Consider the following 57464-nt stretch of genomic DNA (forward strand, 5'->3'; position numbering starts at 1 on the left):
ATGCTCCTCATCCCGAGCGCCACGACGTTCCTGCCGAACTACCTGATCGTCTCGTGGCTGGGATGGACCGAGAGCTTGCAGGGCATCGTCATCCCGACGCTCTTCACGGCGTTCAACGTCTTCCTCTTCCGGCAGTTCTTCATCTCGTTCCCCAAGGAACTGGAAGAGGCGGGAAAGCTCGACGGACTCGGGTACATCGGCACCTTCGTGCGGGTCGTCCTCCCCAACTCGCTCGCCTTCGCCGCAGCGCTGACGGTGCTCGGTTTCCTCGGCGCCTGGAACGCGTTCCTCTGGCCGCTCGTGGTGGCGGGCACCGGCTTCGGCGCGCTCACGGTGCAGGTCTACCTGTCGTCGTTCATCACGGCGCAGACCTTCGACTACACCGGGCTGTTCGCCGCCGGGTTCCTCGCCTCCATTCCCGTCCTGCTCGTCTTCATCCTGCTGCAGCGGTGGCTGCTGCGCGGTGTCGCGGAGACCGGCCTCGGGGGCTCCTGAGCCCCGCTCGGGTCTGTGACCTGTGACGACCATGACCCGAACGCGATCCTCGAGTGAGATCCGTGATGCCTCGCGCCGCGAGGTCGTCCGCGCTCTCGTGGTGGGCGGCACGGCGACCAGGACGGACCTGGCCCGCTCAACCGGGCTGAGTGCCGCGACCGTCTCGAACCTCGTGTCCGAACTGCGCGAGGCCGGCTTGATCGCGGATGCCGGAACCGACAACGCGGGGACCGGCAGGCCCACGACGGTCCTCCGCATCGACGGGGAGGGGGGATCCTTCCTCGGGATCGACGTGGCGGAGACCTACATCCGGGCGGTCGTCTTCAATGCCGCCCTCACCGAGATCGGGGCGGCGGATGTCGACGTCGACGAAGCCTGGTCGTCCGTCGACCGGGTCGCCGATGCACTGCTGAGCGCGGTGGATCAGGCACTCGACCGGGGCGGCAGGGACCGCGACGAGATCCTCGGCGTGGGCCTCGGTCTGCCGGGGATCGTGACGAGGGAACCTTGGGGCGCGGCATCCCCCCACGGGTGGGCGTCTCACATCCGCGAGCTCGAGGAGCGCGTACGGCCGCACCTGCCGACCCCCGTGGTCACGGCCAACCCGTTGCAGGCCGTCGGGCACTCGGAGATCTGGTTCGGCACGGCACGGGGCCGGTCGAGCGCGGTCGTCGTCAACCTCGGGACGGGTGTCGGTGCGGGCATCATCGTCGAGGGACGCGTTCTGCGGGGTGCAACCAGCACCGCCGGGGAATGGGGACACACGGTGCTCGAACTCGACGGGCGGACCTGTCGCTGCGGCCGCAGCGGATGCGTCGAAGCGTACGTCGGGGTCCCCGGCATCCGTCACACGCTCGAGGAGGTGGATGCCGAGCACGACCTGCTCCGTCTTCATCAGCGGGACTTCGTACACGGCCTTCGGGATGCGGTCGACGACCCGGCCGTCGTCGAGACGCTCGCTCGTACGGCGCGATATCTCGGGATCGCGCTGTCCGACATCGTCGCCGTCTTGAACCCGGAGGTGCTCACGCTCACCGGCTGGACCGCGTGGGCCCTGGGACACGCCCTGCTGCCGGACACCCGCGCCGCCCTCGCCGAGCGCGCGCCCGAGTTGACAGCGGCTCGCCTGGATCTCGGCGTCTCGCCGGTGCGGGTCAACAGCGTCGCCACCGGCATGGCCGTCCTCGCATTCGAGAACCACCTCGACTCACGCGCTCTCGCTCGTCGTACGCGGCCTCGGACGGCGCCGATCGTCTCGGTGAATCCCCTCCCGCCTCCTCCTCTTCCGCAGACTCCGCAGCCGATCGCCGGCTGATCACCCACCGACAGGAGCCTCATGGTCCTCGCGCGCCCCGAACGCCCACCCATGGGATGGAACAGCTGGGATTGCTTCGGCACGACGGTGACCGAGGCCGAGGTGCTCGCCAATGCCCACTTCATGGCGGAGCATCTGCGCGACGCCGGGTGGGACACCATCGTCATCGATGCGGATTGGGCCGACCCCGACGCGCGCTCGCACGGCTACAACGCGGATGCGCGCCTGCACCTGGACCTTCACGGTCGGCTCCTGCCCGATCCCGCTCGTTTCCCGTCGGCGGCGGGAGGCGCGGGGTTCGCGCCGCTTGCCGACCGCATCCATGCGCTGGGCCTCCGATTCGGGCTGCACGTCATGCGCGGCATCCCCCGTCGCGCACTCTCCGAGGGGATGAATCTCCTCGGGACCGCCACGCCGTTGTCCGCCATCGCCGACGCCGCGAACGACTGCGAGTGGAATCCCCACTTCGTCGGCATCGACCACGGGCACCCGGATGCGGGGGCGTACTACCGCTCGACCGTCGCCCTGTACGACTCGTGGGGAGTCGACCTGATCAAGGCAGACGACATGCTGTGGCCCTACCAGCAACGCGACATCGCGGCGTACAGCGACGCGGTGGCGGGCGCCGAACGGGACATCGTCCTGAGCCTGTCCCCTGGCCGAGACCTGTCGGCCGCGCACCTCGACCATCTCGCCGCGCACGCGAGCATGTGGCGGATCTGCGACGACGTCTGGGACCGGTGGGAGGACGTCGTCGACAACCTCGGCCGGATGGCGCGATGGGCGCCCGACGCGCGCCGCGGCGCCTGGCCCGATGCGGACATGCTCCCGCTCGGGCGCATCGGGATCCGCGCCGAACGCGGCGAACCGCGCGACGACGCCCTCACCGCCGCCGAGCGGCAGAGCCTGCTGGCGCTCTGGACGATCGCGCGTTCACCACTCATGTTCGGTGGGGACCTTCCGAGCACCGACCCGGAGACGATCGCGCTGCTGCGGAACCCCGCTCTCGTGGACCTGCTGACCCGCGCGGACGCGAGCGGCGAGATCCGTCGCGAGCGCGGACTGGTCCTGTGGCGCGCGACGGGCGCGGGCACGACGTGGGTGGCCGCCGTGAACACGACCGAGGACGATCTCACGACGACGCTGGACGTGCGAGATCTCGGCCTGGGCGCCGAACGTGGTCGCATCGTCGACGTCTGGACGGGCCAGACGATCGCGACGCGACCAGGACGGACCGGTTCCGAGACGGTTCGCGGGGTCGCGCCCGACTCCCGCGCCGTCGATCTCTCCCTCCCGCCGCACGCCAGCGTCTTCTGGCGCCACGACGGCTGAGCGCGCGGCCCTACGAGAGAGGCGCGCGCATCAGCCGCGCCTCCGTGAGTCGCGGACTACCCTCGTCTCCCCCGGCGACGGCCACGATCCATCGCGCGCGACCGTCGGCGAAGGCCGCCAGATCGATCTCGACGACGCCCGCTTCCGCCGACGGCGGGATGAGCTGATCGGTCACGACGACGCCGTCGACGCTGACGAGGAGATGCCGCGCCTCCGGGTCGGCGAGCCATGCGATCCGCAGGCTGGCGGCGGCCGCGCCCCAGTCCTGGAGGACGAAGCTCGCCGCTGCGTGGAATCGACGCCAATGCGATCCGCCGTCGTAGCCGGACTGCGTGCCGGTCAGAGTCAGTCCGTGATCGGACTCGGGCTGCTGCTGGCCGAAGGCGACGACGTCGGCGGTCCGCGCATCGAGCGCGTCGGCACGGTCGTCCTCAGCTACGAGGGCAGCGCGGCGACGGTCGGCATCCCCGTCCGCCGCGTACGGGAACGCGAGGATGTAGCGATCGTCGTGGAGCGAGGCGAACGGTTCCAGGACGATCTCGCGTCGCGTCGCGGTCGCCGGAAGCACCACGTTGCCACCGTCCGTGCGGCGGAACGTCCGCGCATCGTCGGGCGTCAGCACGGGTGCATCGGCGAGAGGGAGCAGCGGCCCACGGGCGATGTGTCCCATGCGCGCGTCTGTCGCGAGCGGATCGACCGGCGGCCCATCGAGACGCTCCGCGAGGACCCGCGGTCCGTCTACGAGCGAAACCCACCCGGATCCATCCGGGGCCTCCACGGCGTGGATGACGGACGGGAGCGCGAGTCGGATCGTCGTCCGCCCGCGCCATTCCCGATCGATGCGGAACCACCCGTCGGAGTCGGGCCGGAACGCGGCGCCGTCGACGCGCGCCTCGACGCCATCGGCGTCTACCCCCTCAGGAACGCGGACTCTCAGGGCGAACGTCTGCGGCGTCGCCGCCGTCACGTGCACGGCCGCGTCGTCCCCGAACGGCCGGTCCGTCTCCGTCTCGATCAGCACATCGCCCCAGCGGGCCCGTGCACCCAGCAGAAGGGCGACGTCGAATCGACCCGGCGCCGTGGCGAACGCGGAGGCCGCGAACCGGGCCGGTGCTTCGAGGCCCGTCCCCATGCAGCACCAGAATCCCGTCTCCCGGCGGGAGTACACCCGGTGATGGCCGGGCCGGTGCGAGGTGAAGTAGACGATGCCGCCGTGATCGGGATGCTGCGCCGACAGGATGTGCGCGCTCAGCGCGCGCTCGATGAACCCCAGCTGCTCGTCGGCCCCGTCGAGCCGGTGGAGCTCGCGGGCGAGTTCGACCATGTTCACCGTGTTGCAGGTCTCCGGCCCCTCGCGCGCCGTGAACACGCTGGACCAATCGTCCCGTGGTGGGAAGTGCTCTCGCACGCTGTTCCCGCCGATCACGGTCGTCCGGTGCGTCGTGACGCTCGTCCAGAAAGTACGTGCCGCGGCAGCGAACTCGTCGCCCCTTCCGATGCGCGCGAGGACAGCGTGACCCACCACGATCGGGATCTGCGCGTTCGCGTGCAATCCGTCGAGCGGGTCCCGACCGGCGGCGAGCGGCTGCCAGAGCTCGCGCACCGCGAGACGGCCCGCGAGCGTCGCGGCATCCTCGTCGCCGGCGTACTCCGCCCAGCGGGCAAGGGTCGCCGAGAGACCGCCGGACTCGGTCCGGAGGATCAGCTCGACATCGGCGTCGCTGATCGGGGTGAAGACACGGATCCACCACGCCACGAACTCCTCCGCGAGGGTCCGTCCGAGCGGCGAATCCGCGTGCACCGCCGCGTCGACGACCCCGGTCAGGACCTTGTGGAGGTTGTACAGCGGAACCCAGCGTCCGTCGAGGTCGAAGGTCTGCGGCTCGATCCGGCCGCTCTCGATCTCGCGCCACAGGGCGACGCCGTCGGGAACACCGCCGATGTAACCCGTCCCGAGCGTCACCTGGCATTCACGGAGTCCGGTCAGGAGCAGTTCGAGTCGTTCGAGCGCCGACGCGGATCCTCCCGCGGCGTGGGCGGAGAGCGCGCTCAGAACGTGCCCGAGCGTGTGCCCGTCGAGCCCCTCCGCCTCCCACCCGCCGTACCCGGGACCGGTGGGCACGGCGGCCTCGCGTCGGAACGGCGCGAGCAGCCGATCGGGGTCGAGCTCCAGGGCCGTCCGCAGAGCACGCTCCTGCGCTCGCGCGAACGGCCCCGACGTCAGCGTGACGGCGCCGAGCGGCAGCGGTTCCGCTCCTGTCATCCCGCGGTCCGCACCCGGACGGTGACGATGCTCCGCGGCGGCAGCGAGAGCCGGAGGTCGCTGCCCTCGACGACGGTGCCGCCGAAGTCGACCGGCGCGACGGCATCCGGTTCGTCGAACGTGTTGTGACCGGATGCCGCCGCGTGCAGGAGGCGCGCGCTGACCACCTCGCCGACGCGTTCGGGCAGGCGCAACGCCAGCTCGGCTTCGGCCTCGAGGTCCCAGTTCACCGCGCTCACGGTGTAGACGTCGTCCTTCACGCTGACGGTGTGGTCGAGGTGCGCGCCGCCCCGGCCGCCCGGACGCCCGCCGTCGTCGACGGTGTCGACGAACTCGGCGTCCTGGTGGTCGACGTACATGCCGAACGCGTGGAACGTCGGGGTCTTCAGCATGCGCGCGCCGTCGGTCAGGAGCATCGCCTGCAGGACGTTCACCATCTGCGCGATGTTCGTCATCCGCACGCGCGCGGCGTGCCGGTGGAAGATGTGGAAGTTGACGGCCGCGACGATCGCGTCGCGCATCGTGTTCTGCTGGAACAGGAAGCCGGGGTTGGTCCCCTGCTCGACGTCGTACCAGGTGCCCCACTCGTCGACGAACAGCCCGACGCGGCGCGACGGGTCGTAGCGGTCCATGATCTCGCCGTGACGCCGCAGGAGCGTGTCCATGGCGCGGGTGCGGTGGATGGTGTCGTACCAGGCGGCGTCGTCGAAGCTCAGCGCGGCGCCCTTCACGTCCCACTCCCCCGTCGGGAGCGTGTAGTAGTGCAGGCTGAGCGCGTCCATGTGCCCGGCGGCGCGCGCCATGAGGACGTCCGTCCACTCGTAGTCGTCGGCGTTCGCACCGCAGGCGACCTTCGCGACGTGGCTGTCGCCGTAGTCGCGCACGAACGTCTGGTACTGGCGGTAGAGGTTCGCGTAGTGGAGCGGGAGCATGTTGCCGCCGCATCCCCAGCTCTCGTTTCCGACGCCGAAGAACTGGAGCTTCCACGGCTGGTCGCGCCCGTGCGCGCGGCGGAGTTCGGCCATCGGGGTGTGCTTGTCGAGGGTCATGTACTCGACCCAGTCCTGCATCTCCGCGACGGTTCCACTTCCGACGTTGCCGTTCACGTAGGCCTCGGCGTCGAGCTGGTGGAGGAGCTCGAAGTACTCGTGGGTGCCGAAGGTGTTGGGGTCGACGACCCCGCCCCAGTGCGTGTTCACCATCGCACGACGCTGCTCCGTCGGCCCGACGCCGCCGAGCCAGTGGTACTCGTCGGCGAAGCAGCCGCCCGGCCAGCGGACCACGGGGACCTTGATCTCGCGCAGCGCGGCGATCGCATCGGTCCGCAGGCCGTTCTTGTGCGGGATCCCGTCCTGCTCGCCGACCCACAGGCCCTCGTAGATGCCGCGGCCGAGGTGCTCGGCGAACTGGCCGTAGATGCGTCGGTCGATGCGGTGGGCGCGGGTCGTGGCGGTGATGAGGCTCATACGGTTCTCTCCATCGAGGGTGTGAGGTCGGATCAGGACAGGCGGATGTCGGGCAGGTCGGCGAGTCGGGCGAGCGCCGATCCGACGCGGCCACCGCGGTGGAACACCGGGATCGATGCCAGGGGCGCGTCGACGGTGATGGTCTGCCCGCCACGGTGCGTCTTCCCCGTTCGAGCATCGGTCCACTCGGCACCCGCCGGGAGGTAGACGTCCCACCGGGTCGCCCCCGGCGAGGTGACCGGGGCCACGAGGACGTCGGGGCCGAACAGGAACTGCCCCGGGGTCGTCCACGCGCGATCGTCATCGGGGAACTCGAAGAACATGCCGCGCATGACGGGGGCTCCGTATCGGTGGGCATCCGCCATCGCCTCGCGCGTGTAGTCCCGGAGATCCTCGCGCAACCGGATGTACTCCACGAGGAGGGCCTCGATCTCCTCACCGAAACTCCACACCTCGTTGTCGGCACCGGTGCCGACGCGCGCCACGGCCTCGGCGTCGAGGATCGGGACTCCGGGCACCCGGTCGCCGTGCAGGCGCATGACAGGACTGAAGGCGCCGAACTGGAACCAGCGGATGAGGAGCTCGTGGAACGCGGGTTCGCGCACGTCGCCGCCGGCGAATCCGCCGATGTCGGTCGTGAACCACGGGATGCCGGCGGCCCCCATGTGGACTCCCGCAGCGATCTGCGCCTTCAGATCGGGGAAGGTCGAGTGCACGTCCCCCGACCACACCAGCGCCCCATGTCGCTGCGATCCGGCCCAGGCTGCGCGAACGAGCGAGACCGGCTGATCGTTCCCGTCGGCGCGGAGACCGTCGGCGATCGCGCGGGTGAATTCGCGCGGGTAGAGGTTGGCGACCTGCGCGCTCGGTCCTGCCGCCAGCCGGTAGTTCTCGAAGTGGTAGGCCCCGTACTCCGGTTCGGCCTCGTCCAGCCAGAAGGCGGTGATCCCGTAGGCGCCGTAGTTGTCGGCGAGCTTCTGCCAGAGGTACTCCCGTGCGCGTGGCTCGGTCACATCGAGGAACCTGGTGTACTGCCCGTCGAAGTAGTACTGCACGTCGATGCCGCGCCGAGTGCGCACGAGCATGTTCCCGTCGCGCAGCTCGTCCCAGTTCTCGGACTGCGGTACGACCTGCGGCCACACCGAGACCATGAGCTCGATCCCGAGCTCACGCAACTCCGCGGTCATCGCGGCGGGATCGGGCCAGAACTCCTCCTCGAAGCGCCAGTCCCCCATCCACCGCCAGTGGAAGAAGTCGGCCACGATGACGTCGATCGGGATGCCGCGGCGCCGGTACTCACGCGCGACGGTGAGAAGCTCCTCCTGCGTCGAATAACGGAGCTTGCACTGCCAGAACCCGAGGCCGTACTCCGGCATCATCGGCGCATGCCCGGTCGCCTCGGCGTAGGCGGCGGCGATCTCGGCGGGGCGGGGATCGGCGCACACCCACCAGTCGAACTGGGTCGCGCTGTCGGCTTCCCACTCCGTGCGGTTGGAGCCGAACACCGCGCGGCCGATCGCAGGAAGGTTCCACAGGAAGCCGTAGCCGGCGCTCGAGACGACGAACGGGACGGACGTCTGCGAGTTCCGATGCGCCAGCTCGAGCACCGTGCCCTTCAGATCGACGAGATCCTGCTGGTACAGCCCCATCCCGACCAGGTGCTCGTCGGACGGGGTCGCGAGGCTCAGCCGCAGCCGGTGGTCGCCTCCCTCGGTGGGACGGAACTCGCGCGCGGAGAGCTTCAACGCCCCGCCGTCGCGGATCTCCTCGAACAGGAGGCGGCCGTCGGCATCCCGCACCTGCAACCGCAGTCGGCGCGTGTGGAACCCCACGGACCAGTCGTGGTAGTCCTCTTCCTCGGCGACGACGCGGACCCCACCGGCCGCGACGGTCGCGACCGCTCCGTCGATCGACACCCGGGCGCGGGAGTCGGGGACGTCGACGAGGGCGCCGGGGGCGTCGTCGAGCGGGCCGAGGGCGGCACGCACACGCACGCCGCGCCCCCACGCATCGATCGAGACCGTCTGGCCGTCGCCGCGCCAGAGCACGCCGGTGTCCGAGGGGTGGAACGTCATGAAGTCGCCTTTCGGGGAGCGGCGGCCGTGCTCCCACGCACGACCAGTCGGGTGGGGACGAGCAGCCGATGGACGGCGTCGGCATCGTCGATGCGTGCGAGGAGGACGTCGACGGCGGCGCGCCCGACCTCCTCGAATTCCTGGTGGACCGAGGTGAGCGGCGGCCAGAACTGGGCCGCCTCGGGCATGTCGTCGAAACCCACGACGCTGACCCGGGAGGGAATCGAGACACCTGCTTCGTGGAAGGCGCGGAGCACTCCGAGGGCCATCTGGTCGTTGGCGGCGAAGACGGCGGTGACGGCGGAATCCCCGCGGAGACGGCATCCCGCGTCGTATCCGGACCGCGCGCTCCAATCGCCACGCTCGAGCGACGGTGCCGCGCGGCCCGCCGCCGTCAGCGCCGCGCGCCACCCGTGCTCGCGACGGACGGCGGAGTACGAGCTCGCCGGGCCCGCCACGTGGTGGACGGTCTCGTGGCCGAGGTCGAGGAGGTGGGTCACGGCTTGACCCGCGCCCATCGTCTGATCGGTGTCGACGAACGAGCGATCCTCGAGAGCGGAGGCGTCGACGACGACCACCGGCAGATCATCGGGCAGCGGAAGGTCCTCCCCTGCCGAGAGATGATCTCCGATCGCCACGACGAGTCCGTCCACGGCCTGATCGCGCACGCGCTCGATCGCCTCGGCGACGGCGCTGCGATCGAACGTCGCGGTGGGGACGAGCGCGACGGCGTAGCCCGATGCGGCACCCGCCCGCGAAATGGCTTCCCACGTGCGGACGCTCCCGTAGGAGGTCAGATCGCTCATGATCACGCCGATGCTGCGGTACCGAGCCGAGCGGAGCGCACGCGCCGCCCGGTTCGGTCGATACCCGAGCTCCCGCATACTCGCGAGAACGCGCTCCCGCGTCGGGTCATCGACCCGCGCCGCTCCCGTCACGACCCGCGACACCGTCTGCGCCGAGACGCCCGCGTGGCGAGCGACATCGGCCTGCGTCGGCCCCCCGTGGGGCGTTCCGCCACGACGTGCCATGGGCTCACTGGAGGGTGCAGCGACACCCGTCTCCGGGGCCGGTCGCGTGCTACGCTGAGGCGACATGATTGCGTAAACATAGCAGTTCACGCAGCGGCAGGACACCCCTTCTCGATACGGCAGGGCGTCCAGACGACCAGCTCCGAGTGGAGATCACATGAGCACCTTCGCCATCGGCGACAGCGACTTCCTCCTGAACGGAGAACCGCACCGGATCATCTCCGGAGCTATGCACTACTTCCGCATCCACCCCGGCGACTGGGCCGACCGGATCCGCAAAGCCCGCCTCATGGGCCTGAACACCATCGAGACGTACGTCGCCTGGAACGCGCACGAACCCGTCGAAGGTCGGTGGGACGACACGGGCGGGCTCGACCTCGGTCGGTTCCTGGACCTGGTCGCCGCCGAGGGACTGCACGCGATCGTGCGGCCCGGGCCGTACATCTGCGCCGAATGGCACAACGGGGGCCTGCCGACCTGGCTGACGGCGACCCCCGGCATCCGGTTACGACGGACGGATGCCGCCTATCAAGCCGCGCTCGAGACGTACCTGCGCCGCGTGTACCGCATCGTCGCGCCGCGCCAGGTCGACCATGGCGGCAACGTCGTGCTCGTGCAGATCGAGAACGAGTACGGAGCCTACGGCTCGGACAAGGACTACCTGGCGGAACTCGTCCGCGTGACCCGGGACGCGGACATCACGGTTCCCCTGACCACGGTGGACCAGCCCGAGCCCGACATGCTCGAGGCCGGGTCGCTCCCCGGTCTCCACCTCACCGGGTCGTTCGGTTCGCGCGCACACGAACGGCTCGCGACGCTCCGCGAGCACCAGCCCACCGGACCCCTGATGTGCTCGGAGTTCTGGGACGGCTGGTTCGACTGGTGGGGCGGGCCGCACCATACGACGGATGCCGCGACGGCCGCCGCCGAGCTGGACGACCTCCTTTCCGCCGGCGCGTCGGTGAACATCTACATGTTCCACGGCGGGACGAACTTCGGGACGACGAACGGCGCGAACGACAAAGGTCGCTACCTGCCGATCGTGACGTCCTACGACTACGACGCCCCGCTGGACGAGGCCGGCGATCCCACCGCGAAGTACCGGGCATTCCGCGACGTCATCGTGAAGTATGCGGACGTGCCCGCGGAGGTTCCCGCTGACGCCGCACCGCGGCCGGAGCTCACCGTGTCGCTGTCGCCCGCCTCACGGCACTCCGGCGAGAGCCGGGCCTCCCTGCGCGGACTCGTCACGTTCGAGCGCGCCGCGCACACGGGCCCTCTGCTGCGTTACGAGACACGCCTGCCCGAGGGATTCTCGGGCGGCGTGCTGACGATCGGCGAGGTCCGCGATCAGGCCTGGGTGTCCGTCGACGGCGTCCGCATCGGGTCGCTCTCGCGGACGCGTCACGAACACGCCCTCCGGCTGCCCGCGGGCACGAGCCTGTCGATCCTCGTGGAAGAGCAGGGTCGCGTGAACTACGACGACCGCCTCGGGGAGCTCAAGGGTCTCATCGGATCGGTCACCGTCGACGGTCATGAGCTGTCCGGGTGGCGGACGACGCCCGTTCCCCTCGACCAGGCCGCGGCGGCACCGGAGCTGCTCGTGGCAGAGGGCGTCTTCGATCTCGACGCTCCGTCCGATCTGTTCCTCGACACGACCGGATGGGGCAAGGGCTACGTCTTCGTCGGCGACTTCCTGCTCGGCCGGTACTGGTCGAACGGTCCGCAGCGGACGCTCTACGTCCCGGCCCCCGTGACACGGGCCGGATCGAACGCGATCACGGTCGTCGAGATCGAACAGCCCGTGCCCGCGTCGGCGCGATTCGTCAGCGCGCCGTCCCTCGGTCCCCTTCACGAGTGACGACCCGCCACGGCGCGATCACCGACCGACGGTGACCCCCGGTGAGAACGCGACGTAGCCGGAGAAGTCCGCTCCGACACGATCGAACGCGGACGGGTAGGGGTTGGGGTAGGACCAGGCGCCATCGGTGATCCGCTGGGAGCCGGCCTCGACGTGGAAGTACTGGCATTCGCCCTTCCACGGACACGTGTACGGCGTGGGGCTCTCGACGAGAACACCTTCCTTCACGGATGCCGGCGGGAAGTACGCGTTCCCCTCGATCCGGATGATCTCGTCGTCGGCCGCCTCCGCGATGACGGTCTCGCCGATGGTCGCTTTCATGTGTTCTCCGATCGCCCGAAAGGTGTGGGCTCAGAGTACGCCCGCCGGAGAGTAGCGTGGGCGGGTGAACGGAGCACGTCGGCACCAGACGACCTCGATGAGCGGGCCCGGCTTCCGCGCCTGGCTCATCTGGGGCACGGGGGTCGCCGCCTACGTCCTCGCAGTGACGAACCGTACGTCCCTCGCCGCGGTCGGCGTCGACGCGGCGGACCGATTCCAGGCGGATGCGGCGACGCTCTCCCTGTTCGCGGTCGTCCAGCTCGCCGTGTACGGCGGGATGCAGATCCCGGTGGGCGTCCTTCTCGACCGCTACGGGTCCCGGCCGATCATGACGATCGGGATGCTCCTCATGGCCGTCGGGCAGCTCACAATGGCCCTCTCCCCCAGCGTCGGCGTCGCGATCGTCGCCCGCATGCTGCTGGGAGCCGGGGATGCCGCGGTCTTCCCCGCCGTCCTGCGCCTCGTCGCGACGTGGTTCCCCGCCCAGCGGGGTCCTCTCATGGTGCAGCTGACCGGGATCCTCGGCCAGGCGGGACAGCTCGTCGCCGTGATCCCGATCGCCGCCGTCCTCCATGCCACGAGTTGGACGGTGACGTTCGGGGGCATCGCCGGACTCTGCGTCCTGTTCGCCGTCCTCGTCTTCGCGCTCGTGCGGAACCGGCCGCCGGAGCTCGCCCGCGACGTCAGCGTCGACACCGACACCGGTGCCATCCGCGTCGTGACCTCCACGGTCGATACCGGCGTCGGGATCCGCGCCGCCCTGGCTCACCCCGGAACCCGACTCGCGTTCTGGTCGCACTTCACGACGCCGTTCGCGGGGACGGCGTTCATCCTGTTGTGGGGGTTCCCGTACCTCACGGCGGGCGAGGGTCTCACCACGGGACAGGCCGGTGTGCTCACCTCGCTCTACGTGTTCGCCGGGATGGCTCTGGGGCCGGTCCTCGGAGAGCTCTCCCGTCGCGCACCGCACCGCCGTTCGCGCGCGCTCGTCCTGCCCGCCGTCGCCTTCCAGCTGGTCGCCTGGACGGCCGTCATCGTCTGGCCCGGCCGAGCGCCCATCTGGCTGCTCGTCATCCTGCTGGTCGCCCTGGCCATGGGCGGCCCGGCATCCATGATCGCCTTCGATCACGCTCGTACTCACAACCCGTCTCACCGCCTCAGCACGGCGACGGGAGTCACGAACGCCGGCGGATTCCTCGCCGCACTGCTCGCGATCTTCGCCATAGGCCTCGTGCTCGACCTGCAGAGCGCCGGAACACCCGACACCTACCGCCTCGACGCCTTCCGGATCGCCTTCCTCGTCCAGATCCCGCTCTGGCTCGTCGGCGCCACATTCATCAGCATCGAACGGCGACGCACCCGCATCCACATCGGCATGGATCCTCCCCGCACATCTCGGCGCTGACCGGACACGACGATGGCCCGCCCCCGCAGGGGCGAGCCATCGGAGTCTGTCGCAGATCAGACGGTGCCGTCTCCCGACGTACGCGTCTCGGAGCGGGTGACACGCTCCCCTGCAACGGGGTCGACCGTTCGGACGGTCGACTCGCTGGAACGCCGACGCATCATCAGCACGAGGCCGATGATGAAGACGACGACACCGGCGCCCATCAGGATGTAGCCGATCAGGTCGAGGTTGACGTACTCCACATCGACGTTGACGGCGAACGTCAAGATGGCGCCGATCACGAACAGCACGATTCCGGTTCCGATGCTCATGCGCACACTCCCTCTCTTGGCGGTGTGATCCGATCATCGCGGATGCTGATAGGACGCTGAAAGCCCTTGACAGACGCCCGTCAGGAGTTTCGCCGCGGCTCGACGTCGATCCAGTCCCCGTACTTCGCCTCGCGTCCGTCGCCGGAGGACGTCCCGGTCAGACGTCGACGCATCCACGGCCCGAGGTGCTCGCGGAAGTATCGCGCGCGGCCGAGAGCGACGTCCGTGTCGGGCTCGTCGAGCCGCCACCACTCGTCCGGAGCGTGCTCTCCGAGCGCGGAGAGCACGCGTGCCGCGACGCGGTGGTGGCCGCGAGCGTTCATGTGGAGGCGGTCCTGCGACCAGTAGAAGGGATCGGACAGGTCCGTGTCCGGCCAATTGAGCGCGACGACGAGGTCGTCGCGCCCCTCGATCCGCTCGGTCACCGCACGCGAGAGCTCGTCTCCCCGGCGCTGGATGAGGCCGGGCAGCGGCAGCTGCGCCGACGGGTTGGCCCCGGAGAGGACGACCATGGTGACGCCCTCCTGGTCGCAGCGTCGCAGCACATGCGAGTAGACGTCGGCGACGCGAGCGATGGGTGTGCGCGGGCGCAGCATGTCGTTCCCGCCGCCGTTGAACGACAGGTGCGTCGGGCGCAACGCGAGCGCGCGCTCGAGCTGCTCGTCGACGATCGGTTGGATGAGCTTGCCGCGGATCGCGAGGTTCGCGTACGAGATCGCCTGTCCGCGCGAGTCCGCCCAGCCCTGTGCGACCAGATCCGCCCAGCCTCGGACGGTGCCGTCGGGCAGCTCGTCGCCGACACCTTCCGTGAACGAGTCCCCGATCGCGACGTAGCGGATGTCCTGCGGCATCCCCTCAGCCTACGACTCAGTCCGCAAGAGCCCGCCCGCGCGATTCGGCGAGACCCCAGGTAGCCGCGGCCGCCACCGCGAAGAAGGCGCTCAGCACGACGAAGACGACGGGGATGCCGCCGGCGGCCTGAAGGGCCGGGACGACGGGTGGGGCCAGAATCGACGCGATCCGGCCGATGCCCGCGGCCCAGCCCGCTCCGGTCGCGCGGAGCGAGGTCGAGTAGGTCTCCGGGGTCACGGCGTAGAGCGCACCCCACGCACCGAGGTTGAAGAACGACAACGCCATCCCGGTCGCGAGGATCATCGGCACGGTGGTCGCCTGACCGAACAGGATCGCGGCGACGGCGGAGCCTGCCAGGAAGACCGAGAGCGTCGCGCGCCGTCCCCACTTCTCGATCAGCCACGCGGCCACGGCGTACCCGGGGAGCTGCGCCAGCGTGATCAGGAGAGTGAACTCGAAGCTGCGCACGAGCCCGAATCCCTGCGAGACGAGGAGCGTCGGAATCCAGATGAAAGCGCCGTAGTAGGAGAAGTTGACGCAGAACCAGACGATCCAGAGGGATGCCGTCCGGCGGCGCATGCCGGGGGCCCACAGGCCGCGGAGTCTCTCTCCCACGGTCGCCCCCCGAGCTGCGGGGGTGTCTGCGGCCTCGGCGGCCGAGGTGGCAGGGCGACCCAGCAGCGTCGGCGAGGACTCCAGTCCCGCGACGACGCGTTCGGCTTCCGCCGCACGACCTCGCGAGGCGAGCCAGCGAGGCGACTCCGGCAGAGCCCATCGCACGATGAGTGCGTAGACCGCGGGGACGGCGCCGATGGCGAGAGCCCAGCGCCAGCCCTCGGGTACCGACGGGATGACGAGGTATCCGATGAGAGCGGATGCCGTCCAGCCGACGGCCCAGAACGCTTCGAGCACCACGATGATGCGTCCCCGCATCCGTGCCGGCGCGAACTCGCTGACGTAGGTGCTCGCGACGGGCAGCTCGGCACCCAAGCCCAACCCGACGACGAAGCGCAACGCGATGAGGGCGACCAGCCCGCCCGAGAGTGCACTCGCCCCCGTCGCGAGGCCGTACACGAGCAACGTGAGGGCGAAGACCGAGCGCCGACCGATCCGGTCTGCGAGCAGTCCGCCCACCGTCGCGCCGATAGCCATGCCCGCGAATCCGGCGGATGCGATCCAGGAGGTGGACGCCGTCGTGAGACTCCATTCGCTGACGAGTGCCGCGATGACGAACGAGATGAGACCGACGTCCATCGCGTCGAGCGCCCACCCGGTGCCCGATCCCGTCAAGACCCTCAGGTGAGTTCGGGTGAAAGGCAGGCGATCGAGCCGGCTGGCGACGGAGCCGGTCGTGGTCGTTGTCATCCCTGCATCGTACGAGCAGGAACGCGGGTCGGCCTCACTCGCCGAGCATCTCGCGGACCATCGGGATCACGGTGGTGCCGTAAAGCTCGATCGAGCGCATGAGCTTGTCGTGGCCGAGCGTGCCGTTGGCGTATTTGAGGTCGAAGCGCCCCGCACCGAGGGTCGTGATCGTGTCGGCGATCTTGCGCGCCACCGTCTCCGGCGAGCCGGCGTAGATCGATCCGCCGGGACCGACCTCCTGCTGGAAGCGCAGCCGGCTGTAGGGGGGCCAACCGCGGTCGCGGCCGATCGAGTTGTTCTGCGCCTCGAAGCCGGGGTAGGCCTCTTCCCATGCTTGCTCGTCGGTGTCCGCGATGTGGCCGGGAGAGTGGATGCCGATGGGCTGCGCCTGCGACCCGAGCTCACCGATCGCGCGGTGGTAGAGATCGACGTAGGGACGGAACCGAGCGGCGGGGCCCCCGATGATGGCCAGCATCAGACCGTACCCGTAGCGCGCGGTACGGATGACGGACTCCGGTGAGCCGCCGACCCCGACCCAGGCGCGGATGCCGCCCTCGGTCTTGGGGAAGACGTCGGCCTGCGAGAGCGCGGCGCGCGTCGTCCCCTGCCACGTCACGGGCTTCTCGCTGCGCAGCAGCGAGAACAGCTCCAGTCGCTCCTCGAAAAGGGCTTCGTAATCCGACAGGTTGAAGCCGAACAGGGGGAAGGACTCGGTGAACGACCCGCGTCCGAGGATCACCTCTGCGCGCCCGTTCGAGATGGCAGACAGGGTCGCGAAGCGTTCGTAGACCCGAACGGGATCGTCACTGGAGAGGACGGTCACCGCCGTACCGACGCGGATGCGTTCCGTCTTCGCGGCGATGGCGGCGAGGACGATCTCGGGGCTCGAGACGGAGTACTCGGCCCGGTGGTGCTCTCCCACGCCGATGAAGTCGACGCCCACCTGATCGGCGAGGCTCGCCTGTGCGACGAGGTTCCGGATCGCTTGCGCACCCGAGACGCGTTCACCGCTCTCGTCGACGGTGATGTCACCGAAGGTGTCCAGTCCCAGCTCCACTGCGGCCACGTCGGCCCCTTTCATTCATGTGCATAAAGCCTACGTGGGGAGCAACGACGGAGGGCGCCGGGTATTCCCGGCGCCCTCGCCGCTCCCGATCAGCCGTCGCGCAGAGCGGCCCGGAGGGTGTCGAGACCCACGCCGCCCAGACGGAGCGCTCGCATGTGGAACTGCTTGATGTCGAAGTCCGCTCCGCCGCGCTGAGCCGCCTCGTCCCGGATCTGCTCCCAGATCCGCTGGCCCACCTTGTAGGACGGCGCCTGACCGGGCCATCCCAGGTAGCGGTTGACCTCGAACTGGATGAACTCGTCGGACATGTTCACATTGCGGCGCATGAACTCGAGGGCGTAGTTCGCGTCCCAGATCCCGTTGCCGTCGAGACGCGGCTTCCCGAGGTGCACGCCGATGTCGAGGACGACACGCGCCGCCCGCATGCGCTGACCGTCGAGCATCCCGAGCCGGTCGGCCGGGTCGTCGAGGTAGCCGAGTTCCGCCATCAGACGCTCGGCGTACAGCGCCCATCCCTCGGCATGGCCGCTGGAACCGGCGAGCAGACGGCGCCACGAGTTCAGCTCCGCGCGGTTGTACACCGCCTGCGCGATCTGCAGGTGGTGGCCCGGTACACCCTCGTGATAGACCGTCGTGAGCTCGCGCCATGTGTCGAATGTGTCGACGCCCTCGGGGACCGACCACCACATGCGGCCCGGGCGCGAGAAGTCATCCGTCGGGCCGGTGTAGTAGATCCCGCCTTCGTTCGTCGGCGCGATCATGCACTCGAGCCGGCGTATCGGGTCCGGGATGTCGAAGTGGGTGCGTCCGAGCTCCTCGACGGCGCGGTCGCTCGTCTCCTGCATCCACCGCTGCAGGGCATCGGTGCCGCGCAGCTTCCGGTCCTCGTCCTGCTCGAGGAAGGCGACGGCTTCCTCGACGGTCGCGCCGGCCTTGATCTCGTCGGCGATGGACTCCTGCTCCGCCACCATCCGCGAAAGCTCTTCGACACCCCAGTCGTAGGTCTCGTCGAGGTCGATGGTCGCGCCGAGGAACCGGCGCGAGTGGAGCGCGTAGAGCTCCCGTCCCACCGCATCCACCTCGGATGCCGCCGGTGCCAGCTCGTCACGGAGGAACGCGGCCAGCTGGTCGTACGCGACCCGAGCAGCGCCCGCATTGTCGGCGAGCTCGCGAGCGAGCGAGGCCGGCAGGTGGCCGTCTGCGGGGGCAGCGTCGCCCACGAAGCTCGCGAAGAACCCTGAGTCGCTCGTGTAGCGGGCGATCTGCGTCACCACTTCCGTCACCTGACGGCGCGCCGGAACCACACCCTCCGAGATGCCCTGCCGCAGGCTCTCGACATACCCGGCCAGCGCCGTCGGGATCGCCGAGAGGCGCGTCGCCACGACCGACCAGTCGTCGACGGTGGCGGTCGGCATGAGGTCGAACGCCGCGCGGATGTCCTGAGACGGCGAGGCGATCACGTTGATGTCGCGGAGGTGCGACTTCGCCGCGTGCAGGTCGAGCTGCAGCCCGAGCTCCGCCGAGAGGTCCATCTTCGTGACCTCGTCGACGTCATCGACCGCGTCCGCGGCCTGCAGGGCGCGAAGCGTCTCGCGCGCCGCAGCAGCGAGGCGGTCGTGTCCCTCCGGTGAGAAGTCATCGAGACGGCCGTTGTGCTCGGTGCGTCCGATGTAGGTCGCGAGACTCGGTGAGAGCTCTGCCAGCGTGTCCACCCAGCGGTCCGCGATCGTGTCGATCGGAGTGGGCGTGCGTTGTGCGTCGGTCATCCCTCGAGCGTAGAGCGTCGCACCGCCGGACGTCAGTGAGCCGCTTCGTCCCAGTCGGTGCCGCGGCCGATCTGCACGTCGAGCGGGACGGAGAGCTCCGCCGCGTCCCCCATCCGGGCGCGGACGATCTCCTCGACCGCGTCCCACTCCCCCGTCGCCACCTCGACGACGAGTTCGTCGTGGATCTGCAGAAGCACGCGCGACGCCAGACCCTTCTCACGGAGGTCGCTGTGGATCTCGACGAGCGCGATCTTCATGATGTCGGCCGCGCTGCCCTGGATGGGGGCGTTGAGCGCCGCGCGCTCGGCGTTCTCGCGGAGCACCCGGTTCGGGCTCGTCAGGTCGGGGAACGGTCGCCGACGTCCGAAGATCGTCTCGGTGTAGCCGTCGATCCGCGCCTGCTCGACGGACGAGCGCAGATAGTCGCGCACGGAACCGAAGCGGGCGAAGTACTCGAGCATGAGCTGCTTCGCCTCGGACTGCTCGATGCGCAGCTGCTTCGACAGACCGAAGGCACTCAGCCCGTAGACGAGGCCGTACGACATCGCCTTCACCTTCGTGCGCATCGGCGCCGTCACCTCGGCGGGCTCCACACCGAACACACGGGCGCCGACGAAGCGGTGCAGGTCCTCACCCGAGTTGAAGGCCTCGATGAGCCCCGGATCACCCGACAGGTGCGCCATGATGCGCATCTCGATCTGCGAGTAGTCCGCCGTCAGCAGGGTCTCGTAGCCCTCGCCGACTTCGAATGCTTCGCGGATGCGGCGCGACTCCTCGTTGCGGATCGGGATGTTCTGCAGGTTCGGGTCGGTGCTCGAGAGGCGACCCGTCTGACTGCCGGTCTGCACGTAGGTCGTGTGGATACGGCCGTCGTCGGCGATGCCGACCGTCAGCGACTCGATGATCTGGCGGAGCTTCGACGCCTCACGGTGCTGGAGGAGAAGCCCCAGGAACGGATGCGGGTGGGATTCCTGCAGGTCCGCGAGGACGGCGGCATCCGTCGAGTAGCCTGTCTTGGTCTTGCGGGTCTTCGGCAGCTCGAGCTGGTCGAACAGCACCTCCTGCAGCTGCTTCGGCGAACCGAGGTTCACCTCGCGCCCGATGATGCCGTACGCCTCCTGCGCGATCGCGTCGGCGCGGGAGGCGAGCTCACCGGAGAATCCCGTGAGTTTGTCGCGCGAGACCGAAACCCCTGCGAGCTCCATGTCGGCGAGGGCGTCGAGGGACGGGAGCTCGATGTCGGTCAGGACGGCGCCGACGGATGCCGGGAGCTCCGCCCGCTCGGCCTCGGCCACGCGCAGGGCGAACCACGCGAGCTGCCCCGGCGTCGCGCCCTCGGTCTCGGGGACCAGCTGAGACGGGTCGGCTTCGGGCAGCTTCTCGTCGAGGTAGCGGTCGACGAGGTCGGCGAGGGTCTTGTCGGGCAGGCTCGGACGGAGCAGCCAGCCCGCCAGGAGGACGTCGAACGTCAGACCGCTCAGCCGCACCCCGGCGCGGCTGAGGGCCTTCACCTGCGGCTTCGCGTCGGTCATGATCTTCGCGGCGTCGCTCTCGAGCCACGGGGCGAGCGCCGCCCGGGCGCTCCCGTCCCAGTCGACCTCGTGGACGGTGTCCGACGTCGCGACGCCCAGACGCGTCGGGAGACCGCCGGCGACGGTCACCGTCAGTGCCAGTTCGCCGGTCTGCTGCGTCAGCCAGGCGGCCAGGGTCGCGGCATCCGTCTGCTGCGGTTCGGGCGCCGACACCTCGGGAGCGGGCGGCTCATCGGTCGCATCGAACGCCTCGAACACGCGCGGGAGAAGAGTGCGGAACTCCAGGCGCGCGAAGATGTCGCGGACCGCCTGGGTGTCGAGCGGGCGGATGACGAGGTCCTCCGGCGCGTACTCGAGCTCGACGTCGCGGAGCAGCCGGTTGAGCTGGCGATTGCGGCGGACGTCGTCGAGGTGCTCGCGGAGATTGCCCCCCACGACTCCCTTGATCTCGTCGGCGCGCTCGAGGAGGGCGTCGAGGGTCCCGAACTGGGTGATCCACTTGACCGCGGTCTTCTCCCCCACCTTCGGGACACCGGGCAGGTTGTCACTCGTCTCACCCACGAGTGCCGCGATGTCGGGGTAGTTCTCGGGCGGGAGGCCGTACTTCTCGACCACCGCGTCGGGGGTGTACCGCTTGAGCTGCGACACACCCTGGACGCTCGGATAGAGGAGCGTGACGTTCTCGGTCACGAGTTGGATCGTGTCACGGTCGCCGGAACACACGAGCACGTCGTACCCGCTCTCAACGCCCTGCGTCGCGAGGGTCGCGAGGATGTCGTCGGCCTCGAAGTCCTCCTTCGTCAGCACCGGCACACCCATGGCCGCGAGGCAGTCCTGCAGGAGCGGGATCTGACCCTTGAACTCGGCCGGCGACTCGGAGCGGTTCGCCTTGTACTCCTCGTAGACCCTGGTGCGGAACGACTGCCGCGATGTGTCGAAAGCGACGGCCAAATGCGTCGGCTTCTCGGCCTTGACGAGGTTCACGAACATCGACAGGAAGCCGTAGATGCCGTTGGTGTGCTGACCGTCCTTCGTCGAGAAGTTGTCGACCGGCAGGGCGTAGAACGCGCGGTAGGCCAGCGAGTGGCCGTCGACGACGAGCAGAGTAGGCTTTCCGGAGTCGCTCACCCGACCAGCCTAGTTCGGGCCCGCGACATCGACTTCCCGCGGATGCCGGGCCGGCACCCGCCCGACCGCAAGGTGAACCGCCATGTCTGAGCCCACCCCTGCCCCGTCCGACCCGCTCGAGTGGATGACCAGTCGCGGCATGGGAGCGCTGGCCGAGAAGATGGGCATCGAGTTCGTCGAGTTCAGCCTCGAACGTGCCGTGGCGCGGATGCCGGTGGCCGGCAACACGCAGCCGGTGGGACTCCTCCACGGCGGCGCCTACGTGGTCCTCGGCGAATCGCTCGGCTCGATGCACGCCAATCTGCACGCGGGACCCGACCGCCTGGCCGTGGGCATCGACATCAACGCGACCCACACCCGTTCGGCAACCGAGGGCTGGGTGACAGGCGTCTGCACTCCCCTGCACCTGGGCAGGAGTCTCACCGTCCACGAGATCGTTGTGACCGACGATCAGGGTCGGCGCTGTTCGACGGTCCGCATCACCAACATGGTGCGGGACCTGCCGGCATCCTGATCCTCGCTCAGCGCGCGACGGGGAGCTTGAAGCCGACGTGCGAGTCGACGAACCCCAGCCGCGTGTAGAACCGGTGGGCGTCGGTGCGCGCGGCATCCGACGTCAGCTGAACGATGGAGGCTCCGACGGCGGGAGCCGCGACATCCGCGACCCACGTCATCATCGCCGCGCCGATCCCTGCCGATCGCTCCGCGCTGGCGACCCGGACGGCCTCGACGAGGAGTCTCGTGCTGCCGCGACGCGCCATCCCGGGGATCACCGTCAGCTGCATGGTCGCGACCACGCCGTCGTCGCTCTCCACGACCAGCACGTCGTTGCTCTCCGAGTCCAGGATGCGCAGCAGACCTCGGAGGTAGAGGCCCCGGTCGTCTGCGGCCGCCACATCGCCCCGGCCGGCACTGACGGGGTCGTCCGACAGCAGCGCCATGATCGCATCGAGGTCGCCCTGGGTCGCACCGCGCAGCCGCATCGGTCCCCCTCGCGACGAGAGGGCGACGGGAAGATCGAGCTCGTCGATCATGACGGCAGAGTCAGGCCTTCTTGGGGGCCAGCTGCTCGATGATCGCCTTGGCGACGTCCTGCATCGTGAGGCGACGGTCCATCGAGGCCTTCTGGATCCAGCGGAAGGCCTCGGGCTCGGACAGGCCCATCTTCTCGTTGAGCAGGCCCTTGGCCCGGTCGACGAGCTTGCGGGTCTCGAAGCGCTCGACCATGTCGGCGACCTCTGCCTCGAGCGTGATGATCTGCTCGTACCGTGCCAGGGCGATCTCGATCGCCGGCAGCAGGTCGTTCGGGGTGAAGGGCTTGACCACGTAGGCCAGCGCGCCGGCCTCGCTCGCTCGCTCGACGAGCTCCTTCTGGCTGAAAGCGGTGAGGAGGACGACGGGGGCGACGTGGTTCTTGCTGAGCTTCTCGGCAGCACTGATGCCGTCGAGGATCGGCATCTTCACGTCCATGATGACGAGGTCCGGGCGAAGCTCGGTGGCCAGCTGAACGGCTGTCTCACCGTCACCCGCCTCGCCGACCACGTCGAAGCCGCTGTCGCGCAGGATCTCGACGATGTCGAGGCGGATCAGCGACTCATCCTCCGCGACGACGACGCGTCGAGGGGCGGGGGCTGCCGGGGGGGCCGTGGAGGGTTCCTGCTCAGTCACTCGTCCATCCTAGGCCAGGGCGCACCCGCATCCTGCGGTATCGTCGTTGAGGCGCGCGCCGGTGTGGCGGAATGGCAGACGCGACCGACTCAAACTCGGTTGCCCGAAAGGGCGTGTGGGTTCGACTCCCACCACCGGCACCACAGCGAAACGGCGCCCCCGAAGGGGCGCCGTTTCGTGCATCACGGGCGAGGGATCAGCTCTCGGCCTTGTAGATCGGGGCCTTGCCGTGGACGGCGTCGCCGATCTTGTGGATGCGGATGTCGTTGGTCGCTCCGATGATTCCGGGAGGGGACCCGGAGATCACGACGACCTTGTCGCCCTCTTCGAGGAGGCCGCGCGACAGGAAGTAGTCGTCCACCTGGAGGAACATGAGGTCCGTGTGGGCGACGTGCTCGACGAGAGCCGACTGGATGCCCCACGTCATCGCCATACGGCGACGGATCGCCGGCTCGATGGTGAAGGCGAGCATCGGGATGCCGGAGCGCAAGCGCGACATGCGGCGGGCGGTGTCGCCGGACTCGGTGAAGAGGCAGATGTACTTCGCCTCGACGAACTCGGCGACCTCGTTCGCGGCGAGGGTGATGATGCCACCCTGCGTCCGGGGCTTGGCGGTCAGCGGGGGGATGCGCTCGAGACCGTGGGTCTCGGTCGCGTCGATGATGCGGGCCATCGTCTCGACGACACCGACCGGGTGCTTTCCGACGCTCGTCTCGCCCGAGAGCATGACCGCGTCCGCACCGTCGAGGACGGCGTTGGCGACGTCGCTGGTCTCGGCACGGGTGGGGACCGGGTTCTCGATCATCGTCTCGAGCATCTGCGTCGCGACGATGACGGGCTTCGCCATGCGGCGGCAGAGCTCGACGGCGCGCTTCTGGACGATCGGCACGGCCTCGAGCGGAAGCTCGACGCCGAGGTCGCCACGGGCGACCATGATGCCGTCGAAGGCGTCGATGATCTCCTCGAGAGCGTCGACGGCCTGCGGCTTCTCGATCTTGGCGATGACCGGGACCTTGCGGCCCTCCTCCTCCATGATCTCGTGCACCCGGGTCACATCGGCGGCGTTGCGTACGAACGAGAGCGCGATGATGTCGGCCCCGGCGCGCAGCCCCCAGCGGAGGTCGGCCTCGTCCTTGTCGGACAGCGCGGGGACATTCACAGCGACGCCGGGCAGGTTGATGCCCTTGTTGTTGGACACGTAGCCGGCGACGATGACCTCGGTCGTGACGACCGGGCCCTCGACGCCGGTGACCTGGACGCGGACCTTGCCGTCGTCGATCAGGAGGAAGTCACCCTTGTTGACGTCCTCGGGGAGGCCCTTGAACGTCGTGCCGACGATCTCCTTCGTTCCGGCGATGTCTTCGGTCGTGATCTTGAAGACGTCGCCGACGGCGAGGAAGTGCGGACCTTCGGCGAACCGGCCGAGCCGGATCTTCGGTCCCTGCAAATCGACGAGGACGGCGACGGCACGGCCGGCGTCATCCGCCGCCTTGCGCACGTTCGCCAGTCGGGCGTCGTGGTCGGCGTAGTCGCCGTGGCTGAGGTTGAAGCGGGTCACGTCCACACCGGCATCGATGATGGCGCGAACCATCTCGTAGCTTTCGGTGGCAGGACCCAGAGTGGCGACGATCTTCGCGCGTCTCACAGAAATAGCTCCGTCGGGTAGTGATGTGGGAACGATCTCAGCCTAGGCGTGCTGGAGACCGATCGCGACGTCGGTCGGTCGGACCGGCGCCGGGAGGCTGGTCGACCCCATCAGGTACTCGTCGACGGCCGAAGCCGCCGCGCGTCCTTCTGCGATCGCCCAGACGATGAGGGACTGGCCGCGTCCGGCGTCGCCGGCCACGAAGACACCCGGTGCCGTCGCCTGCCAGTCGTCCGCGCGTTCGACGTTGCCCTGAGAGGTGAAGACCGCGCCCAGCTGCTGCTCGAGAGCCGAACGCTCCGGGCCGGTGAAGCCCATCGCGATGAGGACGAGGTCCGCGGGGATCTCGCGCTCGGTCCCGCTCTTGGGGACGCGACGCCCGTCGACGAACTCGGTCTCGGCCACACGCAGGGCGCGCACCTCGCCCGCCTCGTTGCCGAGGAACTCGACGGTCGAGGCCAGGTAGGAACGATCGCCGCCTTCCTCGTGCGCAGACGCCACCTCGAAGAGGGTCGGCATCATGGGCCAGGGCTGGTGGTCGGGACGCGACTCCGGCGGCTGCTTGCCGATCGCCAGGTTGGTGACGCTGAGTGCTCCCTGACGGTGCGCCGTGCCGATGCAGTCCGCGCCCGTGTCCCCGCCGCCGATGACGATGACGTGCTTGCCTTCGGCGTGGATCTGGTGCGGCACCTGGTCGCCGGCGACGGCCTTGTTCGACTCGACGAGGTACTCCATCGCGAAGTGGACGCCGTCGAGGTCGCGCCCGGGGATCGACAGATCGCGCGGCACGGTCGAACCGGTGGCGACGATCACCGCATCGTAGCGGGCACGGAGGTCGGCCCAGGACAGGTCCTTGCCGATCTCGACACCGGCCCGGAACCGCGTGCCCTCGTCGCGCATCTGACGCAGTCGGGTCTCGAGGTGGCGCTTCTCCATCTTGAAGTCCGGGATGCCGTAGCGCAGCAGGCCGCCGATGCGATCGTCGCGCTCGTACACGGCGACGGTGTGCCCCGCGCGGGTGAGTTGCTGAGCCGCGGCGAGGCCCGCAGGCCCTGAGCCGACCACAGCGACGGTCTTGCCCGTGAGACGTCCGGGCGGCTCCGCCTCGACCCAGCCGTGGGCGAAGGCCTCGTCGATCGTGGAGACCTCGATCTGCTTGATCGTGACGGCCGGCTGGTTGATGCCGAGCACGCACGAGCTCTCGCAGGGTGCGGGGCAGAGTCGGCCCGTGAACTCCGGGAAGTTGTTCGTCGCGTGGAGCCGTTCGATGGCCGCGCGGCCTTCGCCGCGCCAGGTCAGGTCGTTCCACTCCGGGATCAGGTTGCCGAGCGGGCAGCCCTGGTGGCAGAACGGCACGCCGCAGTCCATGCATCGACCGGCCTGGCGACGCAGCACGGCCTGGTCGCCCTGCTCGTACACCTCTTTCCAGTCCATGATGCGAACGGGAACGGGCCGGCGCGGCGGGAGCTCGCGCTCGGTGACTTTGAGGAAGCCCTTCGGGTCAGCCACGGGTCACCTCCAGGATGCGGTTCCAGACGACGTCGCCGTCGGGGTCCAGCCCCTCGGCGGCCGCCTCCTGGCGGGTTTTCAGGACAGCGGCGTAATCGCGCGGCAGGACGCGGGTGAAGTTCGCGGCCTCGCTGTCGAGGTTCGCGAGCAAACCCTCGGCCAGGTCCGAGCCGGTCTCTTCGGCATGACGGGTGAGGAGGTCCCGCAGGATCTCGATGTCGCCGGCGCCGAGCTCCAGGAGCTCGAGTTCGCCGGTGGCGAGGGCTTCGCGGTTGATGAGCGCCCGGTCGAGCTTGTAGATGTACGCCGACCCGCCGGACATCCCGGCGCCGAGATTGCGTCCTGTCGATCCGAGGATGACGGCGAGGCCACCGGTCATGTACTCGAGGGCGTGATCGCCCACCCCTTCGACGACCGCGGTCGCGCCGGAGTTGCGCACGAGGAAGCGTTCGCCGACGACGCCGCGCAGGAACATCGATCCCTGCGTCGCCCCGTACCCGATGACGTTCCCGGCGATGACGTTCTGTGAGGCGTCGAAGGCGGCGTCACGCGGAGGCCGGACGACGATCTCGCCGCCCGACAGCCCCTTGCCGACGTAGTCGTTCGAGTCGCCTTCGAGACGCAGGGTGATCCCCGACGGGAGGAACGCGCCGAAGGACTGTCCCGCCGATCCGGTGAGGTTCACCTCGATCGTCCCCGACGGCAGGCCGTTCTCGCCGTGTGCCTTCGTGACGTGGTGGCCGAGCATCGTCCCGACGGCGCGCTCCGTGTTGCGCACCGGCAGATCGATCACCAGGTGCCCCCCGTGCTCGATGACGTCGCGCGCCCGGTCGAGCAGGGTGACGTCGAAGTGCTCCTCCAGCTCGTGGTCCTGCTCGCGCACGCGGTGGCGCGGCGCGTCCTCGCCGAATGCCGGTCCGTGGAGGATCGGCGACAGGTCGAGACCGTAGGCCTTCCAGTGATCGACGGCAGGCTGCACATCCAGGACCTCGGTGTGTCCGACGGCCTCCTCGATGGAACGGAACCCGAGCTCGGCCAGATACTCCCGAACCTCCTGGGCGATGAACTCCATGAAGTTCACGACGTGCTCGGCCTTGCCCGTGAAGCGCTTACGGAGTTCCGGGTTCTGAGTCGCGACACCGACGGGGCACGTGTCGAGGTGGCACACGCGCATCATGATGCAGCCTTCGACGACGAGCGCGCTCGTCGCGAAGCCGAATTCCTCCGCGCCCAGGAGCGCGGCGATGAGGACGTCACGGCCCGTCTTCAACTGGCCGTCGGCCTGAACGACCACACGACCGCGCATGTCGTTGATCATGAGCGTCTGCTGCGTCTCCGCGAGACCCAGCTCCCACGGGGTGCCCGCGTGCTTCAGCGAGTTCAGCGGGCTGGCACCCGTTCCACCGTCGTGACCCGAAACGAGGATGACGTCGGCGAGGGCCTTGGCGGTTCCTGCCGCCACCGCTCCGATGCCGGACTGGCTGACGAGCTTCACGTGGACGCGAGCGGACGGATTGGCCCGCTTGACGTCGAAGATCAGCTGCTTCAGGTCCTCGATCGAGTAGATGTCGTGGTGCGGCGGCGGCGAGATGAGCCCGACCCCGGGTGTGCCGCCGCGGGTGCGCGCGATCCAGGGATACACCTTGCCAGGGGGCAGCTGGCCGCCCTCGCCGGGCTTGGCGCCCTGAGCGAGCTTGATCTGGATGTCGTCGGCATGCGTGAGGTACATGCTCGTGACGCCGAAACGACCCGACGCCACCTGCTTGATCGCGCTCCGACGCTCAGGGTCGAGGAGTCGGTCGACGTCCTCGCCGCCCTCCCCCGTGTTCGACTTCGCGCCGAGCCGGTTCATGGCGACCGCGAGGGTCTCGTGCGCCTCCTGAGAGATCGAGCCGTAGCTCATCGCGCCGGTCGAGAAACGCTTGACGATCGAGGACACCGGCTCGACCTCGTCGATCGGAACCGCCGGCCGTGTGCCGTTCTTGAGTCGGAAGAGTCCCCGGAGCGTCTTCAGTTCGCTCGCCTGCTCGTCGATCAACTGCGTGTACTCGCGGAAGATGTCGTAGCGACGGGTCCGGGTCGCGTGCTGAAGTCGGAAGACCGTGTCGGGATTGAAAAGGTGCGGCGACCCGTCGCGGCGCCACTGGTACTCGCCGCCCGTCCACAGCCGCTCGTGTGCACGCGCCGCCTGGTCGGCGGGGTAGGCGAACTCATGACGTGCCAGGTTCTCGCGCGAGATCTCCTCGATCCCGATGCCGCCGAGTTTGGTCTCCGTACCGGTGAAGTAGGTGTCGATGAACTCCTGTGACAGGCCCACAGCCTCGAAGACCTGCGCTCCGGCGTAGGACGACACGGTCGAGATGCCCATCTTCGACATGATCTTCAGCACGCCCTTGCCCAGCGCGTAGATCAGGTTCCGGACGGCCTTCGCGGGCTCGAGGCCCGTGATGTAGCCCGCGCGCACCAGGTACTCGACGGTCTCCATCGCGAGGTACGGGTTCACCGCCGACGCGCCGTACCCGATGAGGGTCGCGACGTGATGGACCTCACGCACGTCACCCGCCTCGACGACGAGACCCACCTTCATGCGGTTCTCGTTGCGGATGAGGTGGTGGTGCACGGCGGACAGCGTCAGCAGAGACGGAATCGGCACGAGGTCCGATGTCGAGTCGCGGTCGCTCAGGATGATGAACTCGACGCCGTCGGCGATGGCGGCATCCACTTCTGCGCAGATCTCGTCGAGCCGCGATCGGAGCGAATCCGCATCGGCGTCGGCGCGGTAGAGACCCCGGATGGTGATCGAGCGGCGACCCGGCAGGGCACGGTCGATGTTCTGCAGCTTCGCGAGCTCGTCGTTGTCGATCACCGGGAAGTCGAGGGTGATGACGCGAGTGTGATCCGGGCCGGATGCCAGGAGGTTCCGCTCGGGACCGAGCCCGAGGCCGAGCGAGGTGACCACCTCCTCGCGGATCGAGTCCAGCGGCGGGTTCGTGACTTGCGCGAACTGCTGCACGAAGTAGTCGAACAGCAGACGCGGACGCTCGCTCAAGACGGCGATCGGCGTGTCGGATCCCATCGCTCCGAGGGGCTCGGCTCCCGTCTGACCCATCGGGGTCAGCAGAATGCGCACCTCTTCCTCGGTGTAGCCGAAGGTGCGCTGACGACGCGTGATCGACGCGATCGGGTGCACGATGTGCTCGCGCTCGGGCAGGTCCTTCAGACGCACGCGGCCCTCGTCGAGCCACTCCTGCCACGGATGCAGGGCAGCGAGGTCGCGCTTGATCTCCTCGTCTTCGACGATGCGCCCCCGCGCCGTGTCGACGACGAACATGCGTCCCGGCCGGAGCCGGCCACGGCGCTTGATCCGCTCGGGAGCGAAGTCGAGGACACCGGTCTCACTGCCGATGACGACGAGGCCGTCGGTCGTCTCGGTCCAGCGACCGGGTCGCAGGCCGTTGCGGTCGAGGGTCGCACCCACGAGCGAGCCGTCGGTGAAGATCAGGGCCGCGGGGCCATCCCACTGCTCCATCTGCATGGAGTGGTAGTCGTAGAAGGCACGCAGATCATCGGGGATGTCGGCCTGCTTCTCGTGCGCCTCGGGGACCATCATCATGATCGCGTGCGGCAGGCTCCGTCCCGTGAGCGTGAGGAGTTCGAGGACTTCATCGAACGATGCCGAGTCGCTCTGACCGGGGCTGCAGATCGGCAGCAGCGGCGAGATGTCTCCGAGCAGCTCGGACTCGAGCTGGGACTGACGCGCACGCATCCAGTTGCGGTTGCCGTTGACGGTGTTGATCTCGCCGTTGTGGGCCAGCATCCGCAGCGGCTGGGCGAGCGGCCACGACGGGAAGGTGTTCGTCGAGTACCGCGAGTGCACGACGGCGAGCTCCGTGGCGAAACGCTCGTCCTGCAGGTCCGGGTAGAAGGGCTCCAGCTGAAGGGTCGTCACCATGCCCTTGTAGCCGAGCGTGCGACTGGACAGCGACACGAAGTACGCGTCGAGCTCGTGCTGCGCCCGCTTGCGCAGCCGGTACGTGCGACGGTCGAGCGCGATCCCCGACAGCGCCGGCGCATCGCCGACCGCGGGCCGGGACACGAAGAGCTGTTCGAAGACCGGCCGCGCGTTGAACGCGAGCTTGCCGAGGTTCTCATCCGCCGTCGGCACCACGCGCCAGCCGAGGACCGTCAGGCCCTCGCTTGCAGCGATGTCCTCGACGGCGGCCTTCTGCGCGACGCGCTCGTCATGATCCGTGGGCAGGAACGCCAGACCGGCGGCGTACTCGCCGACCGCGGGCAGGTCGAAACCGACGACTGCGCGCAGGAAGGCGTCGGGCATCTGAGTCAGGATGCCCGCACCGTCACCGGTTCCGGCATCCGATCCGATGGCGCCGCGGTGCTCGAGGTTGCGGAGCGCGGTCAGCGCGAGGTCCACGATGTCGTGGCCCGCCTCGCCGCGCAGCGTCGCGACCATCGCGAGACCACAGGCGTCCTTCTCGAACGCCGGGTTGTACATCCCCTGCTTCGCAGGGAACGAACCACCGGTGATGGTCCCGGCCGGCCGGGTCGTGGTGTCTTCGTGACGGGAGCTCGAGGGCATGCCTACCGTCCTCACATGGGTGCTCAACCTGGGACGACGTCGGCCCTGCGGTGCTATCGGGTGGTGAGGGAGCTTGTGGCCCCACCGGAGGATTCTTCGGACGCGGGGGGTGCGCTCACGTCCACGAAGTCATCGGTTCCCTGTGAGTGTACCTCGCCCGGAGGGGTCCACTCGCGACCGGGCTGGTACGGCGACGGCTCGAAGCCCGGGTGGCGCCGCTTCTGGACGATCATGATGGCCAGACCGACGACGACACCGAGGATCGCGGCCCACACGTTGGTGCGGAGCCCCAGGAACACCTCGCTCGGATCGATGCGGATGGACTCCCAGACGACGCGCCCGGCCGAGTACCACACCAGGTACAGGCCGAAGAGGCGACCCCACTGCATCCGGAACCGGCGACCGGCCGCGGCGATGATGATGACGCCCATGACGTTCCAGATGACCTCGTAGAGGAAGGTCGGGTGGAACAGCGTTCCCTCGGGGAGGCCCGCGGGCCATGCCGAGTTCGGGTAGCTGATCTCGAGGCCCCACGGCAGGTCGGTGGGAAGGCCGTACAGCTCCTGGTTGAACCAGTTGCCGAAGCGTCCGAACGCCTGCGCGAGCAGGAGCGCCGGCGCGAGTGCGTCGGCGAAGCTCCAGAAGCGGATGCCGCTCCACTTGCAGCCGAGCCACGCGCCGATGGCGCCGCCGATGAGGGCGCCGAAGATCGCGATGCCGCCCTCCCAGATCCGGAAGATCGCCCAGATGTCCTTGTCCTCGCCGAAGTAGAAGCCCGGGTGGGTCAGGACGTGGAAGATGCGGGCGCCGATGATGGCCAACGGAACGGCGATGAGGCAGATGTCGATGACGACCCACGGCTCCGCGCCGCGCTTCGTGAGGCGGTGGTTGGTCCAGAACGTCGCGACCACGATGCCCGCCAGGATGCAGAGGGCGTAGAAGTGGATCGTCAGCGGGCCGAGCGGGAACGAACTGATCGGCGGGCTGGGAATGCTCGCGACGACGGAGAGGGCTGCAGAAGTCACGACGGCGAGTCTACGCGGTGACGGCGTGCGGTCCTGCGCCCTGCGACAGCTCGCGCGCCGTCGCCGCGAGCCCGTCGACCCCGCCGTCGCGCAGCGCGCGGACGAGAGCGGTCCCGACGATCGCACCGTCGGCGTAGTCGAGCACACCGTCGACCTGGTCGGCAGTGGAGATGCCGATCCCGACGCACGCGTTCTCGACCCCGTGGGCGCGGAGGCGTTCCACGAGGGCGCGCGCCGCGGCATCCAACTCCGCCCGCTCCCCCGTGATACCCATCGTCGAGACGGTGTAGACGAAGCCGGTGGAATGCTCCGCGATCATCCTGAGTCGCTCCTCGGTCGAGGAGGGTGCTGCCAGGAAGATGCGGTCGAGGCCCGTCCGCTCCGACGCGGCGATCCAGTCGGCGGCCGCATCGGGGGTGATGTCGGGCGTGATGAGTCCGGCACCGCCCGCGGCGGCCAGGTCGTCGGCGAAGCGGTCGACGCCGTATTGGAACACCGGGTTCCAGTAGGTCATGACGACGATGGGAACGTCCACGCGTTCGGCGATGGCGCGGACGGCCGTGAAGGTGTCGCGGAAGCGGAACCCGGCCGCGAGGGCGGCCTGCGTCGCCTCTTGGATGATGACGCCGTCCATGACCGGGTCCGAGTAGGGCGGTCCGAGCTCGAGGATGTCGGCGCCGTTCTCGGCGAGAGCGACCGCGGCGTCCACGCTGGTCTGCAGGTCGGGGTAGCCGATCGGCAGGTAGCCGACGAACGCCCCTCGTCCCGCATCCTTCGCGGCGGAGATCGCCGCCGCGACGCGCGACGTCACAGCTCGACCCCTTCGCCGCTACCGTGCTCGGGGTCGGCGGGGACCTCGACGGGCTCCTTGTCGGCGTCGTACAGTTCGAACCACCGCGCGGCGGTGTCCATGTCCTTGTCGCCACGGCCCGAGAGGTTGATGGCGATCACACCGTCCGGGCCCAGTTCGCGTCCGATCCGCAGCGCACCGGCGAGAGCGTGCGCGGACTCGATGGCGGGGATGATCCCCTCGGTCCGGCTCAGGAGGCGAAGGGCCTCCATGGCCTCGGTGTCGGTGGCGGGGATGTACTGCGCGCGCCCGATGCTGGCCAACCAGGCGTGCTCGGGGCCCACGCCCGGGTAGTCGAGACCCGCGGAGATGGAGTGCGACTCGGTCGTCTGGCCGTCCTCGTCCTGCAGGACGAACGTCTTCGCGCCGTGCAGGATACCGGGACGACCTCGTTCGATGGATGCCGCATGCTTCGGCGTGTCGACGCCGTCGCCGGCTGCTTCGACGCCGTAGAGGGCGACACCCTCGTCGTCGAGGAACGCGTCGAACATGCCGATCGCGTTCGACCCCCCACCGACGCACGCGACGACCGCGTCGGGGAGTCGGCCGATCTCGTCGAGGAGCTGCTGACGCGCTTCCTCGCTGATGATCTTCTGGAAGTCGCGCACCATGGCGGGGAACGGGTGGGGCCCAGCGGCGGTGCCGAAGATGTAGTTGGTCGTGTCGACCGAGGCGACCCAGTCGCGGTACGCCTCGTTGATCGCATCCTTGAGCGTGCGCGAGCCCGTCGTGACGGGGATGACCTCGGCGCCGAGCAGGCGCATGCGGGCGACGTTGAGAGCCTGCCGCTCGGTGTCGACCTCGCCCATGTAGATCGTGCACTCGAACCCGAACAGAGCCGCCGCGGTCGCCGTGGCGACGCCGTGCTGACCCGCGCCGGTTTCGGCGATCACGCGCTTCTTGCCGAGACGCTTCGTGATGAGCGCCTGGCCGATGACGTTGTTGATCTTGTGCGAACCCGTGTGATTAAGGTCCTCGCGCTTGAGGAACACCCTCGCGCCGCCGGCGTGCTCCGCGAACCGGGGCACCTCGGTGAGGGCGGAAGGGCGCCCGGCGTACACGTTCAGCAGGCGGGAGAACTCCGCGGCGAACTCGGGGTCCGCCTTGGCATCCTCGTACACGGCCGTCAGTTCGTCGATCGCGGCGATGAGGGACTCGGGCATGTACCGCCCCCCGAACTCGCCGAAGAAGGGACCCGCAGCTGCGCGAAGACTCATGAACCTGCCTCCAGGAAGGCGGCGAGCGTCGACACGGGGTCGTTCGTGACGAGCGCTTCGCCGATCAGGACGACGTCGGCTCCCGCGGCACGGTAGTGCGCGACGTCGGCGGGTGCGAGGACCGCGGACTCGGCGATCTTGATCACACCCTCGGGGATGTCGGACGCGAGTCTGCCGAACAGATCTCGGTCGAGCTCGAACGTGGAGAGGTTGCGGGCGTTGACTCCGAGCAGGCGCGCGCCGATGTCGTTCGCCCGGGCCAACTCCTCCGCCGAGTGCGTCTCGACGAGAGGCGTCATGCCGAGATCGATGATGAGTGCGTAGAGCTCGGCGAGGACCTTCTGCTCCAGGCCCGCGACGATGAGGAGCACGAGATCTGCACCGGCGGCCCGAGCCTCGAACACCTGGTAGGGCGTCGAGACGAAGTCCTTGCGGAGGACGGGAAGGGTGACCGCTGCACGAACGGCTTCGAGATCGGCGAGCGAACCCTTGAACTTGCGCCCCTCGGTGAGGACCGAGATCGCGGACGCCCCGCCCACTTCATACCGGCGCGCTTGGAGCGCAGGGTCGGGGATATCGGCGAGATCGCCTCGAGAGGGGCTCGCGCGCTTCACCTCGGCGATGATCTTGACGCGGTCTGCGGGCGCGAGAGCAGCGAGGGCGTCGATCGCGGCAGGCTGCGCGAGGGCGAGCTTCTCGACGACCGCCAGGGGTCGGACCGATTCCCGCTCCCGTGCATCCTCCACCGCGCCGGCCATCAGGTCGGCGAGCACGTCAGTGCTGCTTCGTGACGGTCTTCGAGCCACCGACGCCGTAGCCGGCCTTGGTCATGATGTAGCCGACGATCAGGCCGATGACCAGGAGCACGACGGAGAGCCAGACCATGAGCGGCATGTCAAGGAAGAAGAAGACGGTGCCGATCGTCACAGCGACGAGCATGATGATGACCGTCGTCCATGCCGCCGGGGAGTGTCCGTGGCCGGGGTCCTCGATGCCGCTCATAGTTCTCCTTCGATGCGAAGCATGGGTTCTCTGCACGGCCGGAGCCGCCCCACCAGTCTAGCGGGGCGTGCACACTGCCCCGCCCCGCGCAGGTCAGGTGGTCGGGTCTTCGCCGCGAGACAGGTCGTCCCACGAGTCGATGCTGTCGCGGGGTCCGCTCGTGCGGTCGGTCCGGTACTTGCGGCCCGCGCTCGTCCAGCGGTGGGCGGTCGCGAACGCGACGATTCCGCCGAGGACGATGAGGACGGATGCCGCCACGGTGACCGCCGGCCACGGCGTCGCCGTGATCTCTGTCACGATCCCGGCGATGCCCTGCGCGCCGCTCAGCCCCGTCGCGTCGGTGACGGGTCCCGCGACGGCGTCGATGGGGCGCTGCGAGGCGATCCGGAACGCCCCCCACCCGAGGCCCGCGCCGAGGGCGACCGCGATGACCGCGAAGGAGTAGCGGAGGACGCGTCCCACGATCGTGAGGGCGAGTGCCAGGGCGAGTGCTGCGAGGCTCAGCGGTGCCACGACGGCGAGGGCGTCCGTTCCGGGGATCGGGATCGGGACCGCGGAACCGTCGTCCACGGTGGCCTCGAGCCAGGTCTGCGTCGACCCGATGATGCCGACGGCCCCGCCGACCAGGATCGCGAGCACGGCCGTGAGCCGCGTCCGCCGCGAGGTCGCCTCGGTCATGAGAACTCGCCGACGACGGGGTCGAGGTCGTCGGCGTCGAAGCACGTGCGGTCGCCGGTGTGGCAGGCCGCGCCGACCTGTTCCACGGTGACGAGCAGCGTGTCCCCGTCGCAGTCCAGTCGAACGCCCTTCACGAATTGCGCATGACCGGACGTGTCGCCCTTGCGCCAGTACTCCTGTCGGGAGCGCGACCAGAATGTCACGCGCCCTTCCGTGAGCGTGCGGCGGAGGGCCTCCGCATCCATCCACCCGAGCATGAGCACCTCGCGCGTGTCGTGCTGCTGCACGATGGCGGGGACGAGGCCGTCCGCGTTGTAGACCACGCGGGATATGCGCTCCTCGATCGACCGGGTCATCGGCGGACCTCCACCCCTCCGCGCAGGAGCGCGTCCTTGACGTCCGCGACGGTCAGCTGTCCGGAGTGGAAGACGGATGCCGCGAGCACAGCATCCGCTCCGGCGGCGATCGCCGGCGCGAAGTGCGCGGCATCCCCCGCCCCGCCGGAGGCGATGACGGGGACCGAGGACACCTCGCGCATGAGCGAGACGAGCTCGAGGTCGAAGCCGTCCTTCGTCCCGTCGGCGTCGATCGAGTTGACGAGGAGCTCGCCCGCGCCTCGCTCGATCGCCTCGCGCGCCCAGGCGATGGCATCGAGATCGGTGAGGGTGCGGCCGCCGTGGGTCGTCACGGCGAAGCCCGACGGCGTACCGTCGGTGCGCTTCACGTCGAGGGAGAGGACGAGCACCTGCGCCCCGAAGCGGTCGGCGATCTCGCCGAGGAGCCCGGGCCGGGCGATCGCAGCGGAGTTGACGCCCACTTTGTCGGCGCCGACCCCGAGGAGCCGGGCGACGTCCTCAGCCGAGCGCACTCCCCCACCCACGGTGAGCGGGATGAAGACCTGCTCGGCGGTACGCTGCACGACGTCGTACGTCGTGTCGCGAGCGTCGACGGTGGCGGTCACGTCGAGGAACGTGATCTCATCGGCGCCCTGCTCGTAGTACCGTCGCGCGAGCTCGACGGGGTCGCCCATCTCGCGCAGATTCTCGAAGTTGACGCCCTTCACGACCTTGCCCGCGGCCACGTCCAGACACGGGATCACGCGGCTGACGAGCGACACGTCAGAGCCTCGCGTTGTGGATGGCGGTCACGAGGATCGCGCGCGCGCCGATCTCGTAGAGGGCGTCCATGACCTGATTCACCGTTTTCCGCGGGCTCATGACGCGCACGGCGACCCAGTCGGGGTCGCGCAGCGGCGAGATCGTGGGCGACTCGATCCCCGGGGCGAGGGCGACCGCCTGGTCGACCAGGTGCGCGGGCAGGTCGTAGTCGATGAGGACGTAGCGCCGGGCGACCATGACGCCGCGCAGGCGGCGCAGGAGCGTCTCGGTGCCGTCGGCCTCGGTCGGCGCGCCGATGAGGACCGCCTCGGACTCCAGCAGCACCGGCCCGAAGATCTCGAGTCCCGCCTGGCGGAGGGTCGTCCCGGTGGAGACGACGTCGGCGACGGCATCCGCGACACCCAGCTGCACGGCGGACTCGACCGCGCCGTCCAGCGGCACGAGGTCGACGGCCACGCCGAGGTCGTCGAGGTACGCGTCCACGAGGCCGGGGTAGGCGGTTGCGACGCGCAGTCCGTCGAGGTCGGCGAGCTCGGTGAAGCGTCCCGGAGGACCGGCGAACCGGAACGTCGAGCCGCCGAAGCCGAGCTTCTCGATCTCGCGGGCACCCGGCATCCGGGCGTCCAGCAGCAGATCGCGACCCGTGATGCCGACGTCCAGCGCTCCGGAGCCGACGTAGGTGGCGATGTCCTTGGGGCGGAGGTAGAAGAACTCGACGTCGTTGACGGGGTCGATGGCGTGCAGGTCCTTGGGGTCGCGTCGACCGGTGTACCCGGCTTCGGCGAGCATTCCCGCGGTGGTCTCGGCGAGCATGCCCTTGTTGGGGACGGCGATGCGCAGCATGGAGCGTCTTTCGGTGTGGAGGTGGGCGGACGACGAGAGGGACCGATCAGAGATGTCGGTACACGTCCTCGAGCGTCAGGCCCTTCGCGAGCATCATCACCTGCAGGTGGTAGAGCAGCTGCGAGATCTCCTCGGCTGTCTCGGTGTCGGACTGGTACTCGGCGGCCATCCAGACCTCGGCGGCCTCTTCGACGATCTTCTTGCCGATGGCGTGGACGCCGCGGTCCAGCTGCGCGACCGTGCCCGATCCCTCGGGACGGCTCGCCGCGGTCTCGCTCAGCTCGGAGAACAGTGCGTCGAAGGTCTTCACACCCTCCAGGGTACCGGCCCGCCGATCCCGGCCGGTCCGCGTGACGACCGTGGGCCTCAGTGCCGGTGGGCGGATGCCGCGGCCGACCGGAGCGCACTGATGGCCGCTCCGGGGTCCTCGGCACCGAACACGGCTGAGCCGGCCACGAACGTGTCGGCACCGGCATCCGCTGCCTGCGCGATGGTCGATTCGCCGATGCCGCCGTCGACCTGCAGCCACAGCTGCGACCCGCGGCGGCGGGCCTCATCGCTGAGGCGGCGGAGCTTGGGCATCTGGTCGGCCATGAAGCTCTGGCCGCCGAAGCCGGGCTCGACGGTCATGACGAGGATCTGGTCGAATTCGTCGAGGACGTCGAAAAGGTGCTCGACGGGGGTCGCGGGCTTCACCGCGACGCCGGCGCGCGCACCGATCTGCCGGAGCCGGCGGGCCAGGCCGACCGGGTCCGCGGCGGCCTCGAGGTGGAACGTGACGGATGCCGCGCCGATCTCGGCGTACTCGGGAGCCCAGCGGTCGGCGTCGCTGATCATGAGGTGCACGTCGAGAGGGACGGGGCTCGTCGCCTGGATCCGCTCGACCATCTGCGGGCCGAACGTCAGGTTCGGGACGAAGTGGTTGTCCATCACGTCGACGTGGACGAAGTCGGCCGACGCGATGCGGGCGAGCTCCGCCTGCATGTTCACGAAGTCGGCGGCGAGGATGCTGGGGTTGATGCGTACGTCGGAATCGGCCACGTCTGCCATTATCCCGGTGCCGGATCAGTTCTTCCGGAGCAGCCAGATCGACATCGCGTCGGTGCCGTGGCGGTGGGGCCACAGCTGGGCGCGTCCCGATCCATCCGCCGGCTCGGCGAGGTCGATCGCGTCGCCGGCGATCTGCCGGACCACGGCCCGCGTGTCGAGCTGCACGAGTGCGTCACCGAAGCCACGCTCGACCTCGGCCACGACGCCCGCGGTCTCGGCGAGGTGGGGCGAGCACGTGACGTACGCGACGATGCCGCCGGGAGCGAGCGCGTCGACCGCCGCCGTCAGGAGTCCGGTCTGCAGCTGGCTGAGTTCGGGGACGTCGGTCGGGGCTTTGCGCCACCGCGCCTCGGGCCGGCGCCGGAGGGCGCCGAGCCCCGTGCAGGGGGCGTCGACGAGGATCCGGTCGTAGACCCCGCGACCGGCGCGGGTGCGGCCGTCCTCCTCCGACACGGGCACGTCGAGAGGTACGGCGGCGACCGACTGGCGGACGAGCCGGGCACGAGCGGGCGACAGTTCGTTCGCTTCGACGGTGGCCCCGCCCGCGGCGGCCTCGGCTGCCAGCACGGCGGTCTTGCCACCGGGCGCGGCGCAGAGGTCGAGCCACCGCTCCCCCGCCTGGACCGGCACGGCACGCGAGAGGGCGAGGGCCGCGAGCTGCGATCCCTCGTCCTGCACGCGGACGGCACCGCCCGACCCGCGGACGATGCGGTCCGGGTCGCCGCCGGCGAGACGGAATCCGATCGGCGAGAACGAAGTGCGCTCCGCGTCGTCCGGGATCGACCCGACGCCCGGCAGAGCAGTGAGGGTCACGGTCGGTGCCGCATTGTCCGCCGCCAGCAGGTCGAGCAGCTCGTCACCGCGTCCCTCGGCGGCCAGCGCGCGCCGGAAGGCGCGGATGATCCAGACGGGGTGCGCGAACCGGACGGCCAGGCGCTCGTCGTCGGAGCGGGCGGCATCCTCGATGCGGGTCAGCCACTCCTCCTCATCCCGTTCGGACACGCGGCGGAGGACGGCGTTGGCGAACCCCGTCGCGCGCCGTCCCGCGACGCGGCCGACGAGGTCGACCGTCTCGTGGACGGCGGCGTGCGGGGGGACGCGGGTCGCGAGGAGCTGGTGCGTGCCGAGTCGGAGGGCGTCGAGGACGGGCGCGTCGATCCCCGAGACGGGTCGGGATGCCGCCATCTCGATGATCGCGTCGTACGTCCCGACGCGTCGGAGCGTGCCGTAGGTCAGCTCGGTGGCGAGAGCGGCATCCGCCGTCGACAGTCGGGCGCGTTCGAGTTCGCGCGGCAGGAGCAGGTTCGCGTAGGCGTCGTCCTCGCCGACGGAGCGGATGACCGCGTACGCGACGTCGCGGGCGGCGCTCACGAGGCCGCTCCGGGGAGGTCGATCCGGGGGTCGTCGGAGCGGAGTCCACGCCACCAGTCGGCCGCGTTCATCGCACCCTTTCCGGCGGGTTGGACCGTCCGGAGAAGGACGGTTCCCTCCCCCGTGCCCGCGACGACGTCACGGCCGACGAGCGCGACCTGACCGGCCTCGAGATCGGCGTCGGGGCCGCGGAGGGCGGCGAGCACCTTCACCCGCTGACCGTCGAGCGACACGTGGGCACCGGGCTCGGGCGTCGTCCCGCGGAAACGGTCGATCACGCGGTCGGCGGATTCGGCCAGATCCAGCGCCCCGTCGGCCTGCGTGAGCTTCGGCGCGAGCGTGGGCTCGCCGTGCTGCGGCGTCGCGACCGCGGAGCCGTCGGCGATCGCATCCACGACGCCCGACACGAGTCCGGCACCCGACACGGCCAGGTCGGTGAGCACGTCGCCCGCCGTGGCGCCCCGCGGGACGTCGTAGCGGAGCTCGGCGAAGACGTCACCGGCGTCGAGGGCGGGCACGAGCCGGAAGACGGCGGCGCCGGTCACCCGGTCGCCGGCGATGAGCGCGTGCTGCACGGGCGCTGCGCCGCGCCAGCGCGGCAGGAGCGAGAAGTGCAGGTTGATCCAGCCGTGCGCAGGCGTCGACAGGAGCGGCTCGCGAACCAGCCCGCCGTAGGCGACGATGACGCCGAGATCGGCGCCGAGCGCAGCGATCTCGGCCGTCGCCGCCTCATCGAGACGGTCCGCCTTGATGACCGGGAGACCGAGCTCCTCGGCGGCGACCGCGACCGGCGAGGGCGTCAGGACGCGCTTGCGTCCGATCGGCGCGTCACGTCGCGTGACGACGCCGACGACCTGGTGCGACGAGGCCGCGACGGCGCGGAGGGAGGGGACGGCCGGTTCGGGGGTTCCGGCGAAAACGACGCGCATGCAGGTCCTCACAGATCGAGCTCGGGCACATCGAGCCGAACCCTGAGTGTAGTCCGGGGACCCGGACCCCGGCGTCGACCGCGGACCGCGTCCGCCACGACCGAGGCCCGCAGCTGCTCGGCGACGGCGCGGCCGTGCGCGTAGTCCACCCGGACGAGGGCGCGCGCGCCGTCGTCGGTGGGCACGGGCCCGAGCACCGACAGCGGACCGAGGTCGGGAAGCGCCTCACGCAACTCCGCGAGGGACCGATCGACGCTGGCCGCAGCCCCCTCGATGGCGGCGACCCGAACGGTCGGGGGCATGAGCAGCGGCGCTCGATCGGCGAGCTCGGCGCGGGCGTAGGCGGCGTGCGTCCACGTCGCCAGCGCACGGGCGACGGGTCCCGTGACACCGACGAGATGGACGGGCGAGCCGGGAGCCGCGAGCGCCGCCGCGTTCGACCACCAGCGCAGGCACGATTCGCCGATCCGCAGCTGCTCGGCCATGAGCATCTTGTCGCCGTCGAGGAGGATGACGGCGCGGTAGCCGCCCTCCGCTGCGGGCTCCGCGCCGCGCGTGGCGATCACGAGGGCCGGCCGGCCGTCGACCGATGCGACGGGGTGATCGCCGTCGGCGACGATGACACGGATGCCGGGGAACGCCCGACCGAGTTCGTCCGCCGTCCGTTCGCTGCCCGACGACGCCATCCGGAAGCGCGTCCCGGCGCAGTTGGCGCACGTCCAGTTCGGCGCCGACCTGCCGCACCACCCGCAGTCCGGCGTCGCGCCGGGGCGGCGGGCACGGAGCGGGCCGGAGCAGTGCCGGCATCGGGCGGGGGTGCGACACTCCGCGCAGACGAGGACGGGCGAATAGCCGGGGCGAGCGACCTGGACGAGGACCGGCCCGTGCTGCAGGGCCTCCCGCGCCGCGCCGAAGGCGGCCGAGGGGACCCGCGCGCCGCGGTGCTCAGCCTCGTGCGTGGCCGACAAGACGACCCGCGGACTGACCCGGCGCGTCGCGGGGAACTCCCGCACCCACCCGAGCTGGACGAGACGCTCGACGTCGGTCGTGCGGGTGTGGCCGGCGAAGACGAGCGCGGAGTGCTCCTCCTCCTGACGGACGAGAGCGGCGTCCCGTGCGTGCACCCCCGGACTGAGCGGCTCGGCGAGCAACGTGTCGCCGTCGTCCCAGACGAAGACGGCGCCGACATCGTGGGCGGGCGCGTACACGGTGGACCGGTTCCCGACGACGATGCAGGGAGCGGCGCTCAGCATCCGGAGGTACGTCGCGTACCGCTCGGGTCCGGAGCGCCGGGCATCGTCGCGGATGACGGCGTCGCCCGGAACGAGAGCCGCGAGGGCGTCGAGCAGCTGCGCCTGGTCGCGGTGGTCGGGGACGACGAGCAGCGCACTCCGACCGCTCTCCAGAACGAGCGCGGCGAGGCCGGCGAGCAGGTCCGCCCAGGCGCCCCGCAGAGCTCCGGGAGTCGGGTGCGGCGGGGCGTCGATCGCGATCCGCTCCCCCGACAGGACGGCGTCGGCGAGCCCCGGGTAGGGCGAGGCGAGCGCGTGCGCGCGGGTCGCGGCATCCGGATCCACCTGCGGCGCCTCGGGCGGATCTGTGGCGAGCCAGGCCTTCTCGGCCCGCACCATCCGCTTCGGTACCGCGAGGCGCAGGATGTCGCTCGCTGAGCCGGCGGCGCGATCGGCGACACGCCGCGCCAGTGCGTAGAGGGATGCCGGGAGCACCGGCACCGGCGAGACGACGGCCGCCACCTCGGACAGCGGCCGCCCGCCGGGTTCGACCTCGGCCCGCTCGATCACCCAGCCCTCGATCATCCGTCCGGCGCTGCGCAGCGGCACCTTCACCCGCACGCCCGGCTGGGCGTCGGCGTCGAGGGCGCTCGGTACGGCGTAGTCGAAGAGTCGATCGAGTTGAGGAACCGGCGAATCGAGGAGGATCCGCGCGACGGGGATCACGGGCGTCAGAGCCCGGCGGCGGTCCGCAAGGCGTCGACGCGGTCCGTGCGCTCCCACGTGAACTCGGGCAGTTCGCGCCCGAAGTGTCCGTATGCGGCGGTCTGCGCGTAGATGGGGCGCAGGAGATCGAGGTCATCGATGATCGCCTGCGGCCGGAGGTCGAACGACTCCCGGATCGCGGCGGTGATCTTCTCGTCCGAGACGTGGCCCGTGCCGAACGACTCGACATACAACCCGACGGGGGCGGCACGCCCGATGGCATAGGCGACCTGCACCTCGAGGCGATCGGCGAGCCCCGCCGCGACGGCGTTCTTCGCGACCCAGCGCATCGCGTACGCCGCCGAGCGGTCGACCTTGGACGGGTCCTTGCCGCTGAAGGCCCCGCCGCCGTGACGGGCGGCGCCGCCGTAGGTGTCGATGATGATCTTGCGTCCGGTCAGGCCCGCGTCGCCCTTCGGGCCGCCCACGACGAAGGGGCCGGCGGGGTTGATGACGTAGCGGACGTCCGACACGTCGAGCCCGGTCTGCGCGAGGACGGGATCGATGACCTCGGCCTGCACCGCGGCGCGTAGCGCGGGAAGCGAGATGTCGGGGTGATGCTGCGTGGACAGGACGACCGTGTCGACGGTGCGCGGTGTGGTGCCGTCGTAGCCGAGCGTCACCTGGGTCTTGCCGTCGGGGCGCAGGAAGGGAAGTGCGCCACTGCGACGCGCGTCCGTGAGGCGCTCCGCAAGACGGTGCGCCGTCCAGATCGCGGTCGGCATGTACGACGGGGTCTCGTTCGTCGCGTAGCCGAACATGATGCCCTGGTCCCCCGCGCCGAGCGCGTCGACCGGATCGACGGAACCGCCCTCGCGGTGCTCGAGCGCGTTGTCGACGCCCGCGGCGATGTCGCCCGACTGCTCGCCGATGGACACCGTCACACCGCACGAGTCGCCGTCGAAGCCGGTCTCGGACGAGGTGTAGCCGATGCGGTTCACGACGCGGCGGACGATTCCCGGGATGTCGACGTATCCGTCGGTGCGAACCTCGCCCGCGACGTGCACGAGGCCGGTGGTGACGAGCGTCTCGACGGCCACGCGGCTGCCGCGGTCGACGGCGAGGAGCGCATCGAGGATGCTGTCGGAGATCTGGTCGCAGATCTTGTCGGGGTGACCTTCGGTCACAGACTCCGACGTGAACAGGCGCAGCGCGCTCATCGGTCCTCCAGAGGGCGGATCGGGGGTGTGCAAACCATCATGCCCGCGGCCCCCGACACGGGGGGCTCGCGGGCATGAGGATGACGCCGTGTGGCGCCGAGGTCATGAAGTCGGGGTCACTCGGCCGCGCGGAGGCGCAGCTTGTCCTCGTGGATCTCGTGAAGGGCGATCGTCAGGGGCTTGTCCTCGACGTTCGAGTCGACGAGCGGGCCCACGTTGTCGAACAGGTTTCCCTCGTGGAGGTCCGAGTAGTAGTCGTTGATCTGACGCGCGCGCTTGGATGCGTAGATGACGAGCTGATACTTCGAGTCGACCTTGTCGAGCAGTGCGTCGATGGGCGGGTCGATGATGCCCTGGTCACGGTTGGCCATGGTGGTCCTCCAGAATCGGTGAGGAGAGATGTCTGCCGGAACGCGCGCGGACGCGGCGCGGCATCCTCTCAGTCTACAGGTCGCGGCGCCCGGCCGACGCGAAGCGCATCAACGGCTGAGCAGCTGCCGCTTCGAGCTGAGGACCCCGGTGTCGAACCCCGCCAGGTGGAGACCGCCGTGGAAGCGGGCGTGCTCGATCTTGACGCACCGGTCCATGACGACCGACAGCCCCGCGTCGGCGGCGATCCTCGCGGCGCCCTCGTGCCACGAGCCGAGCTGCAGCCAGAGGGTCGAGGCACCGGCATCCACCGCCTCCTGCGCGACGCCGGGCAGGTCGTCGTGCTTGCGGAAGACGTCGACGATGTCGGGGACGACGGGCAGATCGGCGAGCGACGCGTAGGCGGGCCTGCCGAGGATCGAGGTCGCCCGCGGGTTGACGTAGTACACGTCGTACGGCGAGCTGCCGCTCAGGTAGGTGGCGACGAAGTAGCTCGCGCGCGCCGGGTTGTCGGAGGCGCCCACGATCGCGATCGTCTTCGCCCGGCGGAGGATCTCGAACCTCTCCTGCGGACCGGCGGCGGGCCACGTCCGAGTCGGATCCGTGGCCGGCGTCGTGCCGGGCAGCGCGCACGCGGCTCCCTCGGTCGGAGCGGGTTGCGGTACGGCGCAGGTGTTCGCGTCGGTCATCGGGTCACTCCTGTCGCGGCGGTGAGGGCCTGATCGAGGTCCCACACGATGTCCTCGGGGTCTTCGAGACCGACCGAGATGCGGATGAGGTCGGCGGGAACCCCGGCGGCGACGAGCTGATCCGCACTGAGCTGCTGGTGCGTCGTCGAGGCGGGGTGGATGACGAGCGTGCGGGCGTCGCCGATGTTGGCGAGGTGCGAGGCTAGTTGCAGCGCGTCGATGACGGCTTCCCCCGCCCGGCGTCCCGCCGCGACACGGTCGTCCTCGTTCGAGGCGTCGTCCCCGGCCTTCACACCGAACGCGAAGACCGAGCCCGGCCCGAGCGGGAGGTACTTTTCAGCGCGCTGTCGGTGGGGGTGATCCGGCAGGCCGGCCCACGTGACGAACGAGACGCGGGGGTCGGAGTCCAGCCACTCCGCCACGATCCGCGCATTCGCGCCGTGCGCGTCGATCCGCTGGGGCAGGGTCTCGATGCCCTGCAGCAGCAGGAAGGCCGAGTGCGGGCTGAGGGCCGCGCCGATGTCGCGAAGCTGCTCGCTCCGAAGCTTCGTGAGGAAGCCGTACTCGCCGAAGTTGTCCCACCACTTGATGCCGCCGTACGAGGCGACCGGCTCGGTCATCTGCGGGAACTTGCCGTTCCCCCAGTCGAACGTCCCCTTCTCGATCACGACGCCGCCGAGGGTCGTGCCGTGTCCGCCGAGGAACTTGGTCACCGAGTGGATGACGATGTCCGCGCCGTGCTCGAGCGGGCGCGCGAGGTACGGGGTCGCGAGGGTCGAGTCGACGACGAGCGGGATGCCGGCGGCGTGGGCGACGTCGGCGAGACCTTCGATGTCGGCGATCTCACCTGACGGGTTGCCGATCGTCTCGACGTAGAGCACCTTGGTCTCGGGACGGATCGCCGCCGCGTAGTCGGCCGGGTCGCTCGAGGCGACGAAGGTCGTGTCGACGCCGAACCGGCGGAGCGTCACGTCGAGCTGCGTGACGGTGCCGCCGTAGAGCTGCGCCGAGGCGACGACGTGGTCGCCGACGCCGACGAGCGCGGCGAACGTGATGAACTCCGCACTCATCCCCGACGCGGTCGCCACCGCGCCGATGCCGCCCTCGAGCGATGCGAGACGCTCCTCGAGTGCCGCGACCGTCGGGTTGCCGATCCGCGAGTAGATGTTGCCGTACTTCTGCAGCGCGAACAGGTTCGCGGCATCCGTCGCATCGTCGAAGACGAAGGACGAGGTCTGATAGATCGGCACCGCGCGGGCACCGGTGGCGGCATCGGGGGTGCCGCCGGCGTGGAGCGCGCGGGTACGGAAGCCGAAGCGGTGTTCGTCAGTCATGATCTCTTTCTGGCGGATGGGTGCCCGCGGAGTGAATGCGGCGGGTCAGGCCGCAGCCAGTGCAGCGGCGATGCGGTCGACGGCGTCGGGGTTCTGGAGCGACGTGGTGTCGCCGAGGGGTGCGGGCTCGCGTCCGGCGCGGCGGTCCTGCTCGGCCTCCCACAGCTGGGCGAGGAGCCGGCGGAGGATCTTGCCGGAGCGGGTCTTGGGGAGGTCGGGGACGACGACCACGTGACGGGGTTTGGCGACCGGGCCGATCTCGCGGGCGACGTGCGCGCGGAGGGCGGCGGCATCCGGCTCCCCCGCCCCGGAGGGGACGACGAACGCGGCGACGGCGTGACCGGTGATCGGGTCGACGACTCCGGTGGTTCCCGCCTCGCCGACGGAGGCGTGCGCGACGAGCGCCGATTCGATCTCGATCGTCGACAGCCGGTGACCCGAGACGTTCACCACGTCGTCGAGGCGCCCGAGGATCCAGATGTGGCCGTCGGCGTCGCGGGTCGCCCCGTCGCCGGCGACGTAGTAGCCGCCGTGGTCGCCGTGCCCGGCATACGTCGACCAGTACGAGTCGCGGTATCGCTCGGGGCTCCCCCACACGGTGCGCGCCATGCCCGGCCACGGACGTCGCACCACGAGCGTTCCCGAACGCCCCGGCTCGACCTCGCGTCCGTCGGCGTCGACCGCCGCGGCGTCGATCCCGGGCAACGGAACGCTCGCCGAACCCGGCTTCAGCGTCGTGACGCCCGGAAGCGGCGCGATCATCGCGGCCCCGGTCTCGGACTGCCACCAGGTGTCGACCACGGGGACCTCGTCGCGCCCGAAGGCGCGCCGGAACCACGCCCACGCGGCGGGGTTGATCGCCTCGCCGACGGTGCCGAGGAGGCGGATGCTGGACAGATCGTGTCCCTCGGGGAGGTCGTCGCCGAACCAGGTCATGAAGGTGCGGATGAGGGTGGGCGCCGTGTAGTACACCGTCACGCCGTACCGCTCGATGATCTCGAGGTGGCGCTCCCGGTGGGGCGCGTCGGGGGTGCCCTCGTAGATGACCTGCGTGAGGCCGTTCGACAGCGGCCCGTAGATCTCGTAGGTGTGGGCGGTGACCCACGCGAGGTCGGCGGTGCACCAGTGGACGTCGTCGGGCTTCGCGTCGAAGTGCGCCCAGTGGGCCCAGCTCGCGTGCGCGAGGTACCCGCCCGAGGTGTGGACGAGGCCCTTGGGCTTTCCGGTCGTGCCCGACGTGTAGATGATGAAGAGCGGGTGCTCCGCGTCGAACGCCGCCGCCTCGTGGACGGCCGATGCCGTGTCGACGACGTCGTGCCACCAGACGTCGCGGCCGGGCGTCCAGGCCACGTCGCTCCCGGTGCGCCGGACGACGAGCACGTGCTCGAGCGCGGGCAGGCCTGCGGCCGCCGTGTCGGCGGCGGATTTCACCTCGACCGCTCCCCCGCGCCGGAACTGACCGTCGCTCGTCACGAGCAGCTTCGCGCCCGTGTCCTCGAGCCGGAACCGCACGGCCTCGGCCGAGAACCCGCCGAACACGAGCGAGTGCACCGCGCCGATGCGGGCGCAGGCGAGCGCGATGACGACCGTCTCGATGAGGACGGGCAAATAGACGACGACGCGGTCGCCGGGCTGGATGCCGAGGGCGATGAGCGCATTCGCGGCCTGCGACACCCGGCGCCGGAGGTCGGCGTAGGTGACCGCGGTGCGGTCGCCCGGCTCGCCTTCGAAGTACAGGGCCACCTTCTCGCCGCGCCCGGCCCCGACGTGACGGTCGACGCAGTTCGCCGCGACGTTCAGGGTGCCGCCGTCGAACCATCGGGCGGCGGGGATAGACAGGTCGCCTTCCGCGGAACGGACGGGAGGGCGCCAATCGAGGGCGGTGTGCCACGGCGTCTGCCAGTCGAGCCGCCGGGCGGCGTCCTCCCAGAACGCGATCGGATCGGCCGCGGCATCCGCGTACGTGCCGTGCGACACGTTCGCCTGCGCGGCGAACGCCGACGGGGCGGGGTACGCACGCGTCTCGACGAGGCGGAGTTCCTCAGCGGAGTGACCCGTCATGCCCATCTCCTCAGCAGACGGCGCTGGAGCAGGGTGACGAGCGCGTTCGACAGAGTCCCCAGCGCCGCCAGGATGACGATGGCGAGAAAGATGCGGTCGACGCGGCCGGTGCTCTGGGCGTCGGTGAGAAGGAATCCGAGGCCCATCGACGCCGCGAGGAGTTCGGCGGCGACCAGGAAGAGCCAGGCCTGCGCGAGTGCGAGGCGAAGCCCCGAGATCAGGGCGGGGACGGTGGCGGGGAGCTGCACCGAGCGGAACAGGTCCCAGCCGCGGAGGCCGAAGGAGCGTCCCATCTCGACCAGGTGCGGATCGACGTGCCGTAGAGCGCCCGCGACCGTCGTGAACAGCGGGAAGAACGCGCCGATGGCGACGAGGGTCACCTTCGAGTCCTCGCCGATTCCCATCCAGAGCAGGAGGAGCGGAACGAGTGCAAGTGAGGGGATCGCGCGGAACGCCGCCAGGATAGGGCTCAGCAGGACGTCACCGGAGCGCGTCAGCCCCACGACGGCCGCGACCGCCAATCCGACGAGCGATCCGAACACGAACCCGAGGACGACGCGCTGCACCGAGATCGCGACGTGGGTCCACAAGGCGCCACCGTCGGCGAGCTGGATCGCCGCGCCCACGACGTCGACCGGCGCCGGCAGACGATAGGTCGGGATGAGCCCGAGCCCCGTCACGGCCTGCCAGAGCGCGAGAACGACCAACGGGACGACGAGTCCCCCGACGATGCGGACGCTCGTCCGAGACCAGAACGGCCGCACCGCCGCGACGCCCGAAGGCGCTGCGGCGGTGGCGGTCGTGTCGACGGATGCCGTCATCGTCAGCCCGCCGCCTTCTCGGCGAAGGATGGCTCGATGATCGAGTCGAGGGCCGCGTCCACGGCACTCTGCCCGCCGGTCACGGCGTCGGAGTCGACGAGGACGGGGGCGATCTTCTTGAGGACGGCGAGCTGAGCGTCGCCCGGGATGCCGCTGACGTCGAGGTTCGAGCGCTCGCCGATGACGGTCGTCGCGACCTTCGGGTCGATGCCGGCCACCTTCGCGAGGAGTGCCGCGGTCTCATCGGGGTGTGCGAGAGCCCACGTGCGGGCCTCTTCGTACGCGTCGACGACGACCTGCGCGACGTCCTCGTGGTCGGTGAGGAACTCCTCCGTGGCGTTGAGGAAGCCGTACGAGTTGAAGTCGACGTTCCGGTAGATGAGCTTGTCGCCCGACTCGACCTCTGCCGCTGCCATGATCGGGTCGAGGCCCGCCCACGCGTCTACCGAGCCGCCGTCGAGGGCTGCGCGCCCGTCCGCGTGCTGCAGATTCTGCACGTCGACGTCCTTGACGCTGAGGCCCTCGGTCTCGAGTGCCTGCAGCAGGAAGAAGTACGGGTCGGTTCCGCTCGTCGCGGCGATCTTCTTGCCCTTGAGGTCGGCGACGGAGGTGATGTCGCTGTCCGGCCCGACGACGATGGCCGACCACTCGGGCTGCGAGTAGACGTCGATGACCTTGATCGGCGAACCGTTGGCCCGGGCCAGGAGCGCGGCCGAGCCGGCGGTCGAACCGACGTCGAGGGCGCCGGCGCGGAGGAGTTCGTTCGCCTTGTTCGACCCGGCGGACTGGGTCCACTCGACGTCGACGTCGTCGCCGAGAGCCTTCTCGATGAGCCCCTGGTCCTTCACGACGAGGCTGAGCGGGTTGTAGGTCGCGAAGTCGATCGAGAGTGAGTCGGTCGACCACGATCCGGCGCTCGCGCCATCGGAGGTCGAGCTCGCGTTCTCGCCCGCGAGGCAGCCCGTGGCCATGAGCATCACCACGGCACCCACGGCGAGGGCGGGAACGGTGCGGCGGATGACGGTGCTCATCGGGTCTCCTGAGGGGTTGAGCGGTGGGTGTCGACGCCGAGTCCGTCGAGGAGCTCGGCGCGGAGGTCCGTGAAGCCGCGATCTGCGCGGTCACGGGGGCGGATGCCGGGGACCTCGATCACGCGGGCGATCGAGGAGTCCTCGGAGTCGGAATCGATCGCGCGCAGCTGGAGCACGCGATCTGCCAAATACAGGGCCTCCTCCACGTCGTGCGTCACGAGGACGACGGTCGTGGGTTCGGCGGAATGGATGTCGAGGAGCAGGTCCTGCATCCGGAGCCGGGTCAGCGCGTCCAGCGCTCCGAACGGCTCGTCGAGCAGGAGCACCTCGGGACCGCGAGCGAGGGCGCGCGCGAGCGACGCACGCTGGGCCATGCCGCCCGACACCTCACGCGGACGGAGCGAGGCGGCGCCGGCGAGACCGACGAGATCCAGCAGCTCGGCGACGCGCGCGGACGCGTCGGCACGTGCCGTGCCGCGCGGCATCCCGAGCTGGACGTTCTGGGTGATGGTGCGCCACGGCAGCAGGCGCGGCTCTTGGAAGGCGACGGCGGTGCGCTCGTCGGTGTCGCGCAGCGGCGTTCCGTCGACGGTCACCGATCCTGCGGACGGGGCATCGAGCCCCGCGAGAAGCCGGAGCAGCGTCGACTTCCCGCATCCCGAGGGCCCCACGACCGCGATGATCTCACCGGGCTCGATGTCGAGATCGACGCCACGGAGGACCGGGACTGCCCTCGTCGCGCCCGCGAAGGTCCGTCTGACATCCGACAGAGACACGGCACCACGCGGTGCCGGGGTGCTCCGGACGGCGTCGGAGGCGGTGAGGACGGCGGACATGGGTCCAGCTTCCCGGACCCCGCGGCGCCGCCCGCATCGGGGCGTAACGATGTGAAACGAAGCGGTGCCCGAAGTCCGCCGGCCGGCCTCAGTGCGCGAGTCGCGCGATCTCCGCCGCGGCACGCGCGACGTCGTCGTTCACGACGCGGTAGTCGAACTCGCCCTGCGAGGCGAGCTCGACGCGCGCGGTCTTCAGACGGCGCGCACGCTCCTCCTCGCCCTCGGTCCCCCGCCCGACGAGCCGGTTCACCAGCTCGTCCCAGCTGGGCGGCAGGAGGAAGACCAGCGTCGCGTCGGGAGCGGCGGCGCGCACCTGGCGGGCGCCCTGCAGATCGATCTCGAGGAGGACCGTCCGTCCCTCGGCGAGGGCGGCGTCGATCGGGCGACGCGGCGTGCCGTAGCGGTAGGCGTTGTGCACCGTCGCGTACTCGAGGAGGTCGCCGTCTGCAACCATCCGATCGAACCCCGTGTCGTCGACGAAGTAGTAGTGCTCGCCCTCGACCTCGCCGGGACGCGGTGGTCGCGTCGTCGCGGACACAGAGAGGAGGATCTCGGGGTGGTGCTCCTTGATGTGCGCCGCGACGGTTCCCTTGCCGACCGCGGTCGGACCGGCGAGCACGATCAGACGACTGCGAGCCTCACGGGCACGCGGCTCCGGCAGCCGACGGTCCAGGTAGTCCTGCAGCACCTGGCGCTGTCGGATGCCGAGGCCGCCGATCTTCTTCACGGGGGCGATCTGGAGGTCCGCCAGGATGCGGTCGCGTTTGCCCTCGCCGATGGCCGGGATCGCGGTGAGGAACTCCGTCACCCGCATAGCGGCGGCCGCGGACTGCGGCTCGGCCCACGCGCGTCGCAGCAGGTCCTGCGGGCTTATGACGCGGGTCGACACGTCGCGTTTGAGAGCCGCGCGTTCACGGCGCGCGGCTACGGCGCGACGCGACGCGGCGGCGCGGTCGACCTCGGGAGGGGTGCGGGAGTCAGGCATCTCGGGCGTCCTGGAGTTCGGAGTTGTGGGTGTCGATGGCGGCGGCGATCCCGTCGGGACCGGCGCCGAGGATGCTGCGGCTGGCGCTGGCGAGGACCTGGGGGGCCAGGGCCCCGAAGCGCTCGGAGATGTCGCGAAGGCGGGCACCCTGCGCTCCGAATCCGGGGGCGAGCAGGGACGCGCGGTGCAACGAGGCATCCGTCAGTCCCAGATCTGCGCGCTCCACTGTAGCCCCGACGACGAAGCCGACCGGGCCGAAACGGTCATCTCCGACCACGGCGGAAGCGTTCGCCGACCCGGCGCGCTGGGCGACCCAGTCCGCGACCGTCTGGCCGCGCTCGGCATCGACCGTCGTGAGCTCGGCCGACTGCAGGCCCGCGGCCTCGGGGTTGCTGGTCGCGGCGAGGACGTAGACGCCCTTGCCCTCGCGGACGGCGGTCGCGATCGTGCCGCGCAGCGAGTCCGGTCCGAGGTACGGACTCACGGTCACCGCATCCGATTCGAGCGGGGATCCCGCAGCGAGCCAGGCCTCGGCGTAGCCGTCCATCGTCGTCCCGATGTCGCCGCGCTTGGCGTCGGCGATCACCACGAGCCCTGCCGCTCGGGCCGCCCGGATGACCTCTTCGAGCGCGGCGTAGCCCGCGGAGCCGTAGCGCTCGAAGAACGCCACCTGCGGCTTGACGACACCGACACGGGTGCGAGCAGCATCCACCACCCGGAGGCCGAAGTCACGGACACCCGCAGCGGATGCCGGAAGCCCCCACGCGTCGAGGAGCGACGCGTGGGGGTCGATACCGACGCACAGCGGGCCGCAGGCGTCGACCGCCGCAGCCAGCCGTGAACCGAATGAGGTCACACCGCCGCCTTCCGGTCGGCGGCGTACTCCTGCAGGCTCCGAACGGCGAAGCCCTCGCGGAGGACCGGCATCGCGGACACCGCGGCGCCGAGCACGGCCATCGTGGTGAACAGCGCCTTGTCGGCGGCCACCGCGGCAGCGCGGATCTCGTAGCCGTCAGCGCGGGCGATGCCGCCCGACGGGGTGTTCACGACGATGTCGATCTCGCCGGCGTTGATGAGGTCGACGACGTTCGACTCACCGGATTCCTGCGTTTCGGAGTACTTGGAGACGACTTCGACCCGGATGCCGTTGCGCGCCAGGATCTCCGCCGTGCCCTCCGTCGCGATGAGTGTGTAGCCGAGCTCCTGCAGGCGGTGGGCAGGCAGGATGACGGCGCGCTTGTCGTCGTCGGCCACGGAGAGGAACACGGTGCCCGAGGTCGGCATCCCGCCGTAGGCCGCGGCCTGGCTCTTCGCGAACGCCGTCGGGAAGTCGCGGTCGATACCCATGACCTCGCCCGTCGAGCGCATCTCGGGCCCGAGGACCGAGTCGACGGTGCGGCCGTCGGCGGTGCGGAACCGCTTGAACGGCAGCACGGCCTCCTTGACGGCGACCGGGGCGTCGAGCGGCACCCGCGATCCGTCCTGCTCCGGCAGGAGACCCTCGGCGATGAGTTCGGCGATCGAGGCGCCGGCCATGATGCGGCTGGCGGCCTTGGCCATCGGGATGCCGAGCGCCTTCGAGACGAAGGGCACCGTGCGCGACGCGCGCGGGTTGGCCTCGATGACGTAGAGGACCCCGGCCGACACGGCGAACTGGACGTTCAGGAGGCCCCGCACACCGACGCCCTCCGCGATGGCGTGGGTGGCGACGCGCACGCGGTCGATCTCGCCGCGGCCGAGCGACATGGGCGGCAGGGTGCACGACGAGTCGCCGGAGTGGATGCCGGCTTCTTCGAGGTGCTCCATGACGCCGCCGATGTAGAGCTGCTCGCCGTCGAAGAGCGCGTCGACGTCGATCTCCACCGCGTCGTCGAGGAAGCGGTCGACCAGAAGCGGCGCGTCCTCGCGGATGATCGCCTGGTCGGCGATGCGCACGAAGTAGTCGCGAAGGCTCTCGGTGTCGTAGACGATCTCCATGCCGCGACCGCCGAGCACGAAGCTCGGCCGCACGAGCACGGGATAGCCGATCTCCTCGGCGATAGCGATCGCACCCGCCTCGTCGGTCGCGGTGCCGTGGCGGGGGGCGGTGAGGCCCGCGCGGTCGAGCAACTGCGAGAAGAGCTCCCGCTCCTCGGCGATGTCGATCGCGGCGGGCTTCGTCCCGAGGATCGTGTAGCCGGCGGCCTCGATCCCCTTCGCGAGGCCGAGCGGCGTCTGGCCGCCGAGCTGGCAGACGACGCCGACGATCTCGCCGGACTGCGCCTCGGCGTGGAGCACCTCGAGGACGTCCTCCAGCGTCAGCGGCTCGAAATACAGCCGGTCGCTCGTGTCGTAGTCGGTCGAGACGGTCTCGGGGTTGCAGTTGACCATGATGGTCTCGAAACCGGCATCCGACAGCGCGAACGAGGCGTGCACGCAGGAGTAGTCGAACTCGACGCCCTGACCGATGCGGTTGGGACCCGAGCCGATGATGACGACCTTGCGGCCTTCGCTGGGGGTGACCTCGGTCTCGCGGTCGTACGAGGAGTAGTGGTACGGCGTCAGCGCGGGGAACTCCCCCGCGCACGTGTCGACCGTCTTGTAGACGGGGCGGAGGCCGAAGCCGTGACGGATGCCGCGCACGTCCGCCTCGCCGAGGCCGCGGAGCTCCGCGATCTGCGCGTCGCTGAAGCCGTGGTCCTTCGCGAGGCGCAGGACGTCCTCGGTCAGATCGTCCGCCTCGCGGATGTACTCGGCGACCTCGTTGATGAGGATCATCTGGTCGAGGAACCAGGGGTCGATCGCGGTGGCGTCGAACGCCTGCTCCAGGGTGGCGCCCTGGCGGAGCGCCTGCTGCAGCACGACGATGCGGCCGTCGGTGGGCGTCTTCGAGATCTCGAGGAGCTCCTCCATCGAGCGCTCCTCGGGCCCCCAATGGAAGCTGGAGCCGCGCTTCTCGAGCGAGCGGAGCGCCTTCTGGAGGGCGGTCGTGTAATTGCGGCCGATCGCCATGGCCTCACCGACCGACTTCATGGTGGTCGTGAGCGTCGTGTCGGCGGCGGGGAACTTCTCGAAGTTGAAGCGGGGCACCTTCACCACGACGTAGTCGAGCGTCGGCTCGAAGCTCGCCGGCGTCGCCTTCGTGATGTCGTTGGGCACCTCGTCGAGCCGGTACCCGATGGCGAGCTTCGCGGCGAGCTTCGCGATCGGGAAACCGGTCGCCTTCGAGGCGAGGGCCGACGAGCGCGAGACGCGCGGGTTCATCTCGATGACGATGATGCGGCCGGTCGCCGGGTCGACGGCGAACTGGATGTTGCAGCCACCGGTGTCGACGCCGACGGCGCGGATGATGTCGATGCCGATGTCACGGAGCTTCTGGTACTCGCGGTCCGTCAGCGTCAATGCAGGGGCGACGGTGATCGAGTCACCGGTGTGGACGCCGACCGGGTCGACGTTCTCGATGGAGCAGACGACGACCGTGTTGTCGGCGGTGTCGCGCATGAGCTCGAGCTCGTACTCCTTCCACCCGAGGATCGACTCCTCGAGGAGTACCTCGGTCGTGGGCGAGTCGCGAAGGCCCGCGCCGCCGATGCGGCGGAGGTCCTCCTCGTTGTAGGCGAAGCCCGATCCGAGGCCCCCCATCGTGAACGAGGGGCGGACGACGAGCGGGTAGCCGAGCTCCTCCGCGCCGGCCAGGAGGTCGTCCATCGTGTGGGCGATGACGCTGCGCGCGACGTCCGCACCGGACTCGAGGACGAGCTCCTTGAAGACCTGACGGTCCTCGCCCTTGCGGATCGCGTCGACCTTGGCACCGATGAGCTCGACGCCGTACTTCTCGAGGATGCCGCGGTCGTGCAGTGCCATGGCCGCGTTGAGCGCGGTCTGGCCGCCGAGGGTCGGCAGGATCGCGTCGGGCTTCTCCTTGGCGATGATCGTCTCGATGACCTCGGGGGTGATCGGCTCGACGTACGTCGCGTCGGCGAAGTCGGGGTCGGTCATGATCGTCGCGGGGTTCGAGTTCACGAGGATGACGCGCACGCCCTCCTCACGGAGGACCCGGCACGCCTGGGTGCCGGAGTAGTCGAACTCGCAGGCCTGACCGATGACGATCGGGCCCGATCCGATGACGAGGACGCTCTGGATGTCGTCGCGCTTAGGCATTCTTCGTCTCCTGAGTGGCGACCACGAGGTCGCGGAAGCGGTCGAACAGGTAGTTGGCGTCGTGCGGGCCGGCGGCGGCCTCGGGGTGGTACTGCACGCTGAACGCCGGGAGGTCGAGGGCGCGAAGCCCCTCGACCACGTCGTCGTTGAGGCCGACATGGCTGACCTCGACGCGGCCGTAGCCGTTCGGGCTGTCGATGACGCCTTCGATGGGCGCGTCGACGGCGAACCCGTGGTTATGGGCGGTGATCTCGACCCGGCCCGTGGTCTTGTCGAGGACCGGCTGGTTGATGCCGCGGTGGCCGAACGGCAGTTTGTAGGTGCCGAAGCCCAGGGCCCGCCCGAACAGCTGGTTGCCGAAGCAGATCCCGAAGAAGGGCAGCCGGGCGTCGAGCACCTCGCGCAGGAGCGCGACATGACGATCGGATGCCGCGGGGTCGCCGGGTCCGTTCGAGTAGAAGACCGCGGCGGGGTCGACCGCCTGGATGTCGGCGAACGAGATCGTCTGCGGGAGGACGTGGACCTCGAAGCCGCGAGCGGCGAGGTTGTTCACGGTGGCCTGCTTCACCCCGAGGTCGAGGATCGCGAGGTTGCCGATCTTCTCGCCGACAGCGGGGGTCACCTGGGCGGCGGGAACCGAGACATCAGCCGACAGGTTCTGTCCGGTCATCTCCGGGGCTTCGCGCACGATGCGCAGCTGCTCGTCGTCGGTGAGCCCCGCGGCATCCCCTGAGAAGACGCCGCCGCGCATCGAACCGGCCGAGCGCAGCACTCGCGTGACGGCGCGGGTATCGACGCCGCTGATCCCGACGATACCGTCGCGGACGAGGGCGTCCTCGAGGGAGTGGTCGGCTCGCCAGTTGGAGACGATGCGCGAGGGGTCGCGGACGATGTAGCCGGCGACCCAGATGCGGCGGGACTCATGGTCCTCGCCGTTCATGCCGGTGTTGCC

Annotated in this window: 48 protein-coding genes and 1 tRNA gene (2 of these 49 running past the window's edge); 7 read left to right on the forward strand and 42 right to left on the reverse strand. The window is 69.9% G+C overall.

The features are described 5' to 3' along the window. The 3 genes in view from BBA86_RS04700 to BBA86_RS04710 are tightly spaced (at most 31 nt apart) and all read left to right on the forward strand, a layout consistent with a single transcriptional unit that may run on beyond the window. Nucleotides 1–495, forward strand: the 3' portion of a protein-coding gene (locus tag BBA86_RS04700) for a carbohydrate ABC transporter permease (protein ID WP_065570511.1). Its footprint begins 354 nt before the window's first position; 495 of the gene's 849 nt are visible here — the last part of the coding sequence; its start codon lies beyond the left edge, outside the window; the stop codon is at nucleotides 493–495. Between the two features lie 31 nt (nucleotides 496–526). Then, nucleotides 527–1810 (forward strand): ROK family transcriptional regulator, encoded by a 1284-nt coding sequence (locus BBA86_RS04705; RefSeq protein WP_065570512.1) that lies wholly within the window; start codon nucleotides 527–529, stop codon nucleotides 1808–1810. Between the two features lie 21 nt (nucleotides 1811–1831). Beyond that, a complete protein-coding gene (locus BBA86_RS04710) occupies nucleotides 1832–3142 on the forward strand; it encodes a glycoside hydrolase family 27 protein (RefSeq protein WP_065570513.1) in 1311 nt (436 codons plus the stop codon). 10 nt (nucleotides 3143–3152) lie between these two features. Here BBA86_RS04710 and BBA86_RS04715 read toward each other — a convergent pair whose 3' ends face one another. Genes BBA86_RS04715 through BBA86_RS04730 form a run of 4 tightly spaced genes read right to left on the reverse strand, consistent with a single transcriptional unit; the run spans nucleotide 3153 to nucleotide 9977 of the window. After that, the gene (locus tag BBA86_RS04715) at nucleotides 3153–5405 is read right to left on the reverse strand and encodes a beta-L-arabinofuranosidase domain-containing protein (protein WP_065570514.1); all 2253 of its coding nucleotides are present in this window, start codon (nucleotides 5403–5405) and stop codon (nucleotides 3153–3155) included. Beyond that, complete coding sequence (locus BBA86_RS04720; RefSeq protein ID WP_065570515.1) at nucleotides 5402–6871, reverse strand: alpha-N-arabinofuranosidase; 1470 nt, start codon at nucleotides 6869–6871, stop codon at nucleotides 5402–5404. The genes BBA86_RS04715 and BBA86_RS04720 overlap by 4 nt, the downstream gene beginning before the upstream one ends. A 32-nt stretch (nucleotides 6872–6903) precedes the next feature. Continuing rightward, on the reverse strand, nucleotides 6904–8946 hold the full coding sequence (locus BBA86_RS04725; RefSeq protein ID WP_065570516.1) for a TIM-barrel domain-containing protein: 2043 nt from the start codon (nucleotides 8944–8946) through the stop codon (nucleotides 6904–6906). Continuing rightward, the gene (locus BBA86_RS04730) at nucleotides 8943–9977 is read right to left on the reverse strand and encodes a substrate-binding domain-containing protein (protein WP_065570517.1); all 1035 of its coding nucleotides are present in this window, start codon (nucleotides 9975–9977) and stop codon (nucleotides 8943–8945) included. Before BBA86_RS04730 ends, BBA86_RS04725 begins: the two co-directional genes overlap by 4 nt. A gap of 157 nt (nucleotides 9978–10134) precedes the next feature. On the opposite strand from BBA86_RS04730, the gene BBA86_RS04735 reads away from it, so the two are divergent. Continuing rightward, a complete protein-coding gene (locus BBA86_RS04735; RefSeq protein WP_065570518.1) occupies nucleotides 10135–11838 on the forward strand; it encodes a glycoside hydrolase family 35 protein in 1704 nt (567 codons plus the stop codon). An 18-nt stretch (nucleotides 11839–11856) separates the two neighbouring features. Here BBA86_RS04735 and BBA86_RS04740 read toward each other — a convergent pair whose 3' ends face one another. Continuing rightward, nucleotides 11857–12159, reverse strand: coding sequence for a DUF427 domain-containing protein (locus BBA86_RS04740; RefSeq protein ID WP_065570519.1), 303 nt, complete (start codon nucleotides 12157–12159; stop codon nucleotides 11857–11859). Between the two features lie 97 nt (nucleotides 12160–12256). Here BBA86_RS04740 and BBA86_RS04745 point away from each other — a divergent pair, with 97 nt between their 5' ends. Beyond that, nucleotides 12257–13564 carry an MFS transporter gene (locus tag BBA86_RS04745; RefSeq protein ID WP_065572183.1) on the forward strand — a complete coding sequence of 436 codons (1308 nt, stop codon included), beginning with the start codon at nucleotides 12257–12259 and terminating at the stop codon, nucleotides 13562–13564. Nucleotides 13565–13620: 56 nt separating this feature from the next. On the opposite strand, the gene BBA86_RS04750 is transcribed toward BBA86_RS04745, so the two are convergent. The 6 genes from BBA86_RS04750 to polA all read right to left on the reverse strand — a co-directional run bounded on the left by BBA86_RS04750 (nucleotide 13621) and on the right by polA (nucleotide 21587). Beyond that, complete coding sequence (locus BBA86_RS04750) at nucleotides 13621–13878, reverse strand: DUF6458 family protein (protein ID WP_065570520.1); 258 nt, start codon at nucleotides 13876–13878, stop codon at nucleotides 13621–13623. An 80-nt stretch (nucleotides 13879–13958) separates the two neighbouring features. Then, nucleotides 13959–14729: an SGNH/GDSL hydrolase family protein gene (locus BBA86_RS04755; protein WP_065570521.1), complete on the reverse strand. Its 771-nt coding sequence runs from the start codon at nucleotides 14727–14729 to the stop codon at nucleotides 13959–13961. A gap of 16 nt (nucleotides 14730–14745) precedes the next feature. Beyond that, nucleotides 14746–16095 carry an MFS transporter gene (locus tag BBA86_RS04760; RefSeq protein ID WP_065570522.1) on the reverse strand — a complete coding sequence of 450 codons (1350 nt, stop codon included), beginning with the start codon at nucleotides 16093–16095 and terminating at the stop codon, nucleotides 14746–14748. Nucleotides 16096–16129: 34 nt separating this feature from the next. Then, complete coding sequence (locus tag BBA86_RS04765; RefSeq protein WP_189318422.1) at nucleotides 16130–17176, reverse strand: LLM class flavin-dependent oxidoreductase; 1047 nt, start codon at nucleotides 17174–17176, stop codon at nucleotides 16130–16132. 74 nt (nucleotides 17177–17250) lie between these two features. Continuing rightward, nucleotides 17251–18927, reverse strand: coding sequence for a DUF885 domain-containing protein (locus BBA86_RS04770; RefSeq protein WP_065570524.1), 1677 nt, complete (start codon nucleotides 18925–18927; stop codon nucleotides 17251–17253). A gap of 32 nt (nucleotides 18928–18959) precedes the next feature. Beyond that, entirely contained in the window at nucleotides 18960–21587 is a 2628-nt protein-coding gene (gene polA, locus BBA86_RS04775) for a DNA polymerase I (RefSeq protein WP_065570525.1), read from the reverse strand. An 82-nt stretch (nucleotides 21588–21669) separates the two neighbouring features. Between polA and BBA86_RS04780 the strand changes: the two genes are divergently transcribed. Next, on the forward strand, nucleotides 21670–22101 hold the full coding sequence (locus BBA86_RS04780) for a PaaI family thioesterase (protein ID WP_065570526.1): 432 nt from the start codon (nucleotides 21670–21672) through the stop codon (nucleotides 22099–22101). A 7-nt stretch (nucleotides 22102–22108) separates the two neighbouring features. On the opposite strand, the gene BBA86_RS04785 is transcribed toward BBA86_RS04780, so the two are convergent. Both BBA86_RS04785 and BBA86_RS04790 read right to left on the reverse strand, forming a co-directional pair. Beyond that, nucleotides 22109–22621 carry a GNAT family N-acetyltransferase gene (locus BBA86_RS04785; protein WP_065570527.1) on the reverse strand — a complete coding sequence of 171 codons (513 nt, stop codon included), beginning with the start codon at nucleotides 22619–22621 and terminating at the stop codon, nucleotides 22109–22111. 10 nt (nucleotides 22622–22631) lie between these two features. After that, nucleotides 22632–23255 carry an ANTAR domain-containing response regulator gene (locus BBA86_RS04790; protein WP_065570528.1) on the reverse strand — a complete coding sequence of 208 codons (624 nt, stop codon included), beginning with the start codon at nucleotides 23253–23255 and terminating at the stop codon, nucleotides 22632–22634. A gap of 57 nt (nucleotides 23256–23312) precedes the next feature. On the opposite strand from BBA86_RS04790, the gene BBA86_RS04795 reads away from it, so the two are divergent. Next, nucleotides 23313–23398, forward strand: a tRNA-Leu gene (locus BBA86_RS04795). A gap of 53 nt (nucleotides 23399–23451) precedes the next feature. Here BBA86_RS04795 and pyk read toward each other — a convergent pair. The 29 genes from pyk to carA form a co-directional block, all read right to left on the reverse strand. Beyond that, nucleotides 23452–24900, reverse strand: coding sequence for a pyruvate kinase (pyk, locus tag BBA86_RS04800; protein WP_065570529.1), 1449 nt, complete (start codon nucleotides 24898–24900; stop codon nucleotides 23452–23454). 42 nt (nucleotides 24901–24942) lie between these two features. Further along, nucleotides 24943–26409 carry a glutamate synthase subunit beta gene (locus tag BBA86_RS04805; RefSeq protein WP_065570530.1) on the reverse strand — a complete coding sequence of 489 codons (1467 nt, stop codon included), beginning with the start codon at nucleotides 26407–26409 and terminating at the stop codon, nucleotides 24943–24945. Continuing rightward, on the reverse strand, nucleotides 26402–31006 hold the full coding sequence (gltB, locus tag BBA86_RS04810) for a glutamate synthase large subunit (protein ID WP_065570531.1): 4605 nt from the start codon (nucleotides 31004–31006) through the stop codon (nucleotides 26402–26404). The genes BBA86_RS04805 and gltB overlap by 8 nt, the downstream gene beginning before the upstream one ends. A gap of 53 nt (nucleotides 31007–31059) precedes the next feature. After that, nucleotides 31060–32031, reverse strand: coding sequence for a prolipoprotein diacylglyceryl transferase (gene lgt, locus BBA86_RS04815; protein ID WP_065570532.1), 972 nt, complete (start codon nucleotides 32029–32031; stop codon nucleotides 31060–31062). A 10-nt stretch (nucleotides 32032–32041) separates the two neighbouring features. Then, nucleotides 32042–32842 (reverse strand): tryptophan synthase subunit alpha, encoded by an 801-nt coding sequence (gene trpA, locus BBA86_RS04820; protein ID WP_065570533.1) that lies wholly within the window; start codon nucleotides 32840–32842, stop codon nucleotides 32042–32044. Then, nucleotides 32839–34098, reverse strand: a complete 1260-nt coding sequence (trpB, locus tag BBA86_RS04825) for a tryptophan synthase subunit beta (RefSeq protein ID WP_065570534.1) — start codon at nucleotides 34096–34098, stop codon at nucleotides 32839–32841. The genes trpA and trpB overlap by 4 nt, the downstream gene beginning before the upstream one ends. Next, nucleotides 34095–34871 (reverse strand): indole-3-glycerol phosphate synthase TrpC, encoded by a 777-nt coding sequence (trpC, locus tag BBA86_RS04830; protein WP_065570535.1) that lies wholly within the window; start codon nucleotides 34869–34871, stop codon nucleotides 34095–34097. Before trpC ends, trpB begins: the two co-directional genes overlap by 4 nt. A 1-nt stretch (nucleotide 34872) precedes the next feature. After that, the gene (locus BBA86_RS04835; protein WP_065570536.1) at nucleotides 34873–35100 is read right to left on the reverse strand and encodes a DUF6704 family protein; all 228 of its coding nucleotides are present in this window, start codon (nucleotides 35098–35100) and stop codon (nucleotides 34873–34875) included. A 93-nt stretch (nucleotides 35101–35193) separates the two neighbouring features. After that, the gene (locus BBA86_RS04840; protein WP_065570537.1) at nucleotides 35194–35778 is read right to left on the reverse strand and encodes a Trp biosynthesis-associated membrane protein; all 585 of its coding nucleotides are present in this window, start codon (nucleotides 35776–35778) and stop codon (nucleotides 35194–35196) included. Continuing rightward, nucleotides 35775–36134: a phosphoribosyl-AMP cyclohydrolase gene (gene hisI, locus BBA86_RS04845; protein WP_065570538.1), complete on the reverse strand. Its 360-nt coding sequence runs from the start codon at nucleotides 36132–36134 to the stop codon at nucleotides 35775–35777. The genes BBA86_RS04840 and hisI overlap by 4 nt, the downstream gene beginning before the upstream one ends. Beyond that, entirely contained in the window at nucleotides 36131–36895 is a 765-nt protein-coding gene (gene hisF, locus BBA86_RS04850; RefSeq protein ID WP_065570539.1) for an imidazole glycerol phosphate synthase subunit HisF, read from the reverse strand. Before hisF ends, hisI begins: the two co-directional genes overlap by 4 nt. A 1-nt stretch (nucleotide 36896) precedes the next feature. After that, on the reverse strand, nucleotides 36897–37739 hold the full coding sequence (gene hisG / locus BBA86_RS04855) for an ATP phosphoribosyltransferase (protein ID WP_065570540.1): 843 nt from the start codon (nucleotides 37737–37739) through the stop codon (nucleotides 36897–36899). Between the two features lie 46 nt (nucleotides 37740–37785). Continuing rightward, nucleotides 37786–38049 (reverse strand): phosphoribosyl-ATP diphosphatase, encoded by a 264-nt coding sequence (locus BBA86_RS04860; RefSeq protein WP_018186764.1) that lies wholly within the window; start codon nucleotides 38047–38049, stop codon nucleotides 37786–37788. Between the two features lie 56 nt (nucleotides 38050–38105). After that, nucleotides 38106–38789 carry a ribulose-phosphate 3-epimerase gene (gene rpe / locus BBA86_RS04865; RefSeq protein ID WP_065570541.1) on the reverse strand — a complete coding sequence of 228 codons (684 nt, stop codon included), beginning with the start codon at nucleotides 38787–38789 and terminating at the stop codon, nucleotides 38106–38108. A gap of 15 nt (nucleotides 38790–38804) precedes the next feature. After that, nucleotides 38805–40160 carry an RsmB/NOP family class I SAM-dependent RNA methyltransferase gene (locus tag BBA86_RS04870; RefSeq protein WP_065570542.1) on the reverse strand — a complete coding sequence of 452 codons (1356 nt, stop codon included), beginning with the start codon at nucleotides 40158–40160 and terminating at the stop codon, nucleotides 38805–38807. Next, entirely contained in the window at nucleotides 40157–41089 is a 933-nt protein-coding gene (fmt, locus tag BBA86_RS04875) for a methionyl-tRNA formyltransferase (protein WP_065570543.1), read from the reverse strand. Before fmt ends, BBA86_RS04870 begins: the two co-directional genes overlap by 4 nt. Nucleotides 41090–41097: 8 nt before the next feature. Next, nucleotides 41098–43047, reverse strand: a complete 1950-nt coding sequence (locus BBA86_RS04880) for a hypothetical protein (protein WP_065572184.1) — start codon at nucleotides 43045–43047, stop codon at nucleotides 41098–41100. Nucleotides 43048–43052: 5 nt separating this feature from the next. Next, on the reverse strand, nucleotides 43053–44246 hold the full coding sequence (gene metK, locus BBA86_RS04885; RefSeq protein WP_065570544.1) for a methionine adenosyltransferase: 1194 nt from the start codon (nucleotides 44244–44246) through the stop codon (nucleotides 43053–43055). A gap of 116 nt (nucleotides 44247–44362) precedes the next feature. Beyond that, entirely contained in the window at nucleotides 44363–44617 is a 255-nt protein-coding gene (gene rpoZ, locus BBA86_RS04890) for a DNA-directed RNA polymerase subunit omega (protein WP_064002061.1), read from the reverse strand. Between the two features lie 108 nt (nucleotides 44618–44725). Next, nucleotides 44726–45304, reverse strand: a complete 579-nt coding sequence (locus tag BBA86_RS04895) for a CoA-binding protein (protein ID WP_065570545.1) — start codon at nucleotides 45302–45304, stop codon at nucleotides 44726–44728. Beyond that, entirely contained in the window at nucleotides 45301–46638 is a 1338-nt protein-coding gene (locus BBA86_RS04900; protein ID WP_065570546.1) for an O-acetylhomoserine aminocarboxypropyltransferase/cysteine synthase family protein, read from the reverse strand. The genes BBA86_RS04895 and BBA86_RS04900 overlap by 4 nt, the downstream gene beginning before the upstream one ends. A gap of 45 nt (nucleotides 46639–46683) precedes the next feature. Further along, on the reverse strand, nucleotides 46684–48699 hold the full coding sequence (gene acs, locus BBA86_RS04905) for an acetate--CoA ligase (protein ID WP_065572185.1): 2016 nt from the start codon (nucleotides 48697–48699) through the stop codon (nucleotides 46684–46686). Continuing rightward, nucleotides 48696–49520, reverse strand: a complete 825-nt coding sequence (locus tag BBA86_RS04910; protein WP_065570547.1) for an ABC transporter permease — start codon at nucleotides 49518–49520, stop codon at nucleotides 48696–48698. Before BBA86_RS04910 ends, acs begins: the two co-directional genes overlap by 4 nt. Nucleotides 49521–49522: 2 nt before the next feature. After that, the gene (locus BBA86_RS04915; protein ID WP_065570548.1) at nucleotides 49523–50551 is read right to left on the reverse strand and encodes an aliphatic sulfonate ABC transporter substrate-binding protein; all 1029 of its coding nucleotides are present in this window, start codon (nucleotides 50549–50551) and stop codon (nucleotides 49523–49525) included. Next, entirely contained in the window at nucleotides 50548–51387 is an 840-nt protein-coding gene (locus BBA86_RS04920; protein ID WP_065570549.1) for an ABC transporter ATP-binding protein, read from the reverse strand. Before BBA86_RS04920 ends, BBA86_RS04915 begins: the two co-directional genes overlap by 4 nt. An 88-nt stretch (nucleotides 51388–51475) precedes the next feature. Next, nucleotides 51476–52372, reverse strand: coding sequence for a guanylate kinase (gmk, locus tag BBA86_RS04925; protein WP_065570550.1), 897 nt, complete (start codon nucleotides 52370–52372; stop codon nucleotides 51476–51478). Beyond that, the gene (gene pyrF / locus BBA86_RS04930) at nucleotides 52365–53228 is read right to left on the reverse strand and encodes an orotidine-5'-phosphate decarboxylase (protein ID WP_065570551.1); all 864 of its coding nucleotides are present in this window, start codon (nucleotides 53226–53228) and stop codon (nucleotides 52365–52367) included. Before pyrF ends, gmk begins: the two co-directional genes overlap by 8 nt. Then, a complete protein-coding gene (gene carB / locus BBA86_RS04935) occupies nucleotides 53225–56512 on the reverse strand; it encodes a carbamoyl-phosphate synthase large subunit (protein ID WP_065570552.1) in 3288 nt (1095 codons plus the stop codon). The genes pyrF and carB overlap by 4 nt, the downstream gene beginning before the upstream one ends. Then, nucleotides 56505–57464: the 3' portion of a glutamine-hydrolyzing carbamoyl-phosphate synthase small subunit gene (gene carA / locus BBA86_RS04940; protein ID WP_065570553.1), read on the reverse strand. 201 nt of this gene lie beyond the right edge of the window; 960 of the gene's 1161 nt are visible here — the last part of the coding sequence; its start codon lies off the right edge, out of view; the stop codon is at nucleotides 56505–56507. Before carA ends, carB begins: the two co-directional genes overlap by 8 nt.

This window comes from Microbacterium oleivorans, from assembly GCF_001691565.1.
Taxonomy (GTDB): domain Bacteria; phylum Actinomycetota; class Actinomycetes; order Actinomycetales; family Microbacteriaceae; genus Microbacterium; species Microbacterium oleivorans_B.

What these genes read in the sequence shown, in the direction of transcription:
- hisI (WP_065570538.1), bottom strand. Translation starts at nt 36,134, where the DNA reads ATGACCCGGTCGATCGAGGAGCGCATATCCCGCGTGGTCTACAACGCG.
- rpe (WP_065570541.1), bottom strand. Translation starts at nt 38,789, where the DNA reads ATGGCAGACGTGGCCGATTCCGACGTACGCATCAACCCCAGCATCCTC.
- rpoZ (WP_064002061.1), bottom strand. Translation starts at nt 44,617, where the DNA reads ATGGCCAACCGTGACCAGGGCATCATCGACCCGCCCATCGACGCACTG.
- BBA86_RS04705 (WP_065570512.1), top strand. Translation starts at nt 527, where the DNA reads ATGACCCGAACGCGATCCTCGAGTGAGATCCGTGATGCCTCGCGCCGC.
- gltB (WP_065570531.1), bottom strand. Translation starts at nt 31,006, where the DNA reads ATGCCCTCGAGCTCCCGTCACGAAGACACCACGACCCGGCCGGCCGGG.
- acs (WP_065572185.1), bottom strand. Translation starts at nt 48,699, where the DNA reads ATGACGGGTCACTCCGCTGAGGAACTCCGCCTCGTCGAGACGCGTGCG.
- BBA86_RS04750 (WP_065570520.1), bottom strand. Translation starts at nt 13,878, where the DNA reads ATGAGCATCGGAACCGGAATCGTGCTGTTCGTGATCGGCGCCATCTTG.
- BBA86_RS04785 (WP_065570527.1), bottom strand. Translation starts at nt 22,621, where the DNA reads ATGATCGACGAGCTCGATCTTCCCGTCGCCCTCTCGTCGCGAGGGGGA.
- BBA86_RS04840 (WP_065570537.1), bottom strand. Translation starts at nt 35,778, where the DNA reads ATGACCGAGGCGACCTCGCGGCGGACGCGGCTCACGGCCGTGCTCGCG.
- BBA86_RS04770 (WP_065570524.1), bottom strand. Translation starts at nt 18,927, where the DNA reads ATGACCGACGCACAACGCACGCCCACTCCGATCGACACGATCGCGGAC.
- BBA86_RS04765 (WP_189318422.1), bottom strand. Translation starts at nt 17,176, where the DNA reads ATGAAAGGGGCCGACGTGGCCGCAGTGGAGCTGGGACTGGACACCTTC.
- BBA86_RS04895 (WP_065570545.1), bottom strand. Translation starts at nt 45,304, where the DNA reads ATGACCGACGCGAACACCTGCGCCGTACCGCAACCCGCTCCGACCGAG.
- BBA86_RS04835 (WP_065570536.1), bottom strand. Translation starts at nt 35,100, where the DNA reads ATGAGCGGCATCGAGGACCCCGGCCACGGACACTCCCCGGCGGCATGG.
- trpB (WP_065570534.1), bottom strand. Translation starts at nt 34,098, where the DNA reads ATGAGTCTTCGCGCAGCTGCGGGTCCCTTCTTCGGCGAGTTCGGGGGG.
- BBA86_RS04725 (WP_065570516.1), bottom strand. Translation starts at nt 8,946, where the DNA reads ATGACGTTCCACCCCTCGGACACCGGCGTGCTCTGGCGCGGCGACGGC.
- BBA86_RS04910 (WP_065570547.1), bottom strand. Translation starts at nt 49,520, where the DNA reads ATGACGGCATCCGTCGACACGACCGCCACCGCCGCAGCGCCTTCGGGC.
- BBA86_RS04755 (WP_065570521.1), bottom strand. Translation starts at nt 14,729, where the DNA reads ATGCCGCAGGACATCCGCTACGTCGCGATCGGGGACTCGTTCACGGAA.
- hisG (WP_065570540.1), bottom strand. Translation starts at nt 37,739, where the DNA reads ATGCTGCGCATCGCCGTCCCCAACAAGGGCATGCTCGCCGAGACCACC.
- BBA86_RS04715 (WP_065570514.1), bottom strand. Translation starts at nt 5,405, where the DNA reads ATGACAGGAGCGGAACCGCTGCCGCTCGGCGCCGTCACGCTGACGTCG.
- gmk (WP_065570550.1), bottom strand. Translation starts at nt 52,372, where the DNA reads ATGCCTGACTCCCGCACCCCTCCCGAGGTCGACCGCGCCGCCGCGTCG.
- BBA86_RS04730 (WP_065570517.1), bottom strand. Translation starts at nt 9,977, where the DNA reads ATGGCACGTCGTGGCGGAACGCCCCACGGGGGGCCGACGCAGGCCGAT.
- carB (WP_065570552.1), bottom strand. Translation starts at nt 56,512, where the DNA reads ATGCCTAAGCGCGACGACATCCAGAGCGTCCTCGTCATCGGATCGGGC.
- BBA86_RS04760 (WP_065570522.1), bottom strand. Translation starts at nt 16,095, where the DNA reads ATGACAACGACCACGACCGGCTCCGTCGCCAGCCGGCTCGATCGCCTG.
- BBA86_RS04915 (WP_065570548.1), bottom strand. Translation starts at nt 50,551, where the DNA reads ATGAGCACCGTCATCCGCCGCACCGTTCCCGCCCTCGCCGTGGGTGCC.
- BBA86_RS04920 (WP_065570549.1), bottom strand. Translation starts at nt 51,387, where the DNA reads ATGTCCGCCGTCCTCACCGCCTCCGACGCCGTCCGGAGCACCCCGGCA.
- BBA86_RS04710 (WP_065570513.1), top strand. Translation starts at nt 1,832, where the DNA reads ATGGTCCTCGCGCGCCCCGAACGCCCACCCATGGGATGGAACAGCTGG.
- BBA86_RS04740 (WP_065570519.1), bottom strand. Translation starts at nt 12,159, where the DNA reads ATGAAAGCGACCATCGGCGAGACCGTCATCGCGGAGGCGGCCGACGAC.
- BBA86_RS04720 (WP_065570515.1), bottom strand. Translation starts at nt 6,871, where the DNA reads ATGAGCCTCATCACCGCCACGACCCGCGCCCACCGCATCGACCGACGC.
- BBA86_RS04900 (WP_065570546.1), bottom strand. Translation starts at nt 46,638, where the DNA reads ATGACTGACGAACACCGCTTCGGCTTCCGTACCCGCGCGCTCCACGCC.
- BBA86_RS04735 (WP_065570518.1), top strand. Translation starts at nt 10,135, where the DNA reads ATGAGCACCTTCGCCATCGGCGACAGCGACTTCCTCCTGAACGGAGAA.
- fmt (WP_065570543.1), bottom strand. Translation starts at nt 41,089, where the DNA reads ATGCGCGTCGTTTTCGCCGGAACCCCCGAACCGGCCGTCCCCTCCCTC.
- metK (WP_065570544.1), bottom strand. Translation starts at nt 44,246, where the DNA reads ATGAGCGCGCTGCGCCTGTTCACGTCGGAGTCTGTGACCGAAGGTCAC.
- BBA86_RS04780 (WP_065570526.1), top strand. Translation starts at nt 21,670, where the DNA reads ATGTCTGAGCCCACCCCTGCCCCGTCCGACCCGCTCGAGTGGATGACC.
- BBA86_RS04745 (WP_065572183.1), top strand. Translation starts at nt 12,257, where the DNA reads ATGAGCGGGCCCGGCTTCCGCGCCTGGCTCATCTGGGGCACGGGGGTC.